Source organism: Hydrogenophilus hirschii, from assembly GCF_054656675.1.
Genome location: NZ_BAAHXQ010000001.1, coordinates 820001 through 877167, shown reverse-complemented (window position 1 = coordinate 877167; position 57167 = coordinate 820001). Strand labels below are relative to the sequence as shown.

Below are 57167 nucleotides of genomic sequence, written 5' to 3'. Positions count from 1 at the left end.
ATCGTCTATACCGATATCGGTCGCGACGGGATGCTGACCGGCGTCAATGTGGACGCCACGATTCGACTGGCACAAGCGCTGGAAAAAACGTGGATCATCGCCTCTGGGGGCGTGGCGTCGCTCGCTGACGTCGAAGCCTTGTGCGCGGTTGCCGACGAAGGGATTCTAGGCGCGATCACCGGACGCGCGATCTACGAAGGGACGCTCGATTTCGCCGCCGCGCAAAAACGGGCCGATCTGCTGTGCGAGGCACGCAAGAACGGGAACGCGGAGCAGCCACGGTGACGCTTGCCAAACGCGTGATTCCTTGCCTGGACGTGCATGCTGGGCGTGTCGTCAAAGGGGTCAATTTCGTTGGGCTGCGTGACGCGGGCGACCCGGTTGCGATCGCGCAGCGCTACGACGCGGAAGGCGCCGACGAACTCACTTTCCTCGACATCACCGCATCGAGCGATGAGCGCGCGATCATGCTCGACATCGTCGCCCGGGTTGCCGAACGGGTCTTCATCCCCTTCACCGTAGGCGGCGGCGTGCGCAGCGTCGAAGACGTACGACGGTTGCTCCTTGCTGGCGCCGACAAGGTCAGCATCAATACCGCTGCGGTGCAAGATCCCACGCTCGTTGCCCGCGCTGCCGATCGCGTCGGTTCGCAAGCGATCGTCGTCGCGATCGACGCCAAAGCGGTCGCCCCTGGGCGCTGGAACGTATTTACCCACGGTGGTCGCCGCGACACGGGACTCGACGCGGTCGAATGGGCCGTGCGCGTTTGCGAACTCGGCGCAGGCGAAATTCTGCTGACCAGCATGGATCGTGACGGCACCAAACAGGGCTTCGACCTCGAACTCACGCGAACCGTTTCGGACGCAGTACCGGTTCCGGTGATCGCGTCGGGTGGCGTCGGCACGCTGCACCACCTGGTGGAAGGGGTAACCGAAGGGCACGCCGATGCGGTCCTTGCCGCGTCGATCTTCCATTTCGGCGAATACACGATTCAGCAAGCGAAAGCCGCGATGGCCGAAGCAGGGGTGACCGTACGATGGTAGCGGCAGAAGCAAACGACCGCCAAGGAACCGTTGGCACGAATCCCGCCGCAAAAGCCGACAGTGCGGCAATCGAAGCGGCACTTGCCGCGGTCCGATGGGGCGCAGATGGCCTGATCGCAGCGATCGCCCAGGACGCAGACGACGGCACGGTGCTCATGGTTGCCTGGATGAACCGCGAAGCGCTTGCCGAAACCCTGCATTCGGGGCGCGCGGTCTATTGGTCCCGTTCGCGGCAGCAACTGTGGCGCAAAGGGGAATCGTCGGGCCATGAACAGCAGGTCGTCTCGGTCCACCTCGATTGCGACGGCGACGCCGTGCTTTTGCGCGTGCGCCAACAAGGCGGCATCGCATGCCACACCGGGCGCAAAAGCTGTTTTTACCGCGAATGGTCACCACAACACGGATGGTGTGCGACACTACCGGTTTTGAAAGATCCCAAGGAGATCTACCGATGATCGATCACGAAGTGCTGCTGCGCGTTTCCCAGACCCTTGCGGAACGCAAAGCAGCGCCACCTACTCAATCGTACGTCTCCCAGCTCTACCAAAAGGGCACGGACGCGATTCTCAAAAAAGTCGCCGAAGAGGCTGCCGAAGTCATCATGGCGGCGAAAGATGGCGACCGCCTCCATCTGGTTTGGGAGGTGACCGATCTCTGGTTTCATACGATGGTGCTCCTTGCCCACATGGGGCTTTCGGTCGAGGACATTCTGGCCGAATTCCGCCGCCGGGAAGGGGTTTCCGGCATCGACGAAAAACGGGCACGCCTTGCCCAAGCCCAGGCGGCGGAAAGCGTGGTCCCATCCAAAGAATGAGCGCAACCAAGGAGGACTTCCGTGATGAGCGATACGCAGTTCGACGCCAATTGCATCTTCTGTAAGATCGTCAAAGGGGAAATTCCCGCGAAAAAGGTCTATGAAGACGACTACGCCGTCGTTTTTCACGACATCAACCCGCAAGCCGAAGTGCACCTCTTGGCGATTCCGAAACGCCACATCGTCTCGACCAAAGAACTCACCGACGCCGACACCGAAACGATCGGTCGCGTGATGGTGGCCGCCACCAAAGCGGCGCTCGCGTTGGGACTCGACGACGGTTGGCGTACGATCATCAATACGGGTCGCATCGGGCGGCAAGAGGTGATGCACCTGCACGTCCATATTTTGGGCGGCAGCAAGGTATTGCCAGCGATGGTCAAATGGTAACGCTTGTGGGATAATCCACGGAACACCCTTTTTTGCGGAGACACACAATGGGTTCCTTCAGCATTTGGCACTGGCTGGTCGTTCTGCTCATCGTCATCTTGGTGTTTGGCACCAAGAAGTTGCGCAATATCGGCCACGATTTGGGTAGCGCGATTCGCGGTTTCAAAGAGGGAATGAAGAGCGGCGAAGCCGAAGCCGAAGAAAAAGGTGGCACCGTCGTCGCGAAAACAGAGGCGCAACCCTCTGCAACTGCGTCTTCCGCGCACCCCTCAAGCACCGCGAACGCGGCAGGCAGTTCTGCTGCTGAGAAAGACGCAACGGTCATCGAAGGCCAGATTCGCGAAAAAAGCTCTTCCTGACGGAATGGGCTAACACCCGATGTTCGATATCGGCTTCTCCGAGCTCGTTCTCATTGCGCTGGTCGCGCTGATCGTGCTGGGACCAGAGCGTCTGCCCAAGGTGGCGCGCACCGTCGGCCACCTGTTGGGGCGGATGCAGCGCTATGCATCCAGCGTCAAAGCGGACATCGAACGCGAAATCCAACTCGAAGAACTCAAAAAACTGGAAACGCAAATCCAAGCACAAGCGCGCGCTTTCGAAAGCGAAATGCAACAACAGCTTGCGGAAGTGCAGTCGAGCGTGCAGGACGCCAAAAAAACGCTCGACGAAGCAGAGATGGCAGCGCTTGCCGGGGAACCGGACGTCTCCACTGTGAAGTCGGACGCTACGACCGCAAAAAGCGCACCGGCTTCCGCTCTTGCTGCTACCCAGATCACCGCAACCGGTTCCTTGCCGGAGCCGCCACCCGTAACGGCCGCAACCGAGGTGCCCATCCCCCCGGCAGAAGCCCTCAACCGAAACACAGCAGCACCCACGCCGAAAGCGTCAACATCGCCTCCCAACGACTCGTCTGCCGAAGTCGAGGCTTCGCCCACTTCCCTCGAACCCCCGTCTGTCGAATCCGCGACGACGTTACTCAATAACGGGTTGCGTCGATGAACGAGCAACAAGAAACTTTCATTTCGCATCTCGTCGAGTTGCGCGACCGGCTGCTGCGCGCTGCGCTCGCTGTGATCCTTACGGCTGTCGTGCTGTTGCCATGGGCGAATTTCTGGTACGACCTGTTGGCATTGCCGATGATCCAAACGCTGCCGCAGGGAACGACGATGATCGCAACCGGTGTTGTCACGCCGTTCTTCGTCCCCGTAAAAGTCACGCTCTTGTTGGCGTTCCTCGTTTCGTTGCCTTATGTGCTCTATCAGATCTGGGCGTTCGTCGCGCCAGGGCTCTACGCGCACGAAAAGCGGTTGATCCTACCGCTTATCGTAACCTCGTCGCTGCTCTTCCTTTTGGGCATGGCGTTTTGTTACTTCTTCGTCTTCAAAACGGTTTTTCGCTTCATCGCCGATTTCGCACCGCAAAGCGTCCAGCTCGCGCCGGACATCGAACAGTACCTGAGCTTTGTGATGACGATGTTCGTCGCGTTCGGCGTCGCGTTCGAAGTGCCGGTTGCCGTCGCACTTCTGGCGCGCATGGGCGTCGTCGAGCATGAGCAACTGGTTGCCGCACGACCCTACGTGATCGTCGGCGCGTTCGTGATCGCCGCGATCGTCACGCCACCCGACGTGATCTCGCAACTCATGCTCGCCGTGCCCATCATTTTGCTCTACGAACTGGGGCTCCTCTACGTGCGTTTCACCGCGAAACGCCAACAAGAAAGCGAAACGGAAGAGGGCCTCCCGGTTCCAACCTACCAAGCACCAACGGAGGCCGACTTGGATCGCGAACTCGATCAGCTGGAGAAAATTGACGGTAAGAAAACGTAATTTCCCTCCCTGTGCCGCTTCGCTGTAGCGACTGCCCACGCAGCAAGCGGCATAGAAACGGGCTGGTATGCACACAGTCCGCTTTTTTCGGCGTACAATACTGTAATTATGTACAGTACCGGTTTTCCATCGCCTGCGGAGCACGAGTGGGAAAAACCCCTCAGTCTCGATCGTTACCTGATCGCGCATCCGCTGGCAACCTTTTTCATGCGTGTCGGGGGAGATTCCCTGATCGCGCACGGAATCCACCCAGGCGACATCTTGATCGTCGATCGCGCCGTGACGCCCAAGGTCGGCGATTGGGTGATCGCAGTGGAAGCGGGGTCGTTCGCCGTACGCTGTGTCGAACGGGGACAACCCCTCATGGTCTGGGGCGTGGTGGTCGGCATCGCACGCAAGCTTCGCTAGCGGCGCAACTACAAGCGTAGTGTGAGGCACAGGGAGGCATTGATGACGCAACCAACCATCTGGGCGCTCGTCGATTGCAACAACTTCTACGTCTCCTGTGAACGCCTCTTCAACCCGAAACTCGAAGGGCGGCCAGTCGTGGTATTGTCGAACAACGACGGCTGCGTGGTCGCCCGCAGCAACGAAGCCAAAGCGCTCGGCGTTCACATGGGGCAGCCGTGGTTCGAATTGGAACCCAGCGCGGCGCAGCTGGGCATCGTAGCGCTGTCGTCGAATTACACCCTCTATGGCGACCTGTCGAATCGCGTGATGGCGCTTCTTGCGACGCTCGCGCCACGGCAAGAGGTCTATTCGATCGACGAATGCTTTCTCGACTTTTCCCTGTTCCCCCCCGAAACGCGGGCCGCGCACGGGAAACGGATCCGACGCGAAATCCGCCGTCAGCTTGGGCTACCGGTTTGCGTCGGCATCGGCCCAACGAAGACCCTTGCGAAACTCGCCAACGCCTGTGCGAAAAAGGGCTGGGCAGGCGAGGGCGGTGTTTGTGACCTGAGCACGTGGGGAAACGCCGCCCGCGATGCGCTTCTCAACACGATCCCGGTCGACGAAGTCTGGGGCGTTGGCAAGCGTCAGGCCCGGCAATTGGCTGCAGTGGGAATCACCACAGCCGGCGCGCTCGCCGCTGCGGACCCAACTTGGGTGCGGCGCCGCTTTTCCGTGGTCCTGGCGCGCACCGCCCAGGAACTACGCGGTGAACCGGCGCTCGAATGGGCAGAGGCCCCGATCGTCCAGAAGCAACTGGTCGTTTCCCGCTCGTTCGGTACGCGCGTGACCTCACTCGAAACGCTAGGATCCGCGCTGACCGCGTTCGCGACCGCAGCCAGTGAAAAGCTCCGCGCCCACGGCTGGTTGGCTCGGGAAGTGGGGTGTTTCCTCGAGACCAATCCGTTCGATCCCGGGCACTATTACCATCCGTTCTCGAGCGAACCGTTGCCGCTGCCGTGTAACGATGCGATCACGCTCGCCAAAACCGCCAACCGGCTTGCGGCGCGCCTTTTTCGCCCCGGTTACCGCTACAAAAAAGCAGGCGTGGTCCTGTTCGAACTCATCCCCAACGGAACGTGGCAACCCGACCTCTTCACCGCTGAACTCCTTCCGCGTTGGGCTGAGCGGCAACAAACGATGGCAGCGCTTGATGCGATCAACCGCCGCTTCGGCCGCAACACCGTGACCCTTGCCGCAGCGCACCAGCGTGGCTGGCAGATGCGGCAAACCCGACGCTCGCCCAATTACACCACCGATTGGCGTGCGTTGCCGGTGGTGTGATCACCACAAGCGTGCTTTACGGCATAATGAAGGAATCCATACGAAAACGCAACGCCATCACAAAATGGAAAAACAGTTCAACACCGCTGGCCCGTCGAAGCCGCACCTGCACTACATGATCGACCCCCTCAAGCGGATTGACCTCCCTGAGGTGGAGATGCTGATCGCGCAGGAGCGCTACTTTGTGCTGCACGCGCCGCGGCAAACCGGCAAGACCACCTGCCTTTTGGCGCTTACGGATCATCTCAACCGCACAGGACGCTATCGCGCGCTCTACGCCAACATCGAAACCGCGCAAGCGGCACGCAACGATGTGGCGCGCGGCATCACCGCGGTGGCAAGCGCCATCGCCCGCTCAGCGTCGATCGCTTTGGGCAACGCCACCCTCGACCAATGGCTGCTGCACGGAGAAGGGCAGGGCGTCGCACCCGAAGAACTGGTGACTCGTCTGCTCACTTACTGGAGTGTGCAAGAGCCAGAGCGGCCGGCCGTACTCTTGTTGGACGAAGTCGACGCCCTCGTTGGCGACACCCTGGTTTCGCTCCTCAGGCAACTGCGTGCCGGTTACACCCAGCGCCCACGGGCGTTTCCGCAATCGGTGATCCTGTGCGGCGTGCGCGACGTGCGCGACTACCGCATCCACACCCCCGGCCAAGAGGTGATCACCGGGGGTTCGGCGTTCAACATCAAAGCCGAATCGCTGCGTTTGGGAAACTTCACCTTCGACGAAACCAAAGCGCTGTGGTTGCAACACACCGAGGCCACCGGGCAACGGTTCGACGACGCGATCTGGGAGCCCCTCTGGCTCGACACCGAAGGGCAGCCGTGGCTCGTCAATGCGCTCGGGCACGAATGCACCTGGAAAGACAAAACGCTACGCGCCGACCGGACGGCGCCGGTGACGCTCGAACGCTACCAACTGGCACGCGAACGGCTCATCCAATCGCGCGCGACCCACCTCGACCAGCTCGCCGATAAACTCTCCGAGCCGCGGGTTCATCGGGTGATCGCGGCGATCCTCGAAAGCGAAGCCGACCCGGCGGCGCTCTCGGAAGAGATCGCCCCGGACGATCTGCAATACGTCTATGACCTGGGGCTGATTGCGGTGCGGCCGATGGTGCGCATCAGCAACCGCATCTACCGCGAAGTGATCCCGCGCGAACTCACCTGGACCAAACAGGTCTATATCACCCACGAAACGGCGTGGTACGTCGACCCAGCCACCCACCGCCTGCAGATCCCGAAACTCCTCACCGCGTTCCAAGAGTTTTTCCGCGAACACTCCGACGCGTGGCTGCAAGGCTTCTCCTATCGCGAAGCAGGCCCGCAACTCCTGTTGCAAGCCTTCTTGCAACGCATCGTCAATGGCGGCGGGCGCATCAACCGCGAATACGGGCTGGGACGCAAACGCACCGACCTCTTGATCGAATGGCCGCTCGATCCCGAGCAAGGGTTGTTGGGGCCGAAACAAAAAGGGGTGATCGAATGCAAACTCGTGCGCAACGGCAAAAACCCGGAGGCGGTCGTGACCGAAGGAATTGCCCAAGTAGCCGACTACGCCGACCGTTCGGGGGCCAAGGAAGCCTATCTGGTGGTATTCGACCGCCGCGACGCAATCCCGTGGGAAGCGCGCATCTGGCAGCGCGAGTACCCGTGGCCCGGAAAACCGGAGCAAACGATCGGCGTGTGGGGGATGTAGGGGCGCTCCGGTGATGCGGAGAGCCAACGATGTACCGAACCGCGTAATCGGGCCGTGCAATCCTTATACCCATGCCGGACTGCTCCGTGCTTTCCTACTGTTCTGATTTTACATAATACATATTATCACTTTACAAGCAAAACAATCCCCAGCGATCGAGCCGCTTTTCATCTGCCACCAACAGCGCTATAATGACCGCAAGTTCATAATCGAGTCCAGCACTTCATGTTCGGTCAACCCCTCTTGGCGCAACATCAAACCGGCCCGCGCATCCGGTTCCGTGCCGCGCTGGTCGCGGCGGTGTTCTGTGCTTCTTGGATCGGTTCTTCCGTAGCCGCCGATACCACTGAGACTCCGACCCCATGGCAACGGCTCAAAGCGCGACTGATCGAACGCGGCTGGCTGCGCGGTCAAACCGCTGAGCATGTACCCATAGGAAACGGCCGGCTCGAACTGCGCCAGTATGACCTGGCGAGCAAAATTCCCGGAAAAGTTATTTCGGTGACCGTACGCGAAGGCGACTGGGTCGAGAAAGATCAACTTCTGGTCACGCTCGATAGCAACGAACTGAAAGCGCAACGCGAAGCTCTGGAAGCGCAAGTGACCGTTGCCGAACGCGCCTACGCCGAAGCCCAAGCGGCACGCCGCAAAGCAGCAGCCGATTTGGAACTGGCGCGCGCAAGCTACCAACGTACACAAGAGTTACGGCAACAGAAATTCGCCTCGGCAGATCAGCTCGACCGTGCCCGTACCGCGTGGATCAACGCCCAAACCGCGCTCGACCTCGCAGAGAAACGGGTGGCACTTGCTGCCGCGCAGGTCGACGCGGCCAAAGCGCAGCTCAACGTCATCGACAGCAAGCTGGCCGACACCCAAGTGTTGAGCCCGATCGCGGGGCGGGTGCTCAAGCGCTACGTGCTCCCTGGTGAGGTGGTTCCCGCCGGTGCTACCCTGATTTCCCTCGTAGACCCGCTCGATCTCTACATCGACATCTTTTTGACCCCCGCCCAAATGCGCGATGTCGCGCTGGGGCAGCCCGCAGAGATCGCACCCGAAGGTTGGCCAGCCGATCGCGTCATCCCCGCGCGTGTCGTGTTCGTCTCTCCCGAAGCGCAATTCACCCCCAAATTTGTCGAAACCGCAGACGAACGCGCCAAACTGAGCTTCCGCGTGCGGGTAGCGGCCGACGCGCAGTGGCTTGCGCAGCATCGGGATGCCCTTTTCGGGGGGCTTCCGGCGGTCGCCCGCATTCTGGTCACCGAAGGAACGGCGAAACCGCGACACGACGACGATGCACGCTGAGGCAGCTACCGACCAACCTCTCATCGTTCTGCGCAACGTCACGCACCGCTATGGTGAGACGGTCGCGCTGTCCGTTCCCGAGCTGACGCTCCCTCCTGCACGCACCTATGGCGTGATCGGACCCGACGGGGTGGGCAAATCGACCCTGTTGGGACTTTTGGCAACGGCAAAGCGGCTGCAACACGGGACCATTCGCTTCGACGGTTGCAATCTGCACGTGCGTCACGATCGGCAGCGTCTTCAGGAACGCATCGCGTACATGCCTCAAGGGCTCGGCAAAAATCTCTACCCCACCCTCTCCGTCTGGGAAAACGTCACCCATTTTGCCGATCTCTTCGCGCTCACGGAGCCGTACCGCTCACAAACGATCGAACGCCTGCTCACCGCCACCGATCTCTGGCGCTTTCGCGATCGCCCCGCGGGAAAACTCTCCGGCGGAATGAAGCAGAAACTCTCGCTCTGTTGTGCGCTCATCAACGATCCCGATTGGCTGATCCTCGACGAACCCACCACCGGGGTCGACCCCCTTTCCCGCCGCCGTTTCTGGAACTTGATCGCGCAGTTTCAAGCGGAACGACCGCAACTGCGCGTGATCGTCGCCACCGCATACATGGAAGAAGCAGAACGGTTTGCCCATCTGCTGGCGCTCTATGGCGGTCGGATCATCGGTCAAGGGAGCGCAGAAGTGCTCAAACAGGCGACAAACACCGCAACGCTCGAAGCCGCGTTTGCCCGGTTGATGACCCATGCGCACGATGAGCGCACGCTGTCGCGCACCCCTTCGACCGAAACGGCATCCGTCACACCGCGTGAAGCGCACGAAGAGCCCCCAACCCCCGCAGACGAACGCCCCATCGTCATCGCCGCCGAAGGGCTCACCCAACGGTTCGGCGACTTCACCGCAGTCGATCACGTCTCATTCGCCATTCGCGAAGGCGAAATCTTTGGTTTTCTGGGTTCGAACGGCTGCGGCAAGACCACCACGATGAAGATGCTCACTGGGCTCTTGCCGCCCACCGAGGGGGAGTCTCGCCTTTTTGGCAAGCCGCTCGCACCCAATGATTTGGCCACGCGGCGCCTGGTCGGCTACATGACGCAACAATTTTCCCTCTATCAGGAATTGAGCGTCGAGGCCAACCTGTGGCTGCACGCGCGCATTTTCCAAATGCCGGAACATGAGGCGCACGAACGGATCGCAGCCCTCCTCAGTCAATTCGACCTGACCCGCTATCGGAATCACACGGCTGAGTCGCTCCCTTTGGGCGTCAAACAGCGCCTCTCGCTCGCCGTCGCGGTGCTCCACCGGCCCAAAGTCCTGATCCTCGACGAACCGACCTCGGGCGTCGACCCCGTTGCGCGGGACCAATTTTGGGCGTTGCTCTACACCCTTTCGCGCCGCGAACGGGTAACGATCTTTCTCTCCACCCACTTCATGAACGAAGCGATGCGATGCGATCGCATCTCCTTGATGCACGCCGGCAAGGTTTTGATTCAGGATAGGCCAGATCGGATCATCGCGCACTATCACGCGCATTCGTTGGAAACGGCGTTCGTTCGAGCGCTCGAAGCAGAAGAGACGCAACGGGGCGAAGCGGCTCCCCCTACAACTCGGGAAACAAACGAGAACCAATCCCGGGCGCAGTCGGCGGAACACGCCCCAAACCGGATCGAACCGCAGCGGCAATCGACCGATTCGGACTCTATGCGTCGTCACCAGCCACGTTTTTCCTACCGGCGACTGGCAAGCGTGGCCAAACGAGAATCACGGGAACTGATGCGGGACCCCATCCGGCTGCTCTTTGCCCTTTTGGGTGCGGTCGTCTTGATGTTCGTTTTGGCCAGCGGCATTTCCCTCGATGTCGATCGCCTACCCGTCGTGGTCTATGACGCCGATCAGAGTACAGAAAGCCACGATTACATCGCGCAACTCGACGCGACACGGGAATTCGAAGTGATCGGTGCCGTGCCCACTCTCGACGCGCTCCAAACCGCGCTTCAGAACGGTAGCGCCGCGGTGGGGTACGCATTTCCCCCAGGGTTCGGCGCAGACCTTCATCGCGGCAGGCGCGTCGAACTGGGTGTGTGGATCGACGGTTCGATGCCTTTTCGGGGCGAGACCGCACGAGGGTATGCCCTTGCGGTTCATCAGGCCATCCTCGCGCAATGGCAAAAACTGAGCCGCGGTGTCGATGCCACACTTCCGATTCAGCTAGCCGTACGCTATCGCTACAACCCCGAACTGCGTTCGGTGAATGCGATGGCGCCGGCAGTGATCCCCTTGCTGCTCATCTTCATTCCGGCGATCCTCACCGCGCTGGCCGTCGTCCGCGAAAAGGAATTGGGCAGTATCGTGAATCTCTACGTCACTCCACTGCGTCGCGCCGAGTTTCTTTTGGGCAAACAGCTGCCGTACATAGCTGTCTCGTTCGTCGCCTTTTTGCTGCTCCTGGTGCAGACCCGTTGGGGGTATGGGGTTCCCCTCAAAGGTGACCTCTTTTTCCTTGCGGTAGCGACGCTCCTGTACCTTCTGGCGACGACCAGCTTTGGCCTGCTGATCTCGACAGTGACGCGCACGCAGGTGGCCGCGCTCTTTGGCACCGCCATCTTGACGATGCTCCCCAGCATCGAGTTTTCCGGCCTAACCACGCCAGTTTCGGCAAGTGAAGGAATTGCGCGGTGGATCGGAGAAGGCTTTCCGGTCAGCCACTATTTGACGATCAGTCGTGGGGTGATCACCAAAGCGCTCGACGGCGAGACATTGGCCCACGAACTCATCTGGTTGGCGCTCTTTACGCTCGTCACCAGTGCTGTGGCGATCTGGCGCCTGCCCAAGCAGGAAGCGTAAACGATGCCGAACGACGAAACGGTTTCCCTCCTCCGACCGGTCCTTGCGCTGATCGCCAAAGAGCTGCAAAGTCTGGGGCGAGACCGCGTACTGCTCGTGCTCATCGTTTGGGCCTTCACCGGCGCAATCTACGCTGCCGCTACTGGCGTTTCCAAAGAGTTGCACAACGCGCCGATCGCAATCGTCGACCACGACCACTCTGCGCTCTCGGCGCGCATCGCTGCAGCGATACGCCCACCCCAGTTTCTTCCTCCGCGCTTTGTCACCTGGGACGAGGTCGATTCCCTCCTCGATCGCGGTGAGGTCAGTTTCGTGCTGGTTATCCCCCCCGACTTTCAAGCCGACCTCGTTGCGCGTCGTACCACCGAAATCGCCCTGTGGATCGACGCGACGGTGATGACCCAAGCATTTCTGGGGCAGACCTATCTCACGCAAATCGTCAGCGAGACGATTCGCCAGTGGGCCGAGGGACAGGCGCTGCTGCCGCCGCAACCGGTCGACTTGGTGGTGCGGGTTCGTTTCAACCCCAATCTGACCGGCCTGTGGTTCGGCGGTGTGATGGAGATCATCAACATGGTGACGATCCTCACCGTGGTCCTGGTGGGGGCGGCGCTGATCCGCGAACGGGAACACGGTACGATCGAACACCTCTTGGTGCTGCCGCTCCACCCGTGGCAGATCCTGGTGGCGAAGATCGTCGCAAACGGCATCGTGGTGCTGATCGGTGTTTCGATTTCGCTGTGGCTGGTCGTTCAGGGGGTGCTGGGGGTCCCCATCACCGCAGCGAGTGTGTTGCGCTTTCTCGTCGCCGCTGCGCTTTTCCAGTTTGCCGCCGCTTCTCTGGGGGTTTTGTTGGCAACCATTGCCCGTTCGATGCCGCAGTTCGGACTCTTAGTGATCTTGGTGGTGATTCCGTTACAACTGCTTTCCGGTGCGGTCACGCCGCGCGAAAGCATGCCGGAATTGGTGCAGCAGATCATGCTCGCCGCGCCCAACACCTACTTCGTCCGCTTGGCGCAAGGGTTGCTTTATCGGAACGTGCCGCTAAGCAGTGTTTGGCTGGACCTTGCGATGACACTGCTGCTGGGCGCGTTCTTTTTCACGATAGCACTCAAGCGATTCCGCGCGAGCTTGCGCTAAAGCGACGGGTTTATTCCGGATACGATGTTTTGCTCTAAACCGCAGGCGCTCAGTTCGCAAATGCTAACCGTTTGGTGTGGAGCACAGATGACAAAACGCTTCGAGAATGCGTTTCGCGCGACCAATCGCTCGTTCGAGTTCGCGCTCCAACGCGTCGAACGCGATCCGTTCTTTCGCGTCGCCCCGCCCGGCTGCCCAATTGGCGACGACGTTCAACGCCGCGTATTCGAGTCCGATTTCACGGGCAAGCACCGCCTCTGGCATCAGGGTCATTCCAACGAGCTCGGCACCATCCCGCGCCAACCGCTCGATTTCCGCTGCGGTTTCCAGCCGTGGCCCTTGCGTACAGGCATAGACGGCGCCATCGACAACCGGCTCTTGACATTCGGTTGCCGCTTGTAAGAGCGCCGTGCGAAGTGACGGCGTAAAGGGTTGGGTGAAGTCGATATGGACCACGGGGTCGTCGGGGCCGTCGTAAAAGGTGCACACCCGCCCCCACGTATAGTCGATGATCTGATGCGGCACGACCAGCGTTCCTGGGGGCAGATGTGGTGCGATGCCCCCCACGGACGCCACTGCGATCACGCGCGTCACCCCAACGTGTTTCAACGCCCACAGGTTGGCGCGGTAGTTGATCTGGTGGGGGGCGATCGTATGGCCGTAGCCGTGGCGGGCAATGAAAACGATCTCTTCACAGCCCAGACGGCCGAAGGTGAGGACGCCGGACGGTTCGCCGTAGGGGGTTCGTACGACCCGCTGCCCAAGCCGTTCGAGATTCGTCAGATTCGAAAGACCACTACCGCCAATCACTGCCAGCATGGGCCTACCCCCTGATGTCCGAAAGCTGCGATTTTACCCGGTCTCGGAGCGCTTCGGGGGGGTGACCGCTTTCAGCTGTTCCGCAGACTGACCGAAAAGGATCGCTTTCCCTTCCTCGGTCACCGCGCCCCGTTTCGCCCACGGTTCTCCGCGGGCGTAGGCACGGGCGACCGCCGGTCGTGCCTGCATCTGTTGGAACCAACGCTTGAGGTTGGGGAAATCGTCGAGGTTTTGCCGTTGCCGTTCGTGCGGAACGATCCACGGATAGATCGCCATATCCGCGATGGAGTAGTCCCCGGCGACCCACTCGACTTCGGCAAGACGACGGTCGAGCACGGCGTAGAGGCGGCTCGTTTCGCGCACATAGCGGTCGATCGCGTACGGGATCGATTCGGGGGCGTATTGGACGAAATGGTGGTTTTGTCCCGCCATCGGGCCAAGCCCGCCCACTTGCCAAAACAACCATTCGAATACCGTTTTGCGCGACCGTAGCGCCGTAGGCAGAAAGCGTCCGATCTTTTCTGCCAAATAGACCAGAATCGCGCCCGATTCGAAAACGGAGATCGGCGCACCGCCATCGGCAGGCGCATGGTCGATGATCGCAGGCATCCGGTTGTTCGGGGAAATCGCCAGGAATTCGGGTTTGAACTGGTCGCCTGCGCTGATGTCGACCGGCACGATGCGGTACGGAAGCGCCGCCTCTTCCAGAAAGATCGTGATTTTGTGGCCGTTCGGAGTTGGCCAATAGTAGAGTTCGATCATCGCCCTGCTTCCTCGGCCAATCAGTCGAGACGGCATTTTGGCCGCTGCGACAACGGCAACGCGCCGGAATGGGCAAAGACCCGTGCCAACTGGACCGGCTTGTAGCGAACCTGCAAGTCATATGTGTTCAATACGACGGTGCCGTGGGGGAACGGTGCCCTTCCCCGTATAATGCGCACCTTTGGCAACGAATCGTACGAAAGCGTTTGTTTATGACGACCCAAACCCACCCTGCGATTCGCAACATCGCGATCATCGCCCACGTCGACCATGGCAAAACGACATTGGTCGACCAACTGTTGAAACAGTCAGGAACCTTTGCCAACCATCAGACCGTCGGAGAACGGATCCTCGACAGCAACGAACTGGAGCGTGAGCGTGGCATCACCATTTTGGCGAAAAACTGCGCGATCACCTATGAAGGAACGCTGATCAACATCATCGACACCCCCGGTCACGCCGATTTCGGTGGTGAGGTCGAACGGGTGCTTTCGATGGTCGATGGCGTCTTGCTCTTGGTCGACGCGGTCGAAGGGCCGATGCCGCAAACGCGTTTCGTTACGCAGAAGGCGCTCGCTCTGGGGTTGAAACCGATCGTCGTGATCAACAAAATCGACCGCCCGGGAGCGCGCCCCGATTGGGTGATCAACGCCACGTTCGACCTCTTCGCCGAACTCGACGCCAGTGACGAACAACTCGATTTCCCCGTCGTCTATGCCTCTGCGCTCAACGGTTACGCGACGCTCGACCTCAAGACCCCTTCGAGCGACATGCGCCCCCTTTTCGAGGCGATTCTCACCCATGTCCCGCCCCCCGCCGTAGACCGTGACGCGCCCCTCCAACTCTTGATCGCGTCGCTCGACCACTCCAACTATCTGGGGCAGATGGGGATCGGTCGCATCAAACAAGGGGTGTTGCGCCCCAATCAAGAGGTTGCGGTCTATCGCGGTGAAACGTTCCTAGGCAAGGGCAAGGTTGGGCAAATCCTCGGTTTTCGCGGCTTGGAGCGGATCCCGGTTCCTGAAGCCACCGCAGGCGACATCGTGATGGTGAGCGGGATCGACGCCATAGGGATTGGGGTCACCCTCTGTGATCCGGACGATCCGCAGCCGTTACCGCCCATCGCCGTCGACGAACCGACGCTGACGATGACCTTCATGGTCAATACCTCACCTCTTGCCGGGCGTGAAGGAAAATTTGTCACCAGCCGCCAGATTCGCGAACGGCTGGAAAAAGAGCTTTTGCGCAACGTCGCACTGCGAGTCGACTTCGGCGGCGAATCGGCAGAACAGTTCGAGGTCTCGGGGCGCGGCGAGCTCCATTTGACCATTTTGCTCGAAAACATGCGACGGGAAGGGTTCGAATTGGCAGTCGGCCGGCCCCGAGTCGTCTTCAAAGAGATCGACGGCGTGCGGTGTGAGCCGTACGAACGCCTCACCGTCGATATCGAAGAGGGACACCAAGGCGCGGTGATGGAAGAGCTGGGGCGCCGGCGCGCCGAACTCCTCGATATGCAGATCGACGGCAAAGGGCGGGTGCGGATGGAATACCGCATTCCGGCTCGAGGGCTGATCGGTTTCCAAGGCGAGTTCCTGACGCTGACCCGCGGCACGGGGCTCATGAGTCACATCTTCGACGACTATGCGCCGTACGCCGGACCGATCCCCGGTCGGCGCAACGGCGTCCTCGTCTCTCAAGAAGACGGCGAATGTGTCGCGTACGCGCTTTGGAAGCTGCAAGAACGCGGGCGGATGTTCGTGAAACCAGGTGATCCGGTCTACGAAGGGATGATCATCGGCATTCACAGCCGAGAAAACGACCTGGTCGTCAATCCGGTGCGGACCAAACAGCTCACCAACATTCGCGCTTCGGGTTCCGACGAGGCGGTGCGCCTCACACCGCCCATCGAACTGACGCTGGAACGCGCGGTCGAATTCATCGACGACGACGAACTGGTCGAGATCACGCCGACGAGCATCCGGCTGCGCAAACGGCTCCTCAAAGAGCACGAACGGCGCAAAGCAGCAAGGAGCGACACCGACTAAAGCGCCGTGATCCGCTCTTTGAGATAGGCGCGGAACGCTTCGGCCACCTCGGGATGGCGCAGTGCAAATTCGACGGTGGCTTGCAGGTATCCGGCTTTCGACCCACAGTCGTAACGCACCCCTTCGAATGCGTAGGAGAGTACCGCCTCCTCTTTGAGAAGCGAGCTGATCGCGTCGGTGAGCTGGATCTCTCCCCCTGCCCCCGGTTGGATGCGCTTGAGGTGATCGAAGATCGCGGCGGTGAGGATGTAGCGGCCAACCACCGCTTGTGTCGAAGGGGCCTTTTCGGGTTCGGGTTTTTCGACGATCGCGCGGATGCGCCGGGTATTGCCCTGCTCACACGGATCGGTGCTGACGATTCCGTACTGCTTGGTCTGCTCACGCGGTACGGTCATCGTCCCCAACACCGAACAACGGTGGTACGCGAAGACCTCGACCATTTGCTGGAGCACCGGTTTGCCATCGTTGTTGTCGCAGAGGTCGTCGGCAAGGAGCACCGCAAAGGGTTCGTTGCCGACCACTGGTTGCGCGCACAGGACCGCGTGCCCCAAGCCCAACGCCTCGGGTTGCCGAATATAGATGCAGGTCACCCCTTGGGGGACGGTCTTGCGCACCACCTCCAACAACGCGTGTTTGCCACGCTGTTCGAGTTCCGATTCCAGCTCATAAGCTTTGTCGAAGTGATCTTCGATCGAGCGCTTGGTCCGCCCGGTGATGAAAATGAGCTCGGTGATCCCCGCTGCGACCGCCTCTTCCACTGCATATTGAATCAGCGGCTTGTCGACGATCGGCAACATCTCTTTGGGACTTGCCTTGGTCGCGGGCAGAAAACGCGTTCCCATCCCCGCGACGGGAAAAACCGCTTTGCGTACCAAGGGTCGGGCCATAGTTTTCTCCACATTCAGTCAAATAGATGAAGTTGAATTACTTTTTTCCGCGATGAGGCGCCTGAGTCCTGCTTCGTCGAGGATGGGAATCCCCAGCGCTTCCGCTTTCGCCAATTTGCTCCCAGCAGCTTCGCCCGCGACGACGTAACTCGTCTTTTTCGATACCGATCCGCTTACCCTGCCTCCGTGCGCTTCGATGAGCGCAGTGGCCGCTTCGCGCGTGAGCGTGGGCAAGGTGCCCGTGAGCACGAACGTCAGACCTGCCAACGCGTGGGATCGGTTCGCTTCGCTCGGGTCGGCTGGTGCGGGCATTGCGTCTTGAGACGAAACCGATGTCGCCGCAAGGGGTTCCCCTTCCAACCAGGTAACCCCATGGCGCTTGAGCGCGGCGATCACTTCGAGGTTATGAGGTTCGCGGAAAAATTGATGAATCGACGCCGCCACGATCGGACCGATTTCCGGCACCGCCATCAGATCGGCTTCGGTCGCTGCGATGAGGGCATCGAGCGAACCGAAATGGCGCGCCAGATCTTTTGCCGTGGCTTCGCCCACGTTACGAATCCCCAGGGCGTAGAGGAAACGGGGCAACGTGGTATGGCGGCTGCGCTCGATCGCGGCGATGAGGTTTGCGGCCGACTTCGGTCCCATCCGGGGTAAAGTGGCCAACCGATCGACGGAGATCCGCTCAGGGTCGTAGAGATCGGCTGGGTTGCGCACCCATTCCCGATCGACGAGTTCGGCAATCAGTTTTTCGCCCCACCCTTCGATGTTCATCGCTCGGCGGCTCGCGAAATGTTCGATTGCCCGTTTGCGTTGCGCGGGACAGTAGAGTCCGCCGGTACAGTAGGCGATCGCTTTTTCGGGATCCCGTTCGACGTGCGAGCCACAAACGGGACAGTGCGATGGCAGCGTGAACACCTGCTCCGTGCCACGTCGCCGCTCGGGCAGGGAGCGGACGATTTCGGGAATCACGTCACCGGCACGGCGCACGACGACCCAGTCGCCGATGCGAATGTCTTGCTGCCGGATGAACGTTTCGTTGTGGAGCGTCGCGTTCGCAACGGTAACGCCGCCAACCGCAACCGGGGCAAGGCGCGCCACCGGAGTCAGCGCACCGGTGCGCCCCACTTGGACATCGATTGCCAGAAGTTGCGTCACTGCCTCTTGCGTGGGGAATTTGTGCGCGATCGCCCAACGCGGAGCGCGCGCGACGAACCCCAGGCGATCTTGCTCAGCAAACGCATCGACTTTATAGACAACGCCGTCGATATCGAAAGGGAGTTGGTCTCGGCGCGCCAGCATCTTCTGGTAGTAGTCGAGCAGCGCTTCGGCACCGACCACGGTCTGGCGCCATTCGGAAACCGGGAAGCCGAACCGCTCTAGACGTTCGAGCGCCTCGGAATGGGTTTCCGGGGCCGCATCGACCCCTTCGGCGCGAACCCATTGGTAAGCGTAAAAGCGCAGCGGCCGTTTCGCAGTGACTTTGGGGTCGAGCTGGCGCAAGCTTCCCGATGCGGCGTTTCGTGGGTTCGCGAAGGTCTTTTCGCCCGCAGCAAGCTGGCGTGCGTTGAGTGCGGCAAAATCGGTATGAGTCATCACCACTTCGCCGCGTACTTCGAGAAGCTTTGGCGCTTCGTCGGGCAAACGCAACGGGATCGTGCGAATGGTCCGGGCGTTAGCGGTGACCTCTTCCCCTTTGAACCCATCGCCGCGGGTTGCCGCGCGGGTCAGCACGCGGTTTTCGTAGAGGAGCGAAATCGCAACACCGTCGAATTTGGGTTCACAGGCGTACCGCACCGCGGTGACGCCCAACCCTTCGCGGCAGCGGCGATCGAACGCCAACACCTCTTCCGGGGTGAACGCATTGGTGAGTGACAACATGGGGATCTCATGGGTCACTTCGCGAAATTCGGGTGCCGGCGTCCCCCCCACGCGCTGCGTGGGCGAATCGGGGGTGATCAATTCCGGATACTGCGCTTCCAGCGCTTCGAGTTCCCGAAAAAGCCGATCGTATTCGGCGTCCGGGACCAAGGGTTCGTTGCGCACATAATAGGCGTAATCCAAGCGCCGGATCGTTTCGCGCAGGGTTGCAACGCGTTCACGAACCGCGCCGGGAATCGTTCGGGTGCGCTGTAACGACAATGCCGCTTCTCCTTAGGCAAAGAGGCGTTGCGCAACCGTGCCACCCGGTGGCACTTCGAATTGCCGCATCCGTTCGTGGCTCGACTCCACTTGTCCCCGGAGCCATTTGAGCGCTTCGGGGGAAAGCGGAGCCCCGTCGTCGGTGACGATTTCGGCTTCGAGCGTTTTCGTCAATTTTTCCGCGAACGCGATCATCCGGTCGAAGACGGCAGCCGACGGGATGAGCGCGGTTTCGAGAACGAGCGTCAGTGCGGGGACTTGGCGGACGCGCATTTCGGCAGCGATGAACGGCTCTCCCGTCGCGTCCATGAGTGCGAAGAGGACCGCGCCATTGTCGTCGTAGAGGCGATAAACGCCATCGGCGTCGAGCCGCATGCCGTACGCCTCGGCGGCGGCGCGAACTTTGGTGCCACGCATCATCCCTTCACGGGGTTTGAGGTTGATCGCGATTTGCAGATCGACGTCGTGGCAGAAACGATCCAGTTCTTGCGCCAAGCGCAATACCTGCGTACGCGAATCGATGCGACCGAGCGCCAGACCCAATTGGTCGGCAACCCGCTCGGCACCCCCGATAAAGCGCAGGTATTCCCGCTCGCCGATCGGGCCGGAACGATCACAGAGTTGGAGTGCCGCTAGGATTTTGTGCGGCGTGCCATTGCTTTCGAGCGTGACGAGTTCCCAGTCGTTGTTGGCGTCGTCGAAAAAGTACCAGCGCATCGGCAAATTGTCGGCGTCGCGGAATTCGGCGATCAGGACTTCACGCAGCCGCGCGAGATCGATCGGTTCGCTCGCGGTGAATTCCACCATCAGGTCCACCCGCCGGTGGAGGTGGCGCGGGTGTTCTGGCGGGTGTTCGGGACGGGGTTCGACCGGCAGCTCCGGTTCGTTTTCGCGCACCACGCGGCTTCGTTTCACTGGGCCAAACGGGTTGAGCCGCCCTTCCGGTTCCACTTCCAGCGAACGCGCCTCGTCGGGACGCGCAAAGCTCTGTTCGATCTTTTTGCGGTGTTGGTGGGTCTGCCACGCGGTGTAGGCCCAAAAACCTACGCCGGCCAGTGCAGCGACCCCCCCCAAGGCAAGCAACAGTTGGGTATCCATCGAATCGGTTCCTAACGCCGAAGGTTATACGGCCGGTTGCGCCAATTGTACGGCACGTTCCACGTCGACGTCCACTGTGCGGGAAACCCCTTGCTCGCGCATCGTCACCCCGACCAAACGATCCGCTGCGGCCATCGTCAGTTTGTTGTGGGTGATCACGAGGAACTGGGTTCGTTCTGCCATCGTGCGAATCAGCGCCGCATAGCGCTGGGTATTGGCGTCGTCCAGCGGCGCGTCGACCTCGTCGAGAATGCAAAACGGCGCGGGATTGAGGTCGAAAAAGGCGAAAACCAGCGCAATCGCAGTCAAAGCTTTCTCGCCGCCAGAGAGGAGCTGGATCGTGCCGTTCTTTTTGCCGGGTGGCTGTGCGATGATCTGTGCGCCGGCGTCGAGGATTTCGTCTCCCGTCAGCGCCAATTGCGCTTGCCCGCCACCAAAAAGTTGCGAGAAGCGTTCGGAAAAGGCGCGATTGACCGCGCGGTGGGTCTGTTGCAACGCTTCCCGCGTCTCTTTGTCGATGGTACGGATCGCTTCCCGCAAGGTCTGTTCGGCAGCAGCGATATCATCGACTTGGCGTTGCAATGCGTCGATCTCCTGGGTGAGCGCTTCGAGTGCAGCGAACGCCGCGTGGTTCACTGGCCCGAGCGCGTCGATCGCTTGGGTGAGTCGTTCCAATTCGTTGGCGAGCTGCTGTTCGTCGAGATGAGGGACCTGAACCCGCAACGCGTCCCAGTCGACCTCCGCCGCCGCCAAGGCCTCTTGCCACCGCGCCACTTCCATTTCCGCGGTAACGCGTGCATCGTGCGCCTGTTGCCACGCCGTTTCGAGCGCGTTCCGTGCCTGTTCGTGGGCCTGCGCCTGCTGCTCTGCGGCGCGAAAGTGCGCTTCCGCGGCTTTCACGGCTTCACGCGCTCCCCGGACGGCTTGTTCGGCCTGGTCGAGTTGCGCCTCCAAGGCGCGCACGGTTTCTGGTGCGGGTCCGGTATCGAGCGCAGCGGCTTCACGGTCGAGCTCCGCAAGTCGGCTCTCGAGCCGTTGCCGTTCCGTTTCCGTTCGCGTAAGGCTTTCTGCTAGGAGCGTGCAATGCCGGGTCATCTGTTGCTGTTGCGCTGCGAGCGCCTGCTTCTCGTGCTCGAGTGTGCGCGCGTTTTGTTGCGCCTCTTGCCAGGCACTTTGCGCAACGCGCGCCTCGGTGCGCGCTCGCTCCAACGCTTCGTCCAGCAGTGCGAGCTGCTCGAGCAGCGCTTCCTCTTCGTCGTTTCGCTCTGCGATCTCGTCATGCAATCGCGCCCATTCGGCATCGAGCTCAGCCAGGCGCGCCAAACGTTCGGCGCGCCAGCGCTTTGCCCACGCCAACTGCTCTTTGCGTTGCGCCAATTGCAATGCAAGTTTCTGCTCGTGCTGTGTGATTTGGCGCTGCTCAGCGCGCAGCGCTTCACCCTTTTCCCGGGCAATTTGGTATCGTTCCGCACACAGCGCCGCATGCTGCTCGGCAGACTCGATCTCTTTTTCGATGGCGACCAACCGTTGTTGCCATTCGGCGAGCTCGGCACGCTGTTCGAGCAGGGTCGCTTCCTGTGCCGCCGAATCGGATTCGTTCCGAGGAATCCAGCCCCAAGGGGTGAGTTGCCCACCGTCACGGGTCACGACGATGGCGTGACGGGCGACCACCCACGCGTCGATTGCCGCAGTAAGGGTTTCGGTCAGCCAGACGTTGTCGAGTTTTGCGCGCAGCCACGATGCGAGCGCGGGATCGGACGTCGTGATCACCGAATGGAGGGCAACGACGCCTTGCAGTGGCTTTAGCGGATCGTTCGGTGTGCGTTCGGGAACCGCGTCGCGCCGCACGGCGCACGAGCCTACACCCTTCGGCAATACGCCATCCGGCGTAGCGGCTATGCTCTGCATCCACGGTGTGAGCGCGGCCGCAACTGCATTAGCATACTCAGGGGCCACATCGATCTGCTGCCAGAGTTCTGGCTTTTCCGCAGCGTGCGCTTTGGCCGCAGCGTTTCGATGCCGCGACAATGCTTTTTCCAAGCTACGCACGCGACCCGCCACTTCCGCCCGTTGTTCGCGCCAGGACCGAAGGGCCTCATCCGCTTGGCGCGTTTCGGTGTCGAGCGCTGTACATTCGACGTCGCTTTGCGCCAACGCACGTTCCAGTCTAGCGCGTTGTTCCTGAACCGCCGTCTGTTCCGCAAGGAGCGGCGCCAAATCCGCAGGCGCGTCGTCGTGGGATTCCAGCTCTTGGCGCAAGTGCGCGCGCTGCGTAAAAATCTTTTGCTGCTGCCGCTCAGCAGTTTGCCGATGGAGTCGCACCTGCGCAAGGCGCCTGTCGAGCTGATCCCTTTCGTGCTGCAAACGTTTCTCGACGGCGTGTTTTTGTTGCGCAACGCGTTCGGCAGCTTGCAACGCCTCCTGAGCGGCATCCCAGGCTTCGAGCAGCTCCTCCCAGCGCGCTTCACAGACCGCGACCTCTTCCTGCGCTGCGTTCAACGCTTCAGCAAGCCGCTTGTGTTCTGCTGCCCAGCGGGCGCGCTCAGCAAGGATCGTTTCGCGTTCCTGCGCCAACGCCGTTTGTCGCATCGCAGCGTTCTGCGCTTGGTGGCGCAGTTCCACCACCTGCGCCTGAATCTGATAGTAATGCTGCTGCGCTGCTTCCAACGCGTGCGAAGCGTCCTGAAAAGCGGTTTGCGCCGCGGCTCTTTCCTGTGACAGCGCGGTTTGCTGTTCGCGCCATTCGGCCAGTTGCTTCTCAGCTTCCCTTTCGGCACACTCAGCTTCGGCCAAGGCGCGCTCTGCACGCACCCGACGCAACGCCCACAAAAGACGCTCCGTTCGCGTTTTTTGCGCGGTCCATTTGCGCCAGGTTTTGGCAGTTTCCGCTTCGGCTTGGAGTCGGGCTTTGTTGCTGCGCAACGTCGCCAACTGATCCCGGAGACGTGCGAGGTGCGCTTCGGCTTCCTGGAGCTTCGCTTCCGTCTCTTTGCGGCGTTCCCGATATCGGGTCACTCCTGCGGCCTCTTCGAGCAGATGGCGCAACTCTTCCGGTTTGGCTTCGATCAGTCGGTTCACCATCCCCTGCTCGATGATCGCGTACGCGCGCGGTCCCAGACCGGTGCCCAAAAAGAGGTCGAGCACATCTCGCCTCCGCACCCGTTGACCGTTGAGCCAGTAACTCGATTCCCCGTCTCGGGTCAGAATCCTTTTGACCGAGAGTGTTTCAAACCGCGCCCATGCCCCCACTCGCGCTTCGTTGAGGTTGTCGAAGATCAGCTCGACGCTGGCGCGAGCTGCGGGTTTGCGTTCGGCGCTGCCGTTGAAGATCACGTCGCTCATCGTCTGCGCGCGCATACTGGAGGCGCGCGTTTCACCAAGCACCCAGCGCACGGCGTCGATCACGTTCGACTTGCCGCAGCCATTGGGGCCAACGATCGCGACAAACGGCGCATCGACCGCAATCACGGTGGGTTCGACGAAGGTTTTGAAGCCAGCGAGTCGGATTCGGGAAAGTCGCATCGTCACCTCATGCAACCATTGGGCGCGCATGATACCATTTGCCGTTTGAATTCACTGGTGGAAGAAAGGAAGCGGAATGAACTGGCAGGAGACGCAAGCACTCATCGACGCGGCATTCGAAGAGCGTACCCGCTTTTCCCCGACCAATGCTCCGCAAGACGTACGCGACGCGGTGGATGCGGTGATTGCCGGGTTGGACCGTGGCGAGCTTCGGGTTGCGGAGCGGCGGGGCGTCGGTGATTGGGTGGTCAATCAGTGGGTCAAGAAAGCGGTGCTCCTCTCCTTCCGCCTCTACGAAAACTGGGTGATGGATGACGGAGTTTCGCGCTATTTCGACAAAGTCGCCCCCAAATTCGCGTCGTACGACGAAGCGGCGTTTCGCGCCGCTGGGTGTCGCGTCGTTCCCCAGGCGATGGTACGCCGTGGGAGTTACATCGCCAAAAACGTGGTCTTGATGCCCAGCTACGTCAATATCGGTGCGTACGTCGACGAAGGCACGATGGTCGACACCTGGGCAACCGTCGGCTCGTGCGCGCAAATCGGTAAAAACGTGCACCTTTCGGGTGGTGTCGGGATTGGCGGCGTGTTGGAGCCGGTTCAAGCTGGCCCGGTGATCATCGAAGACAACGTGTTCATCGGCGCACGCTCGGAGATCGTCGAGGGGGTGGTGGTCGAAGAAAACAGCGTGATCTCGATGGGGGTCTATATTGGACAAAGCACCCGAATTTTCGATCGCGAGACGGGGGAAATCCATTACGGACGCGTTCCTTCGGGTTCGGTCGTCGTCCCCGGGTCGTTGCCGAGCGCCGATGGACGCTATAGCCTCTACTGCGCGGTGATCGTCAAGCGGGTGGATGCGCAAACTCGCGCCAAAACCGCGATCAACGAACTCTTGCGCGGCACTTGAACCCATACCGGACTGAGCAGTTCCGATGGCACAACTCACCCCTACCTTCGAGAAGATCTTCCGCCTGATGGCGGCGAAACGAGCGTCCGACGTCTATTTGAGTGCGGGTGCGCCGGTGACGATTCGGATCGAAGGCAACGCCCAACCCTTGAACGCCCAGCCACTGACCGCACCCCAACTCACCGAGTGGCTGCAGGCGTTCGTCGCTGAGGAAGCGCGTTGGGCGCAGTTCGTCCGCGAACGGGAGCTCAACTTTTCGCTGCCACTGCCCGGTATTGGCAATTTCCGCTGCAACCTCTTTTGGCAGCGCGGCACCCCGGCTGCGGTGTTTCGCTACATTCCATTGACGATCCCGTCGCTCGAGTCGCTTCATCTGCCGCCGATTTTGCGCGACCTGGCGATGGCGCAGCGCGGTTTGGTGTTGGTGGTCGGGGCCACGGGCAGCGGCAAATCGACCACGTTGGCGTCGATGGTCGACACCCGCGCGGCCCAGCGCAGCGGCCATATTCTTACGGTCGAAGACCCGATCGAGTTCCTCTTTCAACATAAGAAATCGATCGTTAATCAGCGCGACGTCGGTACCGATACCCACTCTTGGGCCGATTCCCTCAAGAACGCGATGCGGCAGGCACCGGATTGTATTTTGATCGGCGAGATCCGCACGCGCGAAACGATGGAAGCGGCGCTGCAATACGCGCTCACGGGACATCTGGTGCTCGCGTCGCTGCATGCCAACACCAGCTATCACGCGCTCAACCGCATCGTGAACTTTTTTCCGTTGGAGAGCCGCGCGCTCCTCTACGGAGACCTGGCGGTTGCGTTACGCGCGATCGTTGCGCAACGGTTGGTTCCTGGACTAAGGGGTCGCCGCTATCCGGCCGTTGAGATCCTGCTCAACACTGCGCTCATCGCTGAAGCGATCGAAAAGGGAAACCTCTTTGCCGTTCGGGAAGCGCTCGAACGCTCGCTCACCGCCGAGATGAAAAGTTTCGAAGAGGCGCTTGCGCAGCTGGTGGAAAGCGGCGCGATCACTCGCGAAGTCGCGATGCAATACGCCGATTCCCCCAGCAATCTGGCTTGGCGGCTCGACAACGGCCCCAGCAACCGGGTCAAAGACGAAGTGTCGGAGCAGGAACCGGTACCGGGTTCGCAGCGATCAGCGCCCAATCCTCTGCGCACTCCTGCTGCTTCGGACGAAACTTCCGTGGATTTCTCTCACTTTCGGATCGAATGAACCATGTTGGACGCGCAAAACGGCGATTCGGTCATGATGAGCCCGGTGTTGGAACTCGCGAAAGCACTGATTGCCCGCCCGTCGGTCACGCCCGACGACGCGGGTTGCCTTGACCTCATCGCAAATCGGCTCACTTCGCTCGGTTTTTCCTGCGAACGGTTCGATTGCGCAGGGGTCGCTAATCTCTGGGCGCGGCGCGGCACAGCGCAACCCTGCGTCGTCTTTGCTGGCCACACCGACGTCGTTCCGCCAGGCGATTCGGCACGCTGGCGCTTTCCCCCTTTCACGCCGACGGTCGCCGAAGGGGATGACGGCGTAGTCTATCTCTACGGCCGCGGTGCGGCTGACATGAAAAGTTCGCTCGCAGCGATGGTCGTCGCCGCAAGCCGCTTCGTTGCGTCGCACCCCAACCACCGGGGCTCGATCGCGTTTCTCCTCACTTCCGACGAAGAAGGACCTGCCCAGTATGGTACACGCCACGTCGTCGATCTCCTTGCGCAACGGGGGGAAACGCTCGACTACACGATCGTCGGCGAACCAACGTGCAGCCAACGCTTGGGCGATACCCTCAAAAACGGTCGGCGCGGTTCCCTCACCGGCCACCTCACCGTGCTGGGGAAACAGGGGCACGTCGCCTATCCCCACCTCGCCGACAATCCGGTTCACCGTTTGGCGCCAGCGCTTGCGGAACTGTGCAGCACGGTCTGGGATCACGGCAACGACGATTTTCCGCCCACCACGTTTCAAGTGGCCCATATCCATGCCGGAACGGGGGCGACCAATGTCATTCCTGGCACCTGCACGGTCGATTTCAATTTCCGTTTCAGTACCGAACAGACCCCGGAGCAGTTGATTGCGCGCACCGAAGCGATTTTGAACCGGCACCACCTCCGCTACACGTTGGACTGGTCCCTTTCGGGGCGCCCGTTTTTGACCCCACGGGCGGAGCTGGTCACGGCATTACACCATGCGATCACTGCCGTAACGGGCGTGACGCCCACCTGCTCGACAAGCGGCGGAACTTCGGATGGCCGCTTCATTGCCCAAATCTGTCCCCAAGTGGTCGAATTTGGACCCGTGAACGCAACGATCCATCAGGTCGACGAGCGCATTGCCGTCGCCGATCTCGAACCCTTGGCGCGCATCTATGAAAGCACGCTCCACAAACTGCTCGCCAGAGAGGAGGGCGTATGAACAGCGACGAAACTTTTTCGCTCACGCTGGGCACCGAATGGGAAACAGCCATAGAAAACCTGACAACGGTGCGTGATTGGATCCGTTTTGCCGTCACCGCGATGGAATCCGCCGAATGCGCCTATGGTCAAGGGTGTCTCGATGCGATTTGCGAAGCGCGGTGGCTGGTTGCACGAGCGCTCCACCTCCCGCTCGACACACTCGATATGCTGCTCGACGCCCGATTGCTGCCCGACGAACGGAGCCACCTGGCGGAACTCCTAGCCGCGCGTACCGAAGCACGCGTGCCCACCGCCTACCTCCTCAACGAGGCGTGGCTACAGGGAAAACCGTTCTATGTCGACGAGCGGGTGATCATTCCGCGTTCGTTCCTGGCCGAACTCCTTGCACCGGAAGCACTGGCGCGCTGGCTCGAGAAACCCCCTACGGCAGTCACGCGCGTGCTCGAACTGTGCACGGGAAGCGGCTGTTTGGCGATTCTGGCTGCCGAAGCGTTTCCCAACGCGCAAATCGTTGCAACCGACCTGTCACCGGACGCGTTGGCTGTCGCGCAAATCAACGTGGAAAGTTATGGACTCGCGGAGCGCATCACGCTTGCGCAAGGTGATCTTTTTGCGGCGCTGAACGATCCGATCGAACCGTTCGACCTGATTCTGGCCAACCCGCCGTATGTGACTACTGAGGCGATGGCCAATCTTCCCGACGAATTCCGCTACGAGCCGCAACTGGCGCTGGCCGCAGGGGATGATGGGATGACGCTGGTGCGGCGCATCGTTGCCGACGCGCCGCGCTACCTCACACTGGGCGGGAGACTCCTCGTGGAAGTGGGGCACAACCGTCGTGAGGCAGAGGCAGCGCTCGCTGTCCCCGGCAAACCGTCGCTACCGCTCACGTGGCTGGCTACCGCGGGGCACCCCGAAGCGGTCTTCGCGCTCACCGCACCGTGGTGATCACGCTCCGGTAGCGGGAAGCGCAAAGCTCTCCCCACACCCACACGATTCGCTGACGTTGGGGTTGTGGTAGGTCAAGCGACGCGACAACCCCTCCCCTTGGTAATCGATCGTAAGCCCTTTGAGGTAGGGAAAGCTCGCGGCATCGACGACCACCCACCACCTCTCGTTGGGCACCGAAAAGGCCAAATCGTCCGCACCGATCGATTCCGCCAATGCCACGTGGTACATCCAGCCGGAACAACCACTCTTTTTCGTTCCGATGCGAAGCCCCAGCGCTTGCGCTTTGTCGACCATTTTCCGGATATGGGTGGCAGCTGCCGGGGTGACGGTGATTCGTTCGTGGTCAGGATAGCGTTCACCCCGCGCCAGCGCTTCCGCGATCGGCGCAGTGACCGTTTTTTCTGCTGTGGATCCGTTCATTCACGTGCTCCCTCAATCCCATCGTGCGTCACGCACTTGAACCAACCCGTTGGCGACGCGAACGGGAAAAGTGGTGACTGCTTCAACCGCGGGGGGCGTGAGCGCCGCACCCGTTTTCAAACAGAACTGCGCGCCATGTTTGGGACAGGTGATCGTCTCGTCCCGCAGCGCGCCATCTGCCAGAGGAACGTCCGCGTGGGTGCACCGATTTTCGACGGCATAAAACCCCGTTTCGGTCCGCACCACGACCACCTCGACATCGTCGAGTGGCACGACACGGTACGAACCCACCGCAAAATCGTCTTCCGCTGCCACTGTTACCCAATCGCTCATTGCACCTCCCCGTTTCGTTCAGTAAGTTCCCGTAGCGAGTCGTGCCGCTTCGCTCATCCGACTGCGATCCCACGGCGGGTCGAAAACCAGTTCGACGTCACACGATTCGACGGTCGGAACGTCGAGCACGCGTCGCCGCACCTCTTCGGCAAGAACAGGCCCCATGCCGCAAGCCGGAGCGGTAAGCGTCATTTTGATCTGGACATGGCGGCTGCCGTTGCTCTGCGGGATCACCTGGCAGTCGTAAATCAACCCCAGGTCGACGATATTGACCGGAATTTCCGGGTCGTAGCAGGTCTTGAGCTGCTCCCAAACGAGTGCCTCGACCGCCCTGTCGTCCGCCCCTTCGGGCAGTTGCGGTTTGGGGCGCGGCGTTTTACCCAACGCATCGGCGTCGGTTCCATCGACCCGAAAGAGGCGCCAACCGAGCTGAATGGTATAGGAGCCACCCAATGCTTGCACGATTTCGACCTCGGTTCCCGCGGGCAACATCGCTGGCTCTCCCGACGGAACCGCAATCACGGGACAGTCGCGGGTCAGCACCACGGTTTCGCTTTGATTGCCGAACATCGCGCTCACTCCGTGGAAATTGCAGCAGGGGCGTCATCAGAAAGCGCCGCTTCCAGCGTACGCCACGGCAGCATCGCACACTTGACGCGACTGGGATAGTCACGCACGCCTGCCAACACGCCAAGTTTCCCCAACGCCATCGGGTCTGTCGGCGCCTCGGACGCCGTGAGCAGTTCCACCATCTTGGAAAGCAGCGTTTCGGCCTCTTCGACCGTTTTGCCTTTGAGCGCTTCGGTCAGCAGCGACGCCGACGCGGTCGAAATCGCACAGCCTTCACCGACGAAGCTCACGTCCGCGATACGCCCTGCTTCCAGTTTGACGAAAAGACGCAGGTGATCCCCGCAGAGCGGGTTGTGCCCTTCGACGGTGCGCGTTGCATCGGCCATTTCGTGAAAATTGCGCGGATGCCGTACGTGATCCAGGATCAATTCCTGGTAGAGGTCGCGCAGCTCTTGTTCCATGCCCACTCCTTTTCACACCAGCAAATCACGCGCTCGGTGCAATGCGTCGGTCAACTGGTCGATTTCCGCAAAGGTGTTGTAGAACGCGAACGAGGCCCGCGCGGTGGCCGGAACCCCGAAAAAGGTCATCACCGGCATTGCACAATGGTGCCCGACCCGAATCGCCACGCCGTAGCGGTCGACGATCGTTCCCAAATCGTGGGGGTGGATGCCGTCGATGGTGAACGAGACCACCGCAGCCTTTTCGGGTGCAGTTCCGACGATCTTGAGTCCGGGTACCGTTTGCAGTCGCTCCGTTGCGTAGGCGAGCAACTCCTGTTCGTAGCGCAGCGCCGCGAGGCGGTCCAACCTTTCGAGGTATTCGATCGCTGCTTTGAGTCCAATCGCACCCGCGATGTGGGGCGTTCCGGCTTCGAAGCGCTGCGGCGGCGGTGCAAAGGTGCTTTTTTCGAACGAAACCGTACGGATCATGTCGCCGCCCCCTTGATAGGGCGGCATCGATTCCAGCAGCTCGGCTTTGCAGTAGAGCACGCCGATACCGGTCGGACCGAAGAGTTTGTGCCCGGAAAAGCAGTAGAAATCGGCGTCGAGCGCCTGCACGTCCACCGGCATATGGGGTACGGCCTGGGCGCCGTCGACCAGTACCGGGACACCGTGCTGGTGCGCGATCGCAATGAGCTCGGCCACCGGATTGATCGTGCCGAGCGCGTTCGAGACATGGGTCACCGCAACCAAGCGGGTGCGCGGCGTGATCAACGCAGCGAGCTGTTCCGTTTGCAACGCACCGCTTTCGTCCATCGGGATCACCTTGAGGACGATCCCAGTGCGGGCTTGCACGAGTTGCCACGGCACGATATTGGCGTGGTGCTCCATCGCGGTAACGATCACTTCGTCGCCAGGCTGAAAACGCGCGCCAAAACTGGCCGCGACGAGGTTGATCGCTTCGGTGGTGCCGCGCACGAAGACGATTTCGTTCGCAGAGCGCGCGTTGAGAAACCGCCGTGCTGCTTCCCGCGCCGCTTCGTACGCGATCGTTGCCCGCTCCGCGAGCGCATGGACACCGCGGTGGATGTTGGCGTTGTCGTGGCGGTAGAAATGGGCGATCGCGTCGATCACCGCGTTCGGTTTTTGGGTGGTTGCGGCATTGTCGAGATAGGCAAGCGGTTTGCCATGCACGGTTTGCGCCAAGATCGGGAAATCGGCGCGAACGGCTTCGACATCCCACGTGGTTACGCACTGCGGTGCATTCATAGCTGCTCCTCCAGAATATCGCGGTCCGGGAGTCTGCCGACCAGCCGCTCCGTGAGATAGGTTTTGAGCGCAGGAAGCGTCACCGCTTCGACCACCGCTTCGGCAAAGGCAAAGATCAAGAGCGCGTCTGCTTCCTGAGGCGATAGCCCGCGGCTCAGGAGATAGAAGCGGGCGTCGCGATCGAGCTGGCCCACTGTCGCGCCGTGGCTACACGTCACGTCGTCGGTATAGATTTCGAGCTCTGGTTTCGCGTCGATCTCAGCACCAGGATGCAACAGCAGACTCTTCACCGATTGCTGCGCGTCGCTTTTCGCGGCGCCAGGTGCGACACGCACTTTTCCTTTGAAGACCCCACGACCCCGCTCCAAACCGATCAGGCGATACCGTTCGCGACTGGTCGTGGCCGCCGCTTCGTGAAAGAGGCGCGTATGGGTGTCGATGTGCTGACGCGCACCCACCAAATAGAGCCCTTCCAACTCCGCTACTGCTTCCGGTGCGTGAAGATGGACGTTGAAATCGTGACGGGCAAGGCGCCCCCCCAGTTGGATATTGAACGAGCGGTAACAGGCGTTCGCATCCACCGCAACGGCATGGGTCGCTATCTGCTGCACCGCGGCAGGGAGTTCCTGAACGACGTAATGGGTCAGTTGTGCGTTGCGCGCCAGGGTAATCTCCGATACGGCGTTGACAAAATGGCTACTGGCGGCGTCGCCGATCGCGTGCTCGATGAGGGTTGCCGACGCGCCCGCTTCAACGACGACGAGCAGCCGAGGGTGTACCGCCAAGGGAATCGACGCTCCTTCACCGGCAACGCCAGCGCTCACTTGCCAAACGATTTCGAGCGGCGTCGCCACGGGCGCGGTAATCCGCAGGCAAAGTCCGCCGCTTGCCAACGCGGTATTGAGATCGACGAACGACGAATGTTCGCTGGTGGCGAATGCAGCAAACCGTTCCTGCCAAAACGGGTCGGTCAACGCCACCGCCAATGGCAGCGCGGTTACCCCTTCGGGTGGCTCGTCGGGCGCGGCAACCAAGCGACCATCGACGAAACGCCATTGGCGCGTTTCACCGTGCGGCCATTCGAGCTCCGTCGGCGTCGTCTGCGGCAGCGCTTCCCCCACATCGGGCAGCGTGAACGCGCGATTGGCGATTCCCTGAACCGATGTGTACTTCCACTCCTCGTCGCGGCGCACCGGAAAACCACGCGACAAAAAACGCGCGCACGCGGCGCGTTGCCGTTCGGCCACGCTTTCGGGGAGCGTCGGTCGGTAGGTTTCGAGTTGGGCCACGAGCGGTTGGGCGATCACCGTCGACGCATTCATGCTGCTACCTCGTCGATCAACCATTGATACCCTTTCGCCTCCAGCTCATGCGCCAGGGTTTTGTCGCCCGAACGGATGATCCGCCCTTGGTAGAGGACATGGATCACGTCGGGTTCGACATAGTCGAGCAACCGCTGGTAATGGGTTACCATCACGATTGCGCGGTTCGGGTCGCGCAATCGGTTGATCCCGTCGGCGACGATCTTCAACGCATCGATATCGAGCCCGGAGTCGATCTCGTCCAAGAGCGCCAATTTCGGCTCGAGCACGAGCATCTGCAAAATTTCGTTGCGTTTCTTTTCTCCACCCGAAAACCCGGAGTTAACCGAGCGGTGCAGGAACGATTCGTCCATCTTCATCAGGCGCATTTTTTCCCGCACCAACGCCATGAATTCGAACGCGTCGGCTTCCGGTTCGCCGCGGTGTTTGCGCATCGCGTTGTACGCCGCTTTGAGGAGGTAGACGTTCTTCACGCCCGGAATTTCGACAGGGTACTGGAAACTGAGCAGTAACCCTTCGCGCGCGCGAATCTCGGGCGCCATTTCGAGCAGGTCTTGCCCCAAATAGCGCACCGACCCCGCGGTGACTTCGTACCCGTCACGCCCGGCGAGCACCTGACAGAGCGTACTCTTCCCCGAACCGTTCGGTCCCATAATCGCATGGACTTCGCCGGCACGGACTGTCAGGTCCAAACCGTTCAAAATCGTTTTCCCATCGACCGCAGCGGTCAACCCTTTGACTTCCAACATCGGTATCACTCCCATCCGTTCCGTTCAGCCGACCGCGCCTTCCAGGCTGACCTGCATCAGCGCTTCGGCCTCGACCGCAAATTCCATCGGCAGATTGTTGAACACCTCTTTACAAAACCCATTCACCACGAGGTTGACCGCGTCTTCTTCTGAAAGCCCCCGCTGCTGCAGGTAGAAGATCTGATCTTCGGCGATTTTCGACGTCGTGGCTTCATGCTCGACCTGTGCGGAAGGGTTCGCCACCTCGATGTACGGGTAGGTATGGGCACCGCATTCGCCGCCGATCAACAGCGAATCGCATTGCGTGTAGTTGCGCGCCCCTTCGGCAGTGGGCAACACCTTGACGAGTCCACGGTAGGAGTTTTGAGCCTTGCCCGCGCTGATCCCTTTGGAGATGATGGTACTGCGGGTGCGTTTGCCGATGTGGATCATCTTCGTACCGCTGTCGATCTGCTGCCGGTGGTTACCCACCGCCACCGAATAGAACTCGCCGACCGAATCGTCGCCGCGCAAGATGCAGCTTGGGTATTTCCACGTGATCGCCGAACCGGCTTCGACCTGGATCCACGAAATTTTGCTGCGTGCGCCGCGGCATTCGCCCCGTTTGGTGACGAAGTTGTAGATGCCCCCGCGCCCCTCTTCGTCGCCAGGGTACCAGTTCTGTACCGTCGAATATTTGATCTCTGCCCCTTCGAGCGCGATCAATTCGACCACCGCAGCGTGCAATTGATTTTCGTCGCGCATCGGCGCCGTACACCCTTCGAGGTAGCTGACATAGCTCCCCTCGTCGGCGATGATCAATGTGCGCTCGAATTGCCCCGTGTCGCTCGCGTTGATCCGAAAATAGGTGGAAAGCTCCATCGGGCACCGCACCCCTTTCGGGATATAGACGAACGAACCGTCGGAAAAGACCGCGGAATTGAGTGCCGCAAAGAAGTTGTCACCGGGCGGGACGACCGAACCCAAGTACTTCTGCACCAGTTCCGGATGTTCCCGAACCGCTTCCGAAAACGAGCAAAAGATGATGCCGAGTTCTGCAAGCTTTTCGCGGTAGGTCGTTGCGACCGAAACGCTGTCGAACACCGCGTCTACGGCGACGCCAGCCAGACGCGCCCGTTCGTGCAGAGGCACGCCCAATTTTTCGTACGTTTCCAGCAATTTCGGGTCGACTTCGTCGAGGCTCTTGGGCCGATCTTTTCCCAGTTTGGGGGCCGCGAAGTATGAGATCGCTTGGTAATCAATCGGTGGGTATTCGACCTGGGCCCAATGGTGCGGCTCTTCCATCTCTTGCCAGAGGCGAAACGCGTTGAGCCGCCATTCGAGCAGAAACTCGGGTTCACCTTTGCGCGCCGAAAGCCGCCGAATCACCGCTTCGTCGAGCCCGGGCGGGAAAACCTCTTCTTCGATCGCCGTTTCGAACCCGTATTTGTACTCACGAGCGACCAACGCCGCTACGTCATTTGTGCTCGTCATCGCACACTCCTTCTGGTATTACCACGCCACCGCGGCAACAGCCTGGCGATGGCGCTCTTGAATGCGGTCAATCGCCGCAAGCAAACGTGCAATGTCCTCTGCTTGCGTGGTAGGACCGGTGCTCACCCGCACCGCCGCGCGCGCAATTGCCTCTGCAACACCCATCGCGCGTAGCGTATGCGAAGCACCTGGATGCGCACTGGAGCAAGCGGAGCCGCTTGCGACCGCAAACCCTTCACGGTCAAGCTCGATCACCCAACTTTCGCCCACCTCTCCTGGGAACGCAAAGAAGGTGGTATTCGGTAACCGCTCGGCCCCTGCGGAAAAGATGGTGGCACCGCGCGCCAGTAAGCCGGTTTCGAGTTGCTGTTGCAACGCCCGTGCATGTGCCGCCCACACGCGCTGCGCGGAAACAACCACAGGAGCCACCGCGCCCAACGCGGCGATCGCCAGTCCATTTTCCGTGCCCGAGCGCCAACCCGATTCCTGTCCCCCACCGGCAATAAGCGGAGCCCATTCGATGCGGCGGTCGAAAACGAGCACCCCGACGCCAATCGGCGCACCGATCTTGTGGCCGGAGAGCGTGAGGGCATCGACCCCAAGCGCCGCGAAGTCCACCGGCAGTTTGCCCCATGCCTGCACGGCATCGCAATGGACGATCGCCCCTGCGGCACGCGCTTCTTGTGCCAGTTCTGCAACCGGTTGGATCACGCCGCTTTCGTTGTTCGCCAACATCACCGAAACCAACGCAGGCCGTTGCGCCAAAATCGATTGCCAACCCTTTTCGTCGATTCGGCCTTCGGCGTCGACGGGAATCGTCGCTACGCACCAACCCAACCGCTGCAATTGCTTCGCCGGTTCACGCACGCACGGGTGTTCGACCGCGCTCACCGCAATCAGCCCGGGTTCCGGTCGCGCCCAAGCCACCCCTTTGAGAAACGCGTTGTTGGCTTCCGAACCGCCACTTGTGAACACCACCTGATTGGGCATCACACCAAGCGTTTCGGCGACGCGGTGGCGCGCTGCTTCGATCGCTGCGCGAATCGCTTCCCCAAAGCGGTGCCGACTCGAAGCGTTACCATACCGCTTTTCTGCGAACCATTCGGCAATAACCGCCTCGGCAGCAGGGTGTAACGGCGCCGATGCGTTCCAGTCGAGATAGGTAACGCTCATTTCCCTACACGTCGGATCGGTTTGATCTCGCCACGCACCACCTGGCCCAACGACACCGAAGAAAGATATTCCGCGATCTTGACGTTGAGGTTTTCCCACAGGTGGTGGGTGGAACAGATGTGATCGTTCAGACAGTTTGCTTTCCCACCGCAACGGGTGGTATCGATCCCCTCGTCGACCGCATCGACGATTTCCGCGATCGAAATTTCGTCCATCGAACGCGCCAATCGATAGCCGCCGCCTGGCCCCCGCGCACTCGTCACCAGCCCGGCGCGGCGCAACCGCGCAAAGAGTTGCTCCAGATAAGAGAGCGAAATTTCCTGCCGTTCCGCGATCGTTGCAAGCGGCACGGGCCCTTCCCCTTGCTGTTGCGCCAGATCGACCATCGCACTCACAGCAAAACGCCCTTTGGTCGTTAGTTTCATGATGGGTCAATCCCTGTTTGCTCAATGGGGATACCGTACAATAATTGACTAAAAAAGTCAAGAATTGTTCCTTACCCCATCCATCGACTGACTTGTTGCGGATCGAAGTCGCGATCGGCAACGAACGCTTTTTCATCCAAGCGGATGCCGGCTTCAGCCAGGTGGTTCAGCAACCGTTCGAACCGGCGGTCTGACTCGATCATATGATCGAGCATCGCGTGCAAAGCTTTTACCAAGGGATCGTCGAGGTCGCGCGTCACACCGTATGCGGTAAAGCCGATCTCCTCGGCTTTTCGGCGCCGCGCCTCCTCTTGTTCGCAAGAGCGCTCGTCCCGACCGTTGGGCATAATGATCCGCGCCGGGTTGCCCACCGCGGTCGCTCCTGCCGGTACCGGTTTGACCACCACGGCGTTCGAGCCGATTTTTGCACCTTCCCCGACGGTGAACCCGCCCAAGACCTTTGCGCCAGCACCGACCACCACACCGCGCTCGAGCGTCGGATGGCGTTTCGTTCCGCGGTAGAGACTCGTCCCCCCGAGTGTAGCGCCCTGGTAGATCGTACAATCGTCGCCCACTTCCGCGGTTTCGCCGATCACTACCCCCATCCCGTGATCGATGAAGACGCGTCGGCCGATCTTCGCGCCTGGGTGGATTTCGATCCCCGTGAGCCAACGCGAAAGGTGGCTGAGAAAACGCGCCAGCCAGCGCCAGTTGCGTTGCCACAGTGCATGCGCCAGCCGATGGATCCACACCGCATGCAAACCGGGATAACAGGTAAGCACCTCCCAACGCGTTCGGGCAGCAGGGTCCCGTTGCAAAATCGCTTCGATGTCTTCGCGAATCCGTTCGATCCAGCTCATCACACACTCAAATGTTGACCAAAACAGTCAATTATACCGTCTGATTTTCGTTCAGCCTGCGCGCACACGCTTTCAAAAAACCACGCAGGATGTTGGCTTCGGCGCGCTCCAGGCGCGAACGCTGCAACCAGCGCCGCAGCCGCGCTTCGAGTCTTTTGGGTGTTTTCGGATCATAAAAATCGATCGCGGCGGCAACTTCCAAAAAATGGGCAACAACCCCCTCGATTTCGGCCAGGGTGCACGGTACCGTATCGGGATCGGGCACTACGGCAACCGGGAGTGAACGCGCGCCGTCAGCATCCGATAGCCTTTGCGCCAGCACATAGGCGGCAATTTGCACCGCCGCTGCGAGATTGAGCGAGGAATATTCGGGATTTGCCGGAATCGCCACCGGTACGGAACAGCGCCAGACTTCGTCGTTGCGCAGTCCATGGGCTTCGTTGCCGAAAACCAGTGCGACGCGCACCGCTGGGTTGTCCTCCAAGAGGGCGCGCACCTCTTGGGAGAGTGTCTCTGGCGTCCGAAAATCGACCACGTATTCGCGCGAACGCGCCGTGAATGCCGCCGCAAACACCGTATCGGCAAGCGCTGCGTCCAACGTATCGACTACCCGTGCCTGAGCCAAAAGGTCAGTTGCGCCACTTGCCCGCGCAATGGCCGTGGGATCGCACGGATCCGCGAGCGGCGCCACCAAAACCAATCGGGAGAAACCCATCGTTTTGAGCGCACGCGCCGCGGCGCCGATATTGCCAGGGTGTTGGGGTCGAACCAGAACGAAATCGACGCGATCGCGCACCTGCTAAAATCCCCTTTTGTTTCTGCACCGTGATTGTCTCACGCTTTTCGAGAAGGACGCCACACTCATGATCGTTCACCCGACGCTCAACATCGCGATCAAAGCCGCGCGCCGCGCGGCACAAATCATCAACCGTGCCGCTTTGCAACTGGAGCGGTTGACCATCGAACGCAAAGCACAGAACGACTTCGTCACCGAGATCGATCGCGCTGCCGAAACCGCGATCATCGAAACGATCCGCGAAGTTTTCCCGGACGACCGCATCTTGGCGGAGGAGTCGGGCGCTTCCGGAGCGGAATCGAAAGGCAACGAATGGATCATCGATCCGCTGGACGGGACTACCAATTTCATCCACGGCTTGCCGCAGTTCGCGATCTCGATCGCGGTGCGTCGCCATGGCGTGCTCGAACACGCGGTCGTGTTCGATCCGAGCCGCAACGAACTCTTCTGCGCCTCGCGCGGGAGCGGCGCTTACCTCAACGAACGGCGCATCCGGGTCAGCCGGCTTGACCGCTTGAGCGACGCGCTGATCGGCACCGGTTTCCCGTTTCGACAAGGACAGGATCTCGACACCTATTTGGCCATCTTTAAAGCTTTGATGCGCAAAACTGCAGGATTGCGCCGACCGGGCGCAGCGTCGCTCGATCTTTGCTACGTGGCGTGCGGCCGTTACGACGGTTTCTTCGAATCCGGGCTCAGCCCGTGGGACATCGCGGCTGGAGCGCTGATCGTTCAGGAGGCCGGAGGTTTTGTGACCGATTGGCAAGGCACCGAACATTTTCTGGAAACTGGGGCGGTTGTTGCCGGCAACCCCAAGGTTTTCGCAGCGCTTGTTGCGGAGATCCAGAAACAACTTGCCCACCGCTCCTGAGGAAGGTTTCGCTGTCCACAAAAACTGTGGATAATTTTGTGGAACATTTGCCGAAAACGCGAACAAAAGGCGAAAGCAAGCGGCAACGAACAGATCGCATCAATTTTGACCACATTATGAAATATATAAAAATCAATAACTTAGAAAAAGTCGCATGGGATCAGGCCGCTAGTTCGCATGGCGGGCACCGCACAAGCACCCAAGTTGCCAACTGGGGATTTTTTCACCCATGAACACCGCGCCAAAGCGTCCTGACGCCCCATTGGCAGCACACACGCCGATGATGCGGCAGTACCTCGAACTCAAGGCGCAGCATCCGGATGCGCTGTTGCTCTTTCGTATGGGGGACTTTTACGAGCTCTTCTACGAGGACGCCGCAACTGCAGCCCGTGTGCTCGATCTCACTTTGACGACGCGAGGCCAGTCGGCTGGGGAACCGATCCCGATGGCCGGCATCCCCTACCATGCGCTCGAAAACTACCTGGCGCGGCTGGTTCGCGCCGGTTACGTCGTCGCAATCGCCGAACAGTTCGGCGACCCAAACGCCAAAGGGCCGATGACCCGTGCAGTCACTCGGATCGTCACTGCAGGAACCTTAACCGAGGCCGGTTTGCTCGACGAACGGCGCGACGCCCCGGTCGTCGCGCTCGCGCCAGGAAAAGGACGCAACCGATCCCGTTGGGGGATTGCCGTGCTCACCCTCTCTTCCGGTCGGTTCGCCGCGTTCGAATGTTTGGAAGCGACCCTGGAATCGCACCTCGAACGCCTGCAACCCGCCGAATTGTTGTTCCCCGACGATTGCACACTACCCGTCACCCCGGCGACTGCCGTTCGCCCCCTTCCCCCGTGGCGATTCCACGTCACGCGCGCGTTCGCTACTTTGACGGAACATTTTGGCGTTGCCGACCTTGCTGCGTTTGGTTTCTCACCCGAAGAAACGCCGCTTGCGATCACCGCGGCGGGGGTGGCGCTCGCTTTTGTCGCGGAAACCCAGAAAACAGCGTTGCTGCACATCACGACCTTGGCGCGGGAAACCACGGAGCAGTACCTCGCGCTCGACCCCACCACGCGCCGCAATTTGGAATTGACCGAAACGTTGCGGGGGGAAGCGTCCCCCACCCTGCTGTCGACGTTGGATTTCACCCAAACCGCGATGGGGAGCCGTTGGCTGCGGCACGCGCTGCACCACCCACTACGAAACCGCTCTGAGATCTTACGGCGACAGACACTGATCGCGTTTTGGCGTAACGACGCACCACTGCGGCAAAGGGCGAACGAATGCCTGCGGCGGATTGCCGACCTGGAGCGGATAGCCACCCGCATCGCGCTGGGATCCGTTCGGCCGAAAGAACTCGCCGCGGTGCGGGACGCAGCTGAGCCAGTCGCGCACCTCGTTGCGCTTCTCCCCACTGCGGAAGCCGACCCGATCTTTGCGCGCACCCTCGAAGCGCTGCCACTACCCAACGAACTCGTCGCGAAACTGAATGCCGCGCTCGTTGCCGACCCGCCGCTCCTTGCGCGCGATGGCGGCATCTTTGCACCGGGGTACGACGCAGAACTCGACGAACTGCGCGCGTTGCGTGCCGACAGTGGAGCCTTTCTGCTGGCGTTGGAAGCCCAGGAACGGGAACGCACCGGTATTCCCAACCTGAAAGTGGAATTCAACCAAGTCCATGGCTACTACATCGAGGTCAGCAAAAGCCACCTCGACAAAGTCCCGGCATCGTACCGGCGGCGACAGACGCTCAAAAACGCCGAACGCTTCATCACCCCGGAGTTGAAAGCGTTCGAAGAACGCGCACTCGCCGCCCAAGAACAGGCGCTCGCACGCGAACGCTCACTCTACGCGGCTTTGATCGACTGGCTCAAACCGTTCGTGCCCGCGCTGCAAAAAGCCGCTGCGGCACTCGCCGAGCTCGACGCGCTGCTTTCGCTTGCCCACGCTGCGGAAACCTTCGATTGGCATCCGCCGACCTTCGTCGACACACCCACGCTCTCGTTTCAAGCCCTACGCCATCCGGTGGTGGAACGGCAAGTCGACCGCTTCATCCCCAACGACCTCCAGCTGGACGGTGAGGCGCGGCGTTTGCTCCTCATCACCGGCCCCAATATGGGGGGAAAATCGACCTATATGCGAGCCGTGGCGCTCGCAACGCTCCTTGCGCACGTCGGCAGTTTCGTCCCGGCGAAAGCGGCGACGATCGGTCCCATCGACGCGATCTACACCCGCATCGGCGCCTCGGACGACCTCGCTTCCGGACGCTCCACCTTCATGGTCGAAATGAGTGAAGCGGCGTACATCTTGCGCCATGCCGGACCCCATAGCTTGGTTTTGATGGACGAAGTGGGGCGTGGCACGTCGACGTTCGACGGTATGGCGCTCGCGCACGCAATCGCTTGGCACCTGCACGAAAAGAACCGTTCCCTCACGCTCTTTTCCACCCACTACTTCGAACTGACGGAGTTGGCCGAAACCCTCTCGGCATGTGCCAACGTCCATGTCGCCGCTGCCGAATATGGCGGGCGGATCGTGTTTTTGCACGAAGTGCGCGAAGGTCCTACCAGCCAAAGCTACGGACTGCACGTAGCGGCACTGGCCGGTCTTCCTCGTGAGGCCCTTACCACAGCGCGACGCGTGCTCGCAGCGTTGGAGCGGCAACGTCACCATGCGCCACCGGGGCAACTTTCCCTCTTTGACGCGAGCGACGCGATCGTACCGGAACCCAACTCCGCCTCTGCACCGCAGCAGCCCCCGGAATGGCCAGAGTGGCTCGTACCGTTGGCCGAAAAAGACCCGAAAACGCTTCCGCTTGCCGAAGCCGTGGACCTACTCGAGCGTCTGCACGAGCTCCTATCCCATACCCAACAGCCCCATTTCTGACGTTAGGAAGCGGGGACGACGGGTGTCAATTGGGCACGCCACACGGTTTGACCGTTACTGGCTTTGTCGATCTCATCGAGGATCGCTTCATGCGCTGCCAATTCGTCCGGAGCAACGGTCACTTTGGCAAGAACCAAAGTGGCGGGTCGTTGCCACTGCGTCGCAATGCTGGGCGCCCCCTGTGCATCACCGATCGCGTCGATCAGCAGCGACTCTTGGCCCCGTGTCATCGCCAGATAGACTTCGGCCAAGAGCTCTGCGTCCAAGAGCGCGCCGTGTAGCGTCCGGTGCTGATTGTCGATTCCGTAGCGTTCGCACAACGCGTCGAGTGACGCACGCTTCGTCGGGTCGTTCGTCTTCGCCAGCTTGAGGGTATCGACGATCTCGGCGGCAACCGTCTCGACCGTGATCTCCAACCCCACACGCCGCAGTTCGGCGTTGAGGAAACCCAAATCGAACGATGCGTTGTGAATCACCACCACCGCATCGCGCAAAAAGTCGAGTAAAGCGGGCGCAACTTCCGCAAACTTCGGTTTGTCCGCGAGGAACTCGGCGGTAATCCCATGGACCGCAATCGCACCGGCGTCGATCTCCCGCTCCGGATTGAGGAATTCGTGGAAATGGCGCCCCGTGAGCTGGCGACCAACGATCTCGACCGCGCCGATCTCGATCACCCGGTCACCGCGCTTCCAATCGAGCCCGGTCGTTTCCGTGTCCAACGTCACGATCCGCTGCATAGCCTCACCCTCTATCGTCCTTGCTTTTTTGCATTGCCGCGATCGCTTGGCGCGCCAACCGATCCGCCAACTCGTTTCCCTCGTTGCCGTCGTGCCCCTTCACCCAGCACCAGGTAATCGGCAGTTGCGTAGCCAAGTGATCGAGCCGCTCCCAAAGATCGCGATTGGCCACGACATTTCCCGAAGCAGTACACCACTGCCGCGCTTTCCAGCGCGGTAACCATTCGGTGACCCCTTTCTGCACGTACTGGCTATCGGTATAGAGCGTCACCGGAACGGGGCGTTTGAGCGCTTCGAGCGCGGCGATCACCGCCTGCAACTCCATTCGGTTGTTGGTGGTATGCGCCTCGCTCCCTGAGAGTTGCCGCTCGACCCCGCGCCAACGCAACACTGCACCCCACCCACCCGGCCCCGGGTTACCGGAGCAGGCACCATCGGTATAGATGATCACGGAATCATCCATCACGTGCTCCCGTCTGGTTGACGGTCGAAACGGGGCGCCGAGCCGCCAGGCGTGTCGCGCGTAGCTGCAGCTTTTGCCGCCAATTGGGTTCGATCAGACGCACACCGGCCACCCGCTTGATCGCTTCGACGAGATAGACCGAACCCAGCGCAGGAAACCAGCGATCCCCGGCCCATTCCCAGCGCTGCGCCCAACGCGCGTGCCGCGCCCGTGGGAGATAGACACCGAAGCGCCCCAACCGCGTTTCGAAACCCAACACCCGCAGGTGGTCGCGCAAGCGGTGCACCGAAACCGTCGGCAACCGCGGCAACCACCCACTCAAGCGCCACGGGGACCAGGGATTGAACGCTACCCAATAGAGCCGCCCTTCGGGAACCAACACGCGATCGATCTCACGCAAAACCGCGAAAGGATCGTGCGCCACCGACCAGACGAACGGTGCCAGGACACAATCGAGCGAATCGCTGGCAAACGGCAGTTGTTCGTACTCGGCGCATACCGCCGCCCCCGCTGGTGCGACACACCACCCCCAACGCACGCGGCACAACGCCAGCGCGTCGAACGGCAACGGCCCCAGCTGAATCGCGTAAAATCCCACTGCATCGGTCAAAAACGTAGGCAACTGAGCCTGGAGCCATTCACAGACCCGTACGCCAGGCGGCGACGCAAACCACTGCGCCAATTGCGCTTGAGGAGATTCATCCATGGCACACGATCTGCAACTGGTCCCCATTCCGGCATTTACCGACAACTATGTCTGGATTGTACATGACGGTCGAAGCGCACTCGCGGTCGCCCCGGGCGACGCGCAACCGGTACGCCGCTGGTTGGCGGAACGAAACGTGACGCTGAAAGCGATATTGATCACCCACCACCACGCCGACCACACTGGCGGCGCAGTCGAATTGGCCAAGGAGACGGGAGCGACGATTTTCGGCCCGGCAAACGAACCTTTACCACGCTGCGACATGCCGCTACACGGTGACGAAGTCATCGATTCGCCGGGCGATTTGCCGATCGCATTCACCGTGATCGCGGTGCCTGGGCACACCCGCGGGCACATCGCCTATTATGGCAACGGATGGCTCTTTTGCGGCGACACCCTCTTTTCCGCGGGGTGCGGTCGCCTCTTCGAAGGCACGGCCGAGCAACTTTTCGCGTCGCTCGAACGCCTCAAAGCCCTGCCGGATGACACCGCAGTCTGTAGCGCCCACGAATATACCTTGAAAAACTTGGCTTTTGCCGAATGCGTCGAACCCGACAACGATGCGATTCGCGACTATCGCGCGTGGTGCGAATCGCGGCGCGCAGCAAACAAACCGACGCTCCCTTCGACGATCGGACGGGAAAAAGCGGTCAATCCGTTCTTCCGAGTCGAGCGCAAAACGATTGGCGAGCGGTTGTCCGAACACTTCGGCACGATAGCGACGACGCCGCTTGAACGCTTTCGGCTCCTACGCGCCTGGCGCGACCACTTCTGACCCGGTAAGCATTGCGGCGGGTAACACCACGGCGCGGTTGCGTCCCGCTGCCTTGGCACGGTAGAGTGCGCGATCGGCAAGGTCGAGCAGCAACGCAGGTGAATCGACTCTAGCGGTTTTCCCGGGCAACGCGCTCGCGCCGCCGACCGATACCGTGATCGACCGCCCAATCGGGGAATCGGGGTGCGGAATACGAAGCGCGGCCACCGCAGCCCGCATCCGCTCGGCTACGATTTTGCCCCCTTCGTCGTCGACCTCGGGTAACACCGCTGCGAACTCCTCCCCGCCATACCGTGCCAAAAGGTCCCCAGGACGCTGCAACGCACCCGAGAGCGCCTGTGCGACCCGTTTCAACGCATCGTCGCCGCCCAAATGACCCCGTGAATCGTTGTACCGTTTGAAGTAATCGATATCGAAAAGCAGCAATGTCAGCGGTTTTTCGAGCCGCGCGCAGCGTCGCCACTCCTCGGAAAGCCGCGCGTCGAACGCGCGCCGGTTCGCCACCCCGGTGAGCCCATCGACATGAACCATTTCTTGCAAACGGCGATTCGCCTCGTCGAGCCGCTGCGTCAAAAGCAGCAGGCTTTTTTGCGCTTGCGCCAAGCGCTGCATCGCACGTAATTTCGCGGTGAGCACAACCGGAGAGATCGGTTTCGTCAGGTAGTCGTCGCCGCCTGCAGAGAGCCCCGCTTCGATCGCAGCGTCGTCGTTTTTCGCCGACAGATAGATCACCGGGGTCCACTCCCCGTCGCGCTCCTGCGCGCGAATCCGGCGCACCACCTCGATCCCGTCGATTCCCGGCAACAGGATATCGAGGAGCACGATATCGGGGCGCTCGCGGACGAACGCATCCACCCCGTCTTCCCCGTTTTTGGCAACGATCGCGTCAAAACCGAGCGCCTCGAGATGACGGACCAGCACCGCTGCGGTCGTTGCCGTATCCTCCACCACCAGAACCTTCATCTCCTCCCCCTCTGGCGGGCGTCCTTAGCCTTCGTGCGGATGGCCGTGCGCGCGCTCTTCTGCAGTGGCGGGGCGCACCGCCGCAATCTCGACTTCGAAGACCAGCGCCTGCCCGGCAAGGGGATGGTTACCGTCGATCACCACCTTGCCTTCGGCGATATCGGTAATCCGATAGATCACATCTTCTTCACCCGCTTCGGTGACCCGCTCGAATGCCATCCCCACTTCGATGTTTTCTGGGAAAAGCGAAGCATCTTCCACCAAGACCAGGTTTTCGTCGTAATCGCCGAACGCCTCTTCGGGTTGCAATTTCACGGTGAATTTCTCGCCAACGGCTTTGTCGTGGATCAACTCCTCAAGCCGGGGAAAGATGCCGTCATAACCACCGTGCAAATAGACCAACGGCTCCTTTCCGTCGTCGATCACATTCCCGTCGGTATCGAGCACCCGATATTTGAGGGTGACCACCGTATCTTTCGTTACCCGCATCGCTTTTCTCCCAAACCATTCGAACGATTGTATCAGCTCTGCTACAATTACCAACATGAGCCGAGCGTTTCTCACTCCGCGGCAAGAGGCGATCCTACGCTTCCTCACCCGCTTTCACAGCGAACACGGTCGACCGCCCACACGGCAGGAACTGTGTGCAGCATTCGGCTTTCGCTCGCCCAACGCGGCGCAGTGCCATTTGCAAGCCCTCGCTGAAAAAGGGTTGATTGCAATCGACCGTGGTCGCGCCCGCGGGATTCGTCTTCTGGTTGCCGCAGACGCGGTGCTGAACTCCGAACGCGGGGGTACTGCTTCACCCGCAGCGTGCGAAGCAGCGAACACCCACGGTGAAACCGGGTTGCCCGTAATCGGCAAGGTCGCTGCGGGCGCCCCGATCCTCGCGACACCCCATATCGAAGCGTACCACCCCATCGCACCTACCGCGTTTCGTCCCCGCGCCGACTACCTGTTGCGCGTGGTCGGTGACAGTATGATCCATGCGGGGATCCTCCCCGGCGACCTCGTCGCCGTCCGGCAAACCCCGGAAGCGCCGTCAGGGGCGATCGTCGTCGCGCGTATCGACGACGAGGTTACCGTCAAACGTCTGGTTCGCCGCGCTCCCGAAACGATCGAACTGCACCCAGAAAATCCCGATTACGCCCCGATCCGCATCGACCCGACGCGCCATCAATTCGCGCTTGAAGGGGTCGTGGTCGGCGTCATTCGGCCGTCGCTTTCCTGAGTTCCCGTTTCAAGCGCGTCGTTCCTTTCTAGTGTCGTACACAACCAGGCACAGCGGCGCGCGGCAACCGAGTGGGTAATACGGCGCTTCATCGTCAACCGAACCGCCTTGACCGCAGGTTCGTCCAATGTGACGCGGCATTCGCGCAACACACCTTCTCGGAAAAAATGGAATAGCACCGAATCCCTTGGGCGGTAACGACGCAACTGCGTCTCCCAGTTACTGGGGGTTACCCGGATCCGCTCCAGCGCGATCACCTCATCGCGCGGCGCCAAACCAGCCCGTTCGCCAGCACCCCCCGCTAGGACCTGCGCGACCAGCAGACGCCCCGCGTTGCGCTCGCGCTCGTCCCAGCGCACCCCCAGGTCCGGCAGCGTATCGCGTTCGATCTCGACGTCAAGCCCCATGCGATGGATAAGCTCCGTGAGGGGCTCGGACTGTGCGGTTGCAACCTGCTGCGCAAGCCAGCGCGCTAACCGCGGACCGCCATGGTGCGCTACCGCAGCAAAGATCTCACGTTCGGAAACGGAGCTATAGTCAAATCTGGTGTATGACCTGATCAGGCGGCGTTCCTGCTTTCGTCGGTTTCGCGTTTGTCATTGACTTCCACTCCGTCCCTGAACTTTACTCCTTCGACAACCTTGGCAAGGTAGTTGAACCCTCGTATCCGCCGCCAGCGTTTCTGTGCGCTCATTCCCAGTTTGTACAACGTTGCCAGCAGGGTGTTTCGGCTCACGCAGCCTTTGGCCTGGTCACTCCGGTGGCGAATCGTGGCAAAGGCCGACTCAATGGGATTGGTCGTGCGAATATGCACCCAGTGTTCGGCCGGAAAGTCGTAGAAGGCCAGAAGGGCCTCCCGGTCCTTTTCCAGGCAGGTCACCGCCTTCGCGTATTTGGCTTGGTATGTCGCAACGAAATGGTCGAAGGCCTTGTGGGCTGATGCCCGGTCTTCGGCCATCCAGATCTCCTGCAAGGCTTTCTTGACCTTGGGCTGAACGGCTTTGGGCAGGTAGTTCAGTACGTTGGCCGTCTTGTGCACCCAGCAGCGCTGGTGACGGGTTTCGGGATACACTTCCTCGAGCGCCGCCCAGAAGCCCAAGGCGCCGTCGCCTACTGCCAGTTTCGGCGGCACATCAAGGCCGCGCTGCTTCAGCCCCAGCAGCACCTCCCGCCAGCTCTGGGTCGATTCCCGAATGCCATCCTCGATGGTCAGAAAATGTTTCTCGCCCCATTCGTTGACGCCGATGATCACCAGGGCGCACAGCTTCTGGCCCTCGGCCCTCAGGCCGCTGTAGATGGCGTCTGCCCACCAATAAACCCAGCGCACCCCTCTCATGTCCCGCTGGCACCATTCGGTATATTCCGCTTCCCACTCCCGTTTCAGGCGGCCAATCACCGAAGCAGACAGCCCTTTTGCCTCGGGGCCGACGAGCACCTCCAGGGCCTCTTTCATCTGGCCGGTCGAGATGCCCTTCAGGTAGAGCCACGGCAGAGCGGCCTCCACCCGACGGGCTTTGCGCACATACGGCGGCACCAGTGAGGAGCGAAATACCACCGATTCCTTCCCACGGCTGCGCACCTTCGGCACCTTCACCGTTACCGGTCCTACGCCGGTCAGAATTTCCCGCTCCGGCAGATAACCATTGCGAACCACCGCACGGCGCCCCTGTTCGTCTGTCTGCCCCTCATACTTTGCCAGCATCTCGGCCAGCTCCGCCTCGATCGCTTGCTGAATCAGTCGCCTGGCGCCATTGCGCAGCAACTCCGTCAACGAGTCCTCGATACCCCCTGGCATCAACAAAGAAACGATGTTATCTTTACTCATGGTGGCGTGCTCCTTTGCTGTTCATCAGTTCGGTAAAACCGATTTCAGCAGAGTACGCCGCCCTTTTCAATCACTCCGTACACCAGTTTCGAGCATAGCTCTCGGAAACGCCCTGCTCATTCAGACCGTATCGGTGCCACAACTCAAGCAGCACCGCGTCGAGCGAACTCCCGCGAAGGCGCAATTGCCAATCGAGCGCACAAGCTACGATCGCACCCAACGTATAGTAATTCGCAAAAAGGCTTGCGCTGTGCGCATGGGGGCGATAGAGCTTGATCCAAGCGTCGAACGACGCCTCAGCAAGCGGCTGTACCTGGTTACCCGGATTGTTTAGCACACGCGTCAGATCGTCCGACAACAGACGCAGGTAAGCCGTTTCGTCGATGACACCGGCACGGCGCAAAAAGAGGTTGTCGTAATAGGCGGTCCATCCCTCGAAAAGCCAGAGCAAGTGCGTCGGCTGTTCGCGGAAATAGTCATACGTCTGGTAGGTGCGCGGCCGCAACCGCTTCACCACCCATGCATGGAAATACTCATGGCTGAACAACCCAAGGAGCTTGAGGTAATCCGAATGCGGTTCCGTCATGCCCGGCCAGGGCAAATCAGTGCGCGCGGCCAGCAAAACCGAACTGGAGCGGTGTTCCAGTCCACCGTAGCCGTCGTCGGTGAGGTGGAGGTGGAAAAGGTAACGCGAAAAAGGGACGGTACCGAAAAAATCGGCCTGCGCTTGACAAATTCGCTTCAGATCGGCAAGGAGTCGAGCTGCGTCGAAGCGCAACGACGCGCCGGTGCAGACCACTTCATGCGCGACGCCCGCTACCGTGAAGCCGATTCGGTGCATAGGCCCGATAGTCACCGGCGTATCGACCAATTCGTGGTAATTTCGCGCTGTGTACGTACCGAAACCCCGCGCATCGACCGCCTCTGGTTGCAAGGTTGTCGCCACCGTCCATTCGGGGTGCGAAGCGACCGCTGTGAGTGTGAGGCGGCACGGTTCGTCCAAAGCCCACTCAGGAACGACGAAAAGACTGGTACCGTTGAGCAACGCACGGTCACCGCTCAAAAACGCCTCACGCACCGAAAGATCGTACGCCCATACGGTATAGCGGACGGTAGCGAGATCGCCCGCAGCCAAACGGGTGATCGACCAGCGGTTTTTGGCTACCTTTTCAGCGAATCCATGGCGTACGCTACCTGTTTTCGACGTCACCGTCACAGAAAGGGCCCTCAGATGACGGGCAAACTCACGGACCAGGTAGGAGCCAGGAATCCAGACCGGCAACGACAGCGAAACCGTGCCACTGCGTGGTACAGAAAAAGTGAGCGACACATGGATCAGATGATCGTCTGGGTTGGGAAAGGAAACGTGGTAGTGGATCTTCGTCATTCGTCCGCTGCCAGCCAAATCAAACGGTTACGCCCTTCCGCTTTTGCCTGATAGAGCGCCCGATCGGCCCGGGCCAATACGTCGTCGAACGCACGATCCGACGGACCCACCTCTGTGACACCAATGCTACAGGTGTACTGAATGTGATGACCAGAAAACGTCACGCGACGCAGACGAACCTCGCGCAACAGCCGCTCGAACGCGTTTGTCGGGCGATCGTGCAGAACGACCAAGGGCATCACGACACCGAACTCCTCTCCTCCCAAACGTCCCACCTCATCCATCGTGCGAAAATTGGCCCGTAACAGATCGGCGAAATCGCGCAACACCGCATCGCCAGCGCTGTGGCCGAAGGTGTCGTTGATCCGTTTGAAATGGTCGAGATCGATCAGCGCCACCGCCGCACGCTCGTGAAAAGCGCTGCGCACGATTCGCGCAAACAGCGCCTCTGCCCGCTCCATGAACGCACGGCGGTTCGGAAGTCCTGTGAGCACGTCGGTCAAAGCCAACTGACGCAACTGCTGCTCGAGCGCAATGCGCTCCGTAATGTCATGCAGCACATAGACGGAAAAACGCTCGTGCGACAACGACGACGTAAACGGGGTCACGATGCGCTCCACCCATCTCGTCGTACCGTCTTGCGTGTGAACCGCAACCAGCGCCCCACGTTTCTCCCCTGTAGTTGCGGCACCAGTTTCGAGGAAGCGATGAATAAATTGCCCAAACAAATCTGCAGCTTGGCGTGCAAACAACTGCTCGGCAGCCGGATTCACCCAAATGATCCGATCTTCGGCATCACAAATCACCGTAGCCACTGGAGAACGAATCACCGCCTCGGAAAGAAGCTCCTTCCACGCGGCTTGCTCCATCTCATCGGTGACATTGCGACAAACGCCGATCCCGATGCGCGCGCGACCCGTTTGTTCGTCACGCTGCGTGATGCGTCCGCGGTCCTCCAACCAACACCACCCGCCGCGTTCGGTGCGAATTCGATAACGTTCGCAGTAATAGTCACTCGTCCCTTTGACGAGCGCGATCAAGCTCTTGCGCACTCGAGGCCAATCGATAGGATGGACGCGCACCCGCCACGCCGCAAAAGTCAGGGTGATGCCCTCCCCCTTTTGCGCAGGTAAACCCACCCATTGCGCCCAGCGCTCGTCGAGCATGGCGCGTTCGGTAGGAAAGTCGAGCTGCCAAAGCGCCAGATCCGCTGCAGCCAGTGCCCAAAAGGCGCGTTCGAAAGTCGGCTCCATCATAGAACACTAACTGCGAGGGGAAACCGACAATACCCCCATTGCCTCCCCTTCCTGATACAACGCCCGGGCGAACGCCTTCCAAATGGGGCCAGCGTGCAGCTCAACCCCCTCTTGGGCACTATGCGCCATGAGGTGCAACATCAACTGACTCAGCCCAACCAACTCGGCCAAAACCCGTTCCTGCAGTTTGGTGGAATAGAGACAACGGTGCAACGTTTCGCGATCCTGACAATGAAAAATCTCCCGTGCCAAGCGGTGAAGTGCCGCGCCATCCTCCCAGTTGACCCCTAACGCGATCAATTTGGCGGCAATCGCATGTTCCAACAGCGCCACATCGTTCTGCCACTCAGAAAGCACCATCATCGCCCCTTAGGTGAACCTCTGCTCAACGCATTTTACCCGGAATCCCATCCTCATCAGAATTTTTGCGATAATGGTCGCTATCCAAGTGATGGAGAACCGTGATGACGCCCCGCATCGAAGAACCGCTTGCCGACGCGGCAAGCTGGGCAGATTGGTTCCGCGGTCAAATCCCGACGTTGCCCCTTTTGCGCCAGTCGAAACGCAAGATCGACGAGGAAGCGACTCACGCCACCGAAATCAACTTACACCAATTGGCCGAGGTCGTCATCGGTGATCCCCTCCTCACCTTGCGCACGTTGGTCCAGCTCCAACAAAGCAAAAAAGGGGAAACGCGAGAACTCACATCGATCACCAGCGCGCTGATGATGCTCGGGATCCAACCCTTTTTGCACCAAATTCACGCGCTTCCTACAGTAGAATCCGCCCTTGCCGATCAACCGGTCGCGCTCAAATGGCTACTCTCCCGCGTCGCTCGAGCGCGAAAAGCCGCGCATTATGCGCACGATTGGGCCGTACTCCGCCGCGACATCAATGCCGAAGAGGTAACCGTTGCAGCGCTTCTTTATGAAATCAACGAGATTCTCCTCTGGCTCTTTGCCCCCAAATTGATGTTCTTGATGCTGTCGCTACGCAAGCGCTTTGCCGACCACCCGATCGAGGTGCTGCAACGCAAAGTGTTCAACACTACCGATCTCGAACTTCGCGACGCGGCCATCGCTCGCTTCAACCTGCCCACCATACTGAAAGAACTGATGAACCCCCAAAACGCGGAAAACCCACGCACCCGGACCGTATTGCTGGCGACGCGCCTGGCGCGGCACCTCAGCCGAAAAGGTTGGCAACACCCCAAACTGGAAGCCGATATCGAAGCGATCGAACAATTGGTGCACCTGAACCGTGAGTTGCTCTTGCGCCGCCTCGAAGCCCCTTACGAAGTCTGGCCCCGCTTTGGCGTCCCCGTTCCACCCACTTCCGAATCCAACGACAAATCGACGAAAGGAAGCGAATCGCAATGATCGACCCCGATACCCTCAAGGCCGAAATCGCGCGCAACGTGGCTGCCGCACTCACCGAAGACATCGGATCGGGCGACCTGACCGCAAAATTGATCGATCCGGAGAAAGAGGCGCGCGGGCGGTTGATCAGCCGGGAACCCGCGATCCTCTGCGGCCAAGCGTGGTTCGAAACCGCCTTTCGGCTGCTCGAACCCGAAGCGATGATCCTATGGTTCGTTCGCGAAGGGGAAAGTGTCGAACCCAACCAGCCTGTGTGCGAAATCGAATCGCGGGCCCGCACACTGCTGACCGCCGAACGGACCGCACTCAACTTTTTACAACTCCTCTCTGGCGTCGCCACGCAAGTCCACCGCTATTGCCGCGCTGTGGAAGGCACCGCGGCAAAAATCGTCGATACGCGCAAAACCATACCAGGGTTACGGCTTGCACAAAAATATGCCGTGCAGGTAGGTGGCGGCACCAACCACCGCATTGGCCTCTATGATGGCATCCTCATCAAAGAAAACCACATCATCGCAGCAGGCGGTATTCGTCAAGCGTTGGAAGCGGCTCAGAGAATCGCCCCGTCGAACGTCTTCATTCAGATCGAAGTAGAAACGCTCGCGCAACTTCATGAGGCGCTTGCCTGCGGCGCGAAAATGATTTTGCTCGACAACATGTCGCTCGAAGAGATGGCAGAAGCGGTCCGTATCACGCAAGACCGCGCGGAGCTCGAAGCGTCGGGCGGCGTCGATCTCGAACGCGTCCGTCAGATTGCCGCAACCGGTGTCCATCGCATCTCGATCGGCCGTCTGACCAAAGACATCCGCGCGATCGATTTCTCATTGCGTCACGTCGAAATTTAGTCGCGTCCCCTCAGTGCATGCGCTTCGATATAGCGCCGCACCGCCTGCGCGTCGGCAGGCAACTCGGTCACTCGCTGCGGCGCCGCTTCGATCCCTTCGAACGGCGCTGGCCGTGGCGGCGCAAAACCCACCGCCTCTTGAATCGTATCGGCAAACTTCGCCGGTTGTGCGGTTTCGAGAACGACGACGGGATAGCGGGAATCGGCCACCTGCTGCGCGACGCGAACCCCATCTGCTGTGTGCGGATCGATCAATACACGGTAGCGCTTCCAGATCGAGCGGATCGTTGCCACACGCCCTTCGTGGCTGTTGGCACCAGAGACAAATCCGAAGCGGCCGATCGTCGCCCAATACGGGGTCGTTTTAAGATCGAACGCCCCTTTTTCCGCCAATTGACGCCACAATGTTGTGAGTGCTTGGGAATCGCGCCCGACCAGATCGAAAACGAACCGTTCGAAATTGGACGCTTTCGAAATGTCCATCGACGGGCTCGAAGTGACAAAAGTCTCGTCCGATCGGCGGGGGCGATAAACGCCAGTGCGGAAAAATTCGTCCAGAACGTTGTTTTCGTTTGTCGCCAAAATGAGTTGTGCAATCGGCAACCCCATCATCCGGGCGATATGACCGGCCAGAATATTGCCAAAATTGCCGCTGGGAACGGCAAAACTCATGGGATCGCCGACGCGACCGACAGCCTGGAAGTAACCGGCAAAATAATAGACCACCTGTGCCGCAATACGTGCCCAGTTGATCGAATTGACCGCGCCCAAACGGTATTGGGACTTGAATGCCTGATCCGCACCCAGCGCCTTGACCACATCCTGCGCATCGTCGAACGCGCCGCGAATCGCAATGTTGTGGATGTTTTCATCCTGGAGGCTATACATCTGTGCCCGTTGAAACGGGCTCATCCGCCCCGCCGGCGAAAGCATGAAGACGCGGATGCGTGCACGCCCTCGCATTGCATGTTCCGCGGCGGAACCAGTATCACCGGAGGTTGCACCCAAAATATTGAGATAGGTGTCGCGTTGGGTCAGAACATATTCGAACAGCGCGCCCAACAGCTGCATCGCCATATCCTTGAACGCAAGGGTCGGGCCATTCGAAAGCTCGAGAATCCCGAAGCGCCCGGGCTCCAACCAAGTCAGCGGCGCAACACGGGCAGCACGCACCGATTCCCGCGCATAGGGATAGCGCGCTGCGTGATAGGTTTCCAAAACGAGTTTCGCCAAATCATCGGAAGGAATTTCGGGCGCAAATGCCGATAGGATGGTATAGGCCAACTCCGCATACGGCATTACAGCCATCTGCTCGAGCGCCGCAAGGGAAAATTGCGGATAGTACTCCGGAACGTAAAGGCCACCGTCGCTGGCAAGCCCTTCGAGAAGAATATCGGTAAATCGTCGTTGTGGTGCTTGACCACGTGTCGATAGGTAGTGCACGAGCCCCTCACAACAAAAAGAAAACCGCGATGAATTATACGTGAAGGCTTTCCGGCCCACGAAGCGTAAACGTCAAACGCCCATCTTTTGGGATGGGCGTTTGGTGTTTGGGTTTGACTGGTTTGGGTTGTTGGGTTGAGTCTGACGATGACCTACTTTCCCGAGGAGTGTTCCTCAGTATCATCGGCGCTGCCTTGTTTCACGGTCCTGTTCGGGATGGGAAGGCGTGGTGCCAAGGCGCTATGGTCGTCAGACTCGAAGCTGGTGTGACGCTTTGGAACGGCGTGTGGGTTTTAGGTAGGGGGTGCGTTTTGGGTGATGTGTGTGTGGGTTTATGTGGCGTTACGGCCATAGGATCAAGCCGGTCGGGCAATTAGTACGGCTCAGCTCAACGCCTTGCAGCGCTTACACATGCCGCCTATCAACGTGGTGGTCTTCCACGGCCCTGATCGGGAAGTCTCATCTTGGGGTGAGTTTCGCGCTTAGATGCTTTCAGCGCTTATCTCTTCCGCACTTAGCTACCCGGCGGTGCCACTGGCGTGACAACCGGTACACCAGAGGTGCGTCCACTCCGGTCCTCTCGTACTAGGAGCAGCTCCCCTCAAACTTCCTACGCCCACGGCAGATAGGGACCAAACTGTCTCACGACGTTTTAAACCCAGCTCACGTACCTCTTTAAATGGCGAACAGCCATACCCTTGGGACCGACTACAGCCCCAGGATGAGATGAGCCGACATCGAGGTGCCAAACACCGCCGTCGATGTGAACTCTTGGGCGGTATCAGCCTGTTATCCCCAGAGTACCTTTTATCCGTTGAGCGATGGCCCTTCCATGCGGGACCACCGGATCACTAGGACCTGCTTTCGCACCTGCTTGGCTTGTGGGCCTTGCAGTCAAGCACGCTTATGCCCTTGCACGTACAGCGCGATTTCCGACCGCGCTAAGCGTACCTTCGTGCTCCTCCGTTACCTTTTGGGAGGAGACCGCCCCAGTCAAACTGCCTGCCATGCACGGTCCCGGGTGGGGATGCACCCACCGCGGTTAGAACCTCGATGGGGCCAGGGTGGTATTTCAAGGACGGCTCCACCGAAGCTGGCGCCTCGGCTTCTTTGCCTCCCACCTATCCTACACAGGCCACATCAAAGTCCAATGCAAAGCTGCAGTAAAGGTTCATGGGGTCTTTCCGTCTAGCCGCGGGTAGATTGCATCTTCACAACCACTTCAATTTCGCTGAGTCCCAGCAGGAGACAGTGGGGCCACCGTTACGCCATTCGTGCAGGTCGGAACTTACCCGACAAGGAATTTCGCTACCTTAGGACCGTTATAGTTACGGCCGCCGTTTACCGGGGCTTCGATCAGGAGCTTGCACCCCATCACTTAACCTTCCGGCACCGGGCAGGCGTCACACCCTATACGTCCACTTCCGTGTTTGCAGAGTGCTGTGTTTTTATTAAACAGTCGCAGCCCCCGATTCTCTGCGACCCCCAAGCGCTTCAGGGGCAAGCCCTTACACGCTCAGGGGCACACCTTCTCCCGAAGTTACGGTGTCAATTTGCCGAGTTCCTTCTGCTGGGTTCTCTCAAGCGCCTTGGTGCTTTGACACCAGCCCACCTGTGTCGGTTTGCGGTACGGTCACCTTGCAACTGAAGCTTAGAGGCTTTTCCTGGAAGCTTGGGATCGCGCCTAGCGAAGAACCGAAGCTCTTCGCCCCGTCACCTCTCGTCGTTGCCGGGCGGATTTGCCTACCCAGCCTGACTACCGGCTTAGACCAGGGCGTCCAACACCTGGCGGCGCTACCCTTCTTCGTCCCCCCATCGCATTGCAAGGTGGTACGGGAATATTGACCCGTTTCCCATCGACTACGCCTTTCGGCCTCGCCTTAGGGGCCGACTAACCCGACGCCGATGAACGTTGCGTCGGAAACCTTGGGCTTTCGGCGAAGGGGCTTTTCACCCCTTTTATCGCTACTCATGTCAGCATTCGCACTTCGGATACCTCCAGCGTGCCTCTCGACACACCTTCGCAGGCTTACCGAACGCTCCCCTACCACGCACACATTGCTGTGTGCATCCGCAGCTTCGGCTCGTGGCTTGAGCCCCGTTACATCTTCCGCGCAGGACGACTCGACTAGTGAGCTATTACGCTTTCTTTAAAGGGTGGCTGCTTCTAAGCCAACCTCCTAGCTGTCTTAGCCTTCCCACTTCGTTTCCCACTTA

54 protein-coding genes and 2 rRNA genes (2 of these 56 running past the window's edge) are annotated in these 57167 nt (G+C 60.4%); 25 read left to right on the top strand and 31 right to left on the bottom strand.

From position 1 onward, the window contains the following. From hisA to ACYQ4Z_RS04270, 14 genes are all read left to right on the top strand, one after another. Positions 1–285, top strand: partial view of a 1-(5-phosphoribosyl)-5-[(5-phosphoribosylamino)methylideneamino]imidazole-4-carboxamide isomerase gene (gene hisA, locus ACYQ4Z_RS04335; RefSeq protein WP_219970851.1) — the end only. The gene continues 495 nt to the left of window position 1, outside the view; the window shows 285 of its 780 coding nt (coding positions 496–780); the start codon falls outside the window, past its left edge; the stop codon is at positions 283–285. Then, positions 282–1043, top strand: a complete 762-nt coding sequence (hisF, locus tag ACYQ4Z_RS04330) for an imidazole glycerol phosphate synthase subunit HisF (RefSeq protein WP_217126393.1) — start codon at positions 282–284, stop codon at positions 1041–1043. The genes hisA and hisF overlap by 4 nt, the downstream gene beginning before the upstream one ends. Continuing rightward, complete coding sequence (hisI, locus tag ACYQ4Z_RS04325; protein WP_119335089.1) at positions 1037–1498, top strand: phosphoribosyl-AMP cyclohydrolase; 462 nt, start codon at positions 1037–1039, stop codon at positions 1496–1498. The genes hisF and hisI overlap by 7 nt, the downstream gene beginning before the upstream one ends. Next, a complete protein-coding gene (locus tag ACYQ4Z_RS04320; protein WP_119335088.1) occupies positions 1495–1857 on the top strand; it encodes a phosphoribosyl-ATP diphosphatase in 363 nt (120 codons plus the stop codon). The genes hisI and ACYQ4Z_RS04320 overlap by 4 nt, the downstream gene beginning before the upstream one ends. Before the next feature lie 24 nt (positions 1858–1881). Then, positions 1882–2247: a histidine triad nucleotide-binding protein gene (locus tag ACYQ4Z_RS04315; protein ID WP_217126390.1), complete on the top strand. Its 366-nt coding sequence runs from the start codon at positions 1882–1884 to the stop codon at positions 2245–2247. Positions 2248–2294: 47 nt separating this feature from the next. Further along, positions 2295–2606 (top strand): Sec-independent protein translocase subunit TatA, encoded by a 312-nt coding sequence (gene tatA, locus ACYQ4Z_RS04310; protein WP_119335086.1) that lies wholly within the window; start codon positions 2295–2297, stop codon positions 2604–2606. A 19-nt stretch (positions 2607–2625) separates the two neighbouring features. Then, complete coding sequence (gene tatB, locus ACYQ4Z_RS04305) at positions 2626–3246, top strand: Sec-independent protein translocase protein TatB (RefSeq protein WP_459860153.1); 621 nt, start codon at positions 2626–2628, stop codon at positions 3244–3246. After that, positions 3243–4073: a twin-arginine translocase subunit TatC gene (gene tatC / locus ACYQ4Z_RS04300; protein ID WP_119335084.1), complete on the top strand. Its 831-nt coding sequence runs from the start codon at positions 3243–3245 to the stop codon at positions 4071–4073. The genes tatB and tatC overlap by 4 nt, the downstream gene beginning before the upstream one ends. Positions 4074–4181: 108 nt before the next feature. Beyond that, a complete protein-coding gene (locus ACYQ4Z_RS04295; protein WP_119335083.1) occupies positions 4182–4481 on the top strand; it encodes a LexA family protein in 300 nt (99 codons plus the stop codon). 42 nt (positions 4482–4523) lie between these two features. Beyond that, the gene (locus ACYQ4Z_RS04290) at positions 4524–5807 is read left to right on the top strand and encodes a Y-family DNA polymerase (RefSeq protein ID WP_219970847.1); all 1284 of its coding nucleotides are present in this window, start codon (positions 4524–4526) and stop codon (positions 5805–5807) included. 64 nt (positions 5808–5871) lie between these two features. Next, on the top strand, positions 5872–7506 hold the full coding sequence (locus ACYQ4Z_RS04285; protein WP_459860149.1) for an AAA family ATPase: 1635 nt from the start codon (positions 5872–5874) through the stop codon (positions 7504–7506). Between the two features lie 225 nt (positions 7507–7731). Further along, the gene (locus ACYQ4Z_RS04280; RefSeq protein WP_219973221.1) at positions 7732–8808 is read left to right on the top strand and encodes an HlyD family secretion protein; all 1077 of its coding nucleotides are present in this window, start codon (positions 7732–7734) and stop codon (positions 8806–8808) included. Further along, entirely contained in the window at positions 8798–11653 is a 2856-nt protein-coding gene (gene rbbA, locus ACYQ4Z_RS04275; protein WP_459860147.1) for a ribosome-associated ATPase/putative transporter RbbA, read from the top strand. The genes ACYQ4Z_RS04280 and rbbA overlap by 11 nt, the downstream gene beginning before the upstream one ends. Before the next feature lie 3 nt (positions 11654–11656). Next, positions 11657–12793, top strand: coding sequence for an ABC transporter permease (locus tag ACYQ4Z_RS04270; protein ID WP_219973223.1), 1137 nt, complete (start codon positions 11657–11659; stop codon positions 12791–12793). Positions 12794–12856: 63 nt separating this feature from the next. On the opposite strand, the gene ACYQ4Z_RS04265 is transcribed toward ACYQ4Z_RS04270, so the two are convergent. Next, a complete protein-coding gene (locus ACYQ4Z_RS04265; RefSeq protein WP_119335077.1) occupies positions 12857–13612 on the bottom strand; it encodes an S-methyl-5'-thioinosine phosphorylase in 756 nt (251 codons plus the stop codon). A gap of 33 nt (positions 13613–13645) precedes the next feature. Beyond that, entirely contained in the window at positions 13646–14374 is a 729-nt protein-coding gene (locus tag ACYQ4Z_RS04260; protein WP_219973224.1) for a glutathione binding-like protein, read from the bottom strand. A gap of 212 nt (positions 14375–14586) precedes the next feature. Between ACYQ4Z_RS04260 and typA the strand changes: the two genes are divergently transcribed. Beyond that, a complete protein-coding gene (gene typA, locus ACYQ4Z_RS04255; RefSeq protein ID WP_219973225.1) occupies positions 14587–16419 on the top strand; it encodes a translational GTPase TypA in 1833 nt (610 codons plus the stop codon). Here the strand turns inward: typA and galU are convergent. Genes galU through smc form a run of 4 tightly spaced genes read right to left on the bottom strand, consistent with a single transcriptional unit; the run spans position 16416 to position 24068 of the window. Then, on the bottom strand, positions 16416–17306 hold the full coding sequence (gene galU / locus ACYQ4Z_RS04250; protein WP_219973227.1) for a UTP--glucose-1-phosphate uridylyltransferase GalU: 891 nt from the start codon (positions 17304–17306) through the stop codon (positions 16416–16418). The genes typA and galU overlap by 4 nt on opposite strands. A gap of 18 nt (positions 17307–17324) precedes the next feature. Beyond that, the gene (ligA, locus tag ACYQ4Z_RS04245; RefSeq protein ID WP_459860146.1) at positions 17325–19448 is read right to left on the bottom strand and encodes an NAD-dependent DNA ligase LigA; all 2124 of its coding nucleotides are present in this window, start codon (positions 19446–19448) and stop codon (positions 17325–17327) included. A gap of 12 nt (positions 19449–19460) precedes the next feature. Continuing rightward, positions 19461–20546 (bottom strand): cell division protein ZipA C-terminal FtsZ-binding domain-containing protein, encoded by a 1086-nt coding sequence (locus tag ACYQ4Z_RS04240; RefSeq protein ID WP_219973231.1) that lies wholly within the window; start codon positions 20544–20546, stop codon positions 19461–19463. A 24-nt stretch (positions 20547–20570) separates the two neighbouring features. Then, positions 20571–24068, bottom strand: coding sequence for a chromosome segregation protein SMC (smc, locus tag ACYQ4Z_RS04235; RefSeq protein ID WP_459860145.1), 3498 nt, complete (start codon positions 24066–24068; stop codon positions 20571–20573). Between the two features lie 76 nt (positions 24069–24144). Here smc and dapD point away from each other — a divergent pair, with 76 nt between their 5' ends. The 4 genes from dapD to prmB are packed head-to-tail and all read left to right on the top strand — an operon-like array spanning position 24145 to position 28353. After that, complete coding sequence (gene dapD / locus ACYQ4Z_RS04230) at positions 24145–24975, top strand: 2,3,4,5-tetrahydropyridine-2,6-dicarboxylate N-succinyltransferase (RefSeq protein WP_219973235.1); 831 nt, start codon at positions 24145–24147, stop codon at positions 24973–24975. 25 nt (positions 24976–25000) lie between these two features. Then, entirely contained in the window at positions 25001–26209 is a 1209-nt protein-coding gene (locus tag ACYQ4Z_RS04225) for a PilT/PilU family type 4a pilus ATPase (protein ID WP_459860144.1), read from the top strand. Between the two features lie 3 nt (positions 26210–26212). After that, a complete protein-coding gene (gene dapE, locus ACYQ4Z_RS04220) occupies positions 26213–27403 on the top strand; it encodes a succinyl-diaminopimelate desuccinylase (protein WP_459860142.1) in 1191 nt (396 codons plus the stop codon). Continuing rightward, positions 27400–28353 (top strand): 50S ribosomal protein L3 N(5)-glutamine methyltransferase, encoded by a 954-nt coding sequence (prmB, locus tag ACYQ4Z_RS04215; RefSeq protein ID WP_459860140.1) that lies wholly within the window; start codon positions 27400–27402, stop codon positions 28351–28353. Before dapE ends, prmB begins: the two co-directional genes overlap by 4 nt. Here the strand turns inward: prmB and ACYQ4Z_RS04210 are convergent, their stop codons facing one another. The 12 genes from ACYQ4Z_RS04210 to ACYQ4Z_RS04155 form a co-directional block, all read right to left on the bottom strand. Further along, complete coding sequence (locus ACYQ4Z_RS04210) at positions 28354–28776, bottom strand: HesB/IscA family protein (protein WP_219973239.1); 423 nt, start codon at positions 28774–28776, stop codon at positions 28354–28356. Positions 28777–28788: 12 nt separating this feature from the next. Beyond that, the gene (locus tag ACYQ4Z_RS04205) at positions 28789–29109 is read right to left on the bottom strand and encodes a non-heme iron oxygenase ferredoxin subunit (RefSeq protein ID WP_119335067.1); all 321 of its coding nucleotides are present in this window, start codon (positions 29107–29109) and stop codon (positions 28789–28791) included. Between the two features lie 18 nt (positions 29110–29127). Next, positions 29128–29679, bottom strand: coding sequence for a putative Fe-S cluster assembly protein SufT (gene sufT, locus ACYQ4Z_RS04200; RefSeq protein ID WP_459860137.1), 552 nt, complete (start codon positions 29677–29679; stop codon positions 29128–29130). Between the two features lie 5 nt (positions 29680–29684). Then, entirely contained in the window at positions 29685–30140 is a 456-nt protein-coding gene (gene sufU / locus ACYQ4Z_RS04195; RefSeq protein ID WP_219973241.1) for a Fe-S cluster assembly sulfur transfer protein SufU, read from the bottom strand. 12 nt (positions 30141–30152) lie between these two features. After that, positions 30153–31391 (bottom strand): SufS family cysteine desulfurase, encoded by a 1239-nt coding sequence (locus ACYQ4Z_RS04190; protein WP_219973242.1) that lies wholly within the window; start codon positions 31389–31391, stop codon positions 30153–30155. Further along, positions 31388–32713 carry a Fe-S cluster assembly protein SufD gene (gene sufD, locus ACYQ4Z_RS04185; RefSeq protein WP_459860136.1) on the bottom strand — a complete coding sequence of 442 codons (1326 nt, stop codon included), beginning with the start codon at positions 32711–32713 and terminating at the stop codon, positions 31388–31390. Before sufD ends, ACYQ4Z_RS04190 begins: the two co-directional genes overlap by 4 nt. Beyond that, on the bottom strand, positions 32710–33462 hold the full coding sequence (sufC, locus tag ACYQ4Z_RS04180) for a Fe-S cluster assembly ATPase SufC (RefSeq protein WP_283249607.1): 753 nt from the start codon (positions 33460–33462) through the stop codon (positions 32710–32712). Before sufC ends, sufD begins: the two co-directional genes overlap by 4 nt. A gap of 24 nt (positions 33463–33486) precedes the next feature. Beyond that, positions 33487–34935, bottom strand: a complete 1449-nt coding sequence (gene sufB / locus ACYQ4Z_RS04175; protein ID WP_459860134.1) for a Fe-S cluster assembly protein SufB — start codon at positions 34933–34935, stop codon at positions 33487–33489. An 18-nt stretch (positions 34936–34953) separates the two neighbouring features. Continuing rightward, positions 34954–36108: a cysteine desulfurase family protein gene (locus tag ACYQ4Z_RS04170; RefSeq protein ID WP_219973248.1), complete on the bottom strand. Its 1155-nt coding sequence runs from the start codon at positions 36106–36108 to the stop codon at positions 34954–34956. Beyond that, positions 36105–36533 (bottom strand): Rrf2 family transcriptional regulator, encoded by a 429-nt coding sequence (locus ACYQ4Z_RS04165; protein ID WP_219973250.1) that lies wholly within the window; start codon positions 36531–36533, stop codon positions 36105–36107. The genes ACYQ4Z_RS04170 and ACYQ4Z_RS04165 overlap by 4 nt, the downstream gene beginning before the upstream one ends. A gap of 71 nt (positions 36534–36604) precedes the next feature. Continuing rightward, the gene (gene cysE / locus ACYQ4Z_RS04160) at positions 36605–37393 is read right to left on the bottom strand and encodes a serine O-acetyltransferase (RefSeq protein ID WP_219973251.1); all 789 of its coding nucleotides are present in this window, start codon (positions 37391–37393) and stop codon (positions 36605–36607) included. 31 nt (positions 37394–37424) lie between these two features. Continuing rightward, on the bottom strand, positions 37425–38189 hold the full coding sequence (locus ACYQ4Z_RS04155) for an RNA methyltransferase (RefSeq protein WP_219973253.1): 765 nt from the start codon (positions 38187–38189) through the stop codon (positions 37425–37427). Positions 38190–38256: 67 nt separating this feature from the next. Here ACYQ4Z_RS04155 and ACYQ4Z_RS04150 point away from each other — a divergent pair, with 67 nt between their 5' ends. Then, positions 38257–39060, top strand: coding sequence for an inositol monophosphatase family protein (locus ACYQ4Z_RS04150; protein WP_219973255.1), 804 nt, complete (start codon positions 38257–38259; stop codon positions 39058–39060). Positions 39061–39289: 229 nt separating this feature from the next. Then, entirely contained in the window at positions 39290–41941 is a 2652-nt protein-coding gene (gene mutS / locus ACYQ4Z_RS04145) for a DNA mismatch repair protein MutS (protein WP_459860132.1), read from the top strand. A 2-nt stretch (positions 41942–41943) separates the two neighbouring features. Here the strand turns inward: mutS and dnaQ are convergent, their stop codons facing one another. Genes dnaQ through ACYQ4Z_RS04130 form a run of 3 tightly spaced genes read right to left on the bottom strand, consistent with a single transcriptional unit; the run spans position 41944 to position 43847 of the window. After that, entirely contained in the window at positions 41944–42678 is a 735-nt protein-coding gene (dnaQ, locus tag ACYQ4Z_RS04140) for a DNA polymerase III subunit epsilon (RefSeq protein ID WP_459860131.1), read from the bottom strand. A gap of 4 nt (positions 42679–42682) precedes the next feature. Beyond that, positions 42683–43141: a ribonuclease HI gene (gene rnhA / locus ACYQ4Z_RS04135; RefSeq protein ID WP_219973258.1), complete on the bottom strand. Its 459-nt coding sequence runs from the start codon at positions 43139–43141 to the stop codon at positions 42683–42685. Beyond that, a complete protein-coding gene (locus tag ACYQ4Z_RS04130; protein ID WP_438438926.1) occupies positions 43134–43847 on the bottom strand; it encodes a class I SAM-dependent methyltransferase in 714 nt (237 codons plus the stop codon). The genes rnhA and ACYQ4Z_RS04130 overlap by 8 nt, the downstream gene beginning before the upstream one ends. Between ACYQ4Z_RS04130 and gloB the strand changes: the two genes are divergently transcribed. Beyond that, on the top strand, positions 43846–44622 hold the full coding sequence (gene gloB, locus ACYQ4Z_RS04125; RefSeq protein ID WP_459860130.1) for a hydroxyacylglutathione hydrolase: 777 nt from the start codon (positions 43846–43848) through the stop codon (positions 44620–44622). The genes ACYQ4Z_RS04130 and gloB overlap by 2 nt on opposite strands. Here gloB and ACYQ4Z_RS04120 read toward each other — a convergent pair. Then, entirely contained in the window at positions 44596–45585 is a 990-nt protein-coding gene (locus tag ACYQ4Z_RS04120; protein WP_219973261.1) for a diguanylate cyclase domain-containing protein, read from the bottom strand. The two genes, gloB and ACYQ4Z_RS04120, sit on opposite strands and share 27 nt — an antisense overlap. A gap of 24 nt (positions 45586–45609) precedes the next feature. Beyond that, complete coding sequence (locus ACYQ4Z_RS04115) at positions 45610–46074, bottom strand: FKBP-type peptidyl-prolyl cis-trans isomerase (protein ID WP_219973262.1); 465 nt, start codon at positions 46072–46074, stop codon at positions 45610–45612. A 55-nt stretch (positions 46075–46129) separates the two neighbouring features. Here ACYQ4Z_RS04115 and lexA point away from each other — a divergent pair, with 55 nt between their 5' ends. After that, a complete protein-coding gene (gene lexA / locus ACYQ4Z_RS04110; protein WP_459860129.1) occupies positions 46130–46816 on the top strand; it encodes a transcriptional repressor LexA in 687 nt (228 codons plus the stop codon). On the opposite strand, the gene ACYQ4Z_RS04105 is transcribed toward lexA, so the two are convergent. The 5 genes from ACYQ4Z_RS04105 to ACYQ4Z_RS04085 form a co-directional block, all read right to left on the bottom strand. Beyond that, entirely contained in the window at positions 46762–47223 is a 462-nt protein-coding gene (locus ACYQ4Z_RS04105) for a hypothetical protein (RefSeq protein ID WP_459860128.1), read from the bottom strand. The genes lexA and ACYQ4Z_RS04105 overlap by 55 nt on opposite strands. Positions 47224–47375: 152 nt before the next feature. Next, positions 47376–48641, bottom strand: a complete 1266-nt coding sequence (locus tag ACYQ4Z_RS04100; protein ID WP_287683922.1) for an IS256 family transposase — start codon at positions 48639–48641, stop codon at positions 47376–47378. A 70-nt stretch (positions 48642–48711) separates the two neighbouring features. Next, a complete protein-coding gene (locus tag ACYQ4Z_RS04095; protein WP_459860127.1) occupies positions 48712–50028 on the bottom strand; it encodes a M61 family metallopeptidase in 1317 nt (438 codons plus the stop codon). Further along, positions 50025–51284 (bottom strand): sensor domain-containing diguanylate cyclase, encoded by a 1260-nt coding sequence (locus ACYQ4Z_RS04090; protein ID WP_459860125.1) that lies wholly within the window; start codon positions 51282–51284, stop codon positions 50025–50027. Before ACYQ4Z_RS04090 ends, ACYQ4Z_RS04095 begins: the two co-directional genes overlap by 4 nt. Positions 51285–51290: 6 nt before the next feature. Further along, the gene (locus ACYQ4Z_RS04085; RefSeq protein WP_145981791.1) at positions 51291–51647 is read right to left on the bottom strand and encodes a hypothetical protein; all 357 of its coding nucleotides are present in this window, start codon (positions 51645–51647) and stop codon (positions 51291–51293) included. Between the two features lie 101 nt (positions 51648–51748). Between ACYQ4Z_RS04085 and ACYQ4Z_RS04080 the strand changes: the two genes are divergently transcribed. Beyond that, positions 51749–52663: an HDOD domain-containing protein gene (locus ACYQ4Z_RS04080; RefSeq protein WP_459860124.1), complete on the top strand. Its 915-nt coding sequence runs from the start codon at positions 51749–51751 to the stop codon at positions 52661–52663. After that, a complete protein-coding gene (gene nadC / locus ACYQ4Z_RS04075; RefSeq protein ID WP_459860123.1) occupies positions 52660–53508 on the top strand; it encodes a carboxylating nicotinate-nucleotide diphosphorylase in 849 nt (282 codons plus the stop codon). The genes ACYQ4Z_RS04080 and nadC overlap by 4 nt, the downstream gene beginning before the upstream one ends. Here nadC and thrC read toward each other — a convergent pair. The 3 genes from thrC to ACYQ4Z_RS04060 all read right to left on the bottom strand — a co-directional run. Continuing rightward, entirely contained in the window at positions 53505–54950 is a 1446-nt protein-coding gene (gene thrC, locus ACYQ4Z_RS04070) for a threonine synthase (protein ID WP_438438917.1), read from the bottom strand. The genes nadC and thrC overlap by 4 nt on opposite strands. A 139-nt stretch (positions 54951–55089) precedes the next feature. Beyond that, positions 55090–55204: ribosomal RNA gene (gene rrf, locus ACYQ4Z_RS04065) — 5S ribosomal RNA — on the bottom strand. Between the two features lie 98 nt (positions 55205–55302). After that, positions 55303–57167, bottom strand: a 23S ribosomal RNA gene (locus ACYQ4Z_RS04060); it runs 1009 nt beyond the window's last position.

Bases quoted from the DNA above. Each gene is read 5' to 3' on its own strand.
- hisI (WP_119335089.1), top strand. From the start codon at position 1,037: ATGGTAGCGGCAGAAGCAAACGACCGCCAAGGAACCGTTGGCACGAAT.
- ACYQ4Z_RS04320 (WP_119335088.1), top strand. From the start codon at position 1,495: ATGATCGATCACGAAGTGCTGCTGCGCGTTTCCCAGACCCTTGCGGAA.
- ACYQ4Z_RS04315 (WP_217126390.1), top strand. From the start codon at position 1,882: ATGAGCGATACGCAGTTCGACGCCAATTGCATCTTCTGTAAGATCGTC.
- tatA (WP_119335086.1), top strand. From the start codon at position 2,295: ATGGGTTCCTTCAGCATTTGGCACTGGCTGGTCGTTCTGCTCATCGTC.
- tatB (WP_459860153.1), top strand. From the start codon at position 2,626: ATGTTCGATATCGGCTTCTCCGAGCTCGTTCTCATTGCGCTGGTCGCG.
- tatC (WP_119335084.1), top strand. From the start codon at position 3,243: ATGAACGAGCAACAAGAAACTTTCATTTCGCATCTCGTCGAGTTGCGC.
- ACYQ4Z_RS04295 (WP_119335083.1), top strand. From the start codon at position 4,182: ATGTACAGTACCGGTTTTCCATCGCCTGCGGAGCACGAGTGGGAAAAA.
- ACYQ4Z_RS04290 (WP_219970847.1), top strand. From the start codon at position 4,524: ATGACGCAACCAACCATCTGGGCGCTCGTCGATTGCAACAACTTCTAC.
- ACYQ4Z_RS04285 (WP_459860149.1), top strand. From the start codon at position 5,872: ATGGAAAAACAGTTCAACACCGCTGGCCCGTCGAAGCCGCACCTGCAC.
- ACYQ4Z_RS04280 (WP_219973221.1), top strand. From the start codon at position 7,732: ATGTTCGGTCAACCCCTCTTGGCGCAACATCAAACCGGCCCGCGCATC.
- rbbA (WP_459860147.1), top strand. From the start codon at position 8,798: ATGCACGCTGAGGCAGCTACCGACCAACCTCTCATCGTTCTGCGCAAC.
- ACYQ4Z_RS04270 (WP_219973223.1), top strand. From the start codon at position 11,657: ATGCCGAACGACGAAACGGTTTCCCTCCTCCGACCGGTCCTTGCGCTG.
- ACYQ4Z_RS04265 (WP_119335077.1), bottom strand. From the start codon at position 13,612: ATGCTGGCAGTGATTGGCGGTAGTGGTCTTTCGAATCTGACGAATCTC.
- ACYQ4Z_RS04260 (WP_219973224.1), bottom strand. From the start codon at position 14,374: ATGATCGAACTCTACTATTGGCCAACTCCGAACGGCCACAAAATCACG.
- typA (WP_219973225.1), top strand. From the start codon at position 14,587: ATGACGACCCAAACCCACCCTGCGATTCGCAACATCGCGATCATCGCC.
- galU (WP_219973227.1), bottom strand. From the start codon at position 17,306: ATGGCCCGACCCTTGGTACGCAAAGCGGTTTTTCCCGTCGCGGGGATG.
- ACYQ4Z_RS04240 (WP_219973231.1), bottom strand. From the start codon at position 20,546: ATGGATACCCAACTGTTGCTTGCCTTGGGGGGGGTCGCTGCACTGGCC.
- smc (WP_459860145.1), bottom strand. From the start codon at position 24,068: ATGCGACTTTCCCGAATCCGACTCGCTGGCTTCAAAACCTTCGTCGAA.
- dapD (WP_219973235.1), top strand. From the start codon at position 24,145: ATGAACTGGCAGGAGACGCAAGCACTCATCGACGCGGCATTCGAAGAG.
- ACYQ4Z_RS04225 (WP_459860144.1), top strand. From the start codon at position 25,001: ATGGCACAACTCACCCCTACCTTCGAGAAGATCTTCCGCCTGATGGCG.
- dapE (WP_459860142.1), top strand. From the start codon at position 26,213: ATGTTGGACGCGCAAAACGGCGATTCGGTCATGATGAGCCCGGTGTTG.
- prmB (WP_459860140.1), top strand. From the start codon at position 27,400: ATGAACAGCGACGAAACTTTTTCGCTCACGCTGGGCACCGAATGGGAA.
- ACYQ4Z_RS04210 (WP_219973239.1), bottom strand. From the start codon at position 28,776: ATGAACGGATCCACAGCAGAAAAAACGGTCACTGCGCCGATCGCGGAA.
- ACYQ4Z_RS04205 (WP_119335067.1), bottom strand. From the start codon at position 29,109: ATGAGCGATTGGGTAACAGTGGCAGCGGAAGACGATTTTGCGGTGGGT.
- sufT (WP_459860137.1), bottom strand. From the start codon at position 29,679: ATGTTCGGCAATCAAAGCGAAACCGTGGTGCTGACCCGCGACTGTCCC.
- sufU (WP_219973241.1), bottom strand. From the start codon at position 30,140: ATGGAACAAGAGCTGCGCGACCTCTACCAGGAATTGATCCTGGATCAC.
- ACYQ4Z_RS04190 (WP_219973242.1), bottom strand. From the start codon at position 31,391: ATGAATGCACCGCAGTGCGTAACCACGTGGGATGTCGAAGCCGTTCGC.
- sufD (WP_459860136.1), bottom strand. From the start codon at position 32,713: ATGAATGCGTCGACGGTGATCGCCCAACCGCTCGTGGCCCAACTCGAA.
- sufC (WP_283249607.1), bottom strand. From the start codon at position 33,462: ATGTTGGAAGTCAAAGGGTTGACCGCTGCGGTCGATGGGAAAACGATT.
- sufB (WP_459860134.1), bottom strand. From the start codon at position 34,935: ATGACGAGCACAAATGACGTAGCGGCGTTGGTCGCTCGTGAGTACAAA.
- ACYQ4Z_RS04170 (WP_219973248.1), bottom strand. From the start codon at position 36,108: ATGAGCGTTACCTATCTCGACTGGAACGCATCGGCGCCGTTACACCCT.
- ACYQ4Z_RS04165 (WP_219973250.1), bottom strand. From the start codon at position 36,533: ATGAAACTAACGACCAAAGGGCGTTTTGCTGTGAGTGCGATGGTCGAT.
- cysE (WP_219973251.1), bottom strand. From the start codon at position 37,393: ATGAGCTGGATCGAACGGATTCGCGAAGACATCGAAGCGATTTTGCAA.
- ACYQ4Z_RS04150 (WP_219973255.1), top strand. From the start codon at position 38,257: ATGATCGTTCACCCGACGCTCAACATCGCGATCAAAGCCGCGCGCCGC.
- mutS (WP_459860132.1), top strand. From the start codon at position 39,290: ATGAACACCGCGCCAAAGCGTCCTGACGCCCCATTGGCAGCACACACG.
- dnaQ (WP_459860131.1), bottom strand. From the start codon at position 42,678: ATGCAGCGGATCGTGACGTTGGACACGGAAACGACCGGGCTCGATTGG.
- rnhA (WP_219973258.1), bottom strand. From the start codon at position 43,141: ATGGATGATTCCGTGATCATCTATACCGATGGTGCCTGCTCCGGTAAC.
- gloB (WP_459860130.1), top strand. From the start codon at position 43,846: ATGGCACACGATCTGCAACTGGTCCCCATTCCGGCATTTACCGACAAC.
- ACYQ4Z_RS04130 (WP_438438926.1), bottom strand. From the start codon at position 43,847: ATGGATGAATCTCCTCAAGCGCAATTGGCGCAGTGGTTTGCGTCGCCG.
- ACYQ4Z_RS04120 (WP_219973261.1), bottom strand. From the start codon at position 45,585: ATGAAGGTTCTGGTGGTGGAGGATACGGCAACGACCGCAGCGGTGCTG.
- ACYQ4Z_RS04115 (WP_219973262.1), bottom strand. From the start codon at position 46,074: ATGCGGGTAACGAAAGATACGGTGGTCACCCTCAAATATCGGGTGCTC.
- lexA (WP_459860129.1), top strand. From the start codon at position 46,130: ATGAGCCGAGCGTTTCTCACTCCGCGGCAAGAGGCGATCCTACGCTTC.
- ACYQ4Z_RS04105 (WP_459860128.1), bottom strand. From the start codon at position 47,223: ATGGGGCTTGACGTCGAGATCGAACGCGATACGCTGCCGGACCTGGGG.
- ACYQ4Z_RS04100 (WP_287683922.1), bottom strand. From the start codon at position 48,641: ATGAGTAAAGATAACATCGTTTCTTTGTTGATGCCAGGGGGTATCGAG.
- ACYQ4Z_RS04095 (WP_459860127.1), bottom strand. From the start codon at position 50,028: ATGACGAAGATCCACTACCACGTTTCCTTTCCCAACCCAGACGATCAT.
- ACYQ4Z_RS04090 (WP_459860125.1), bottom strand. From the start codon at position 51,284: ATGATGGAGCCGACTTTCGAACGCGCCTTTTGGGCACTGGCTGCAGCG.
- ACYQ4Z_RS04085 (WP_145981791.1), bottom strand. From the start codon at position 51,647: ATGATGGTGCTTTCTGAGTGGCAGAACGATGTGGCGCTGTTGGAACAT.
- ACYQ4Z_RS04080 (WP_459860124.1), top strand. From the start codon at position 51,749: ATGACGCCCCGCATCGAAGAACCGCTTGCCGACGCGGCAAGCTGGGCA.
- nadC (WP_459860123.1), top strand. From the start codon at position 52,660: ATGATCGACCCCGATACCCTCAAGGCCGAAATCGCGCGCAACGTGGCT.